Source organism: Microcoleus sp. Pol11C2, from assembly GCF_036701505.1.
Lineage (GTDB): Bacteria > Cyanobacteriota > Cyanobacteriia > Cyanobacteriales > Microcoleaceae > Microcoleus.
The window spans coordinates 1-53,569 of sequence record NZ_JAUBQX010000044.1 but is presented as its reverse complement, the minus strand read 5'-3'; the positions used below and the strand labels follow the sequence as shown (position 1 = coordinate 53,569).

The 53,569-nt window shown below is 45.7% G+C and carries 47 protein-coding genes; 22 read left to right on the top strand and 25 right to left on the bottom strand.

What is annotated here, in order from left to right; genetic code table 11:
* Together QUA42_RS21400 and QUA42_RS21395 are read right to left on the bottom strand one after the other, a co-directional pair.
* A partial coding sequence (locus QUA42_RS21400) for a CHASE3 domain-containing protein (protein WP_333139866.1) occupies nucleotides 1-884 on the bottom strand: 884 nt, incomplete at its 3' end.
* Nucleotides 885-916: 32 nt separating this feature from the next.
* On the bottom strand, nucleotides 917-1,048 hold the full coding sequence (locus QUA42_RS21395) for a hypothetical protein (protein ID WP_333074094.1): 132 nt from the start codon (nucleotides 1,046-1,048) through the stop codon (nucleotides 917-919).
* Between the two features lie 261 nt (nucleotides 1,049-1,309).
* Between QUA42_RS21395 and QUA42_RS21390 the strand changes: the two genes are divergently transcribed.
* Complete coding sequence (locus QUA42_RS21390; RefSeq protein WP_333139864.1) at nucleotides 1,310-2,332, top strand: cysteine peptidase family C39 domain-containing protein; 1,023 nt, start codon at nucleotides 1,310-1,312, stop codon at nucleotides 2,330-2,332.
* A 236-nt stretch (nucleotides 2,333-2,568) separates the two neighbouring features.
* Here QUA42_RS21390 and QUA42_RS21385 read toward each other — a convergent pair whose 3' ends face one another.
* Nucleotides 2,569-3,057 carry a hypothetical protein gene (locus QUA42_RS21385; protein ID WP_333062659.1) on the bottom strand — a complete coding sequence of 163 codons (489 nt, stop codon included), beginning with the start codon at nucleotides 3,055-3,057 and terminating at the stop codon, nucleotides 2,569-2,571.
* Between the two features lie 170 nt (nucleotides 3,058-3,227).
* Complete coding sequence (locus tag QUA42_RS21380; RefSeq protein ID WP_333139862.1) at nucleotides 3,228-4,256, bottom strand: isochorismatase; 1,029 nt, start codon at nucleotides 4,254-4,256, stop codon at nucleotides 3,228-3,230.
* A gap of 77 nt (nucleotides 4,257-4,333) precedes the next feature.
* On the opposite strand from QUA42_RS21380, the gene QUA42_RS21375 reads away from it, so the two are divergent.
* Together QUA42_RS21375 and QUA42_RS21370 are read left to right on the top strand one after the other, a co-directional pair.
* Nucleotides 4,334-5,065, top strand: coding sequence for a TVP38/TMEM64 family protein (locus QUA42_RS21375; RefSeq protein WP_333139860.1), 732 nt, complete (start codon nucleotides 4,334-4,336; stop codon nucleotides 5,063-5,065).
* Between the two features lie 16 nt (nucleotides 5,066-5,081).
* Nucleotides 5,082-6,617 (top strand): mercuric reductase, encoded by a 1,536-nt coding sequence (locus tag QUA42_RS21370; RefSeq protein ID WP_333139858.1) that lies wholly within the window; start codon nucleotides 5,082-5,084, stop codon nucleotides 6,615-6,617.
* Nucleotides 6,618-6,840: 223 nt separating this feature from the next.
* Here QUA42_RS21370 and QUA42_RS21365 read toward each other — a convergent pair whose 3' ends face one another.
* Both QUA42_RS21365 and QUA42_RS21360 read right to left on the bottom strand, forming a co-directional pair.
* A complete protein-coding gene (locus QUA42_RS21365) occupies nucleotides 6,841-7,689 on the bottom strand; it encodes a phosphatase domain-containing protein (protein ID WP_333139856.1) in 849 nt (282 codons plus the stop codon).
* Nucleotides 7,690-7,873: 184 nt separating this feature from the next.
* Nucleotides 7,874-8,959: an RNA ligase gene (locus tag QUA42_RS21360; protein ID WP_333139854.1), complete on the bottom strand. Its 1,086-nt coding sequence runs from the start codon at nucleotides 8,957-8,959 to the stop codon at nucleotides 7,874-7,876.
* 190 nt (nucleotides 8,960-9,149) lie between these two features.
* On the opposite strand from QUA42_RS21360, the gene QUA42_RS21355 reads away from it, so the two are divergent.
* From QUA42_RS21355 to glgA, 6 genes are all read left to right on the top strand, one after another.
* A complete protein-coding gene (locus QUA42_RS21355) occupies nucleotides 9,150-9,710 on the top strand; it encodes a hypothetical protein (RefSeq protein ID WP_333139852.1) in 561 nt (186 codons plus the stop codon).
* A gap of 147 nt (nucleotides 9,711-9,857) precedes the next feature.
* Nucleotides 9,858-10,859, top strand: a complete 1,002-nt coding sequence (locus QUA42_RS21350; RefSeq protein ID WP_333139850.1) for a hypothetical protein — start codon at nucleotides 9,858-9,860, stop codon at nucleotides 10,857-10,859.
* A gap of 468 nt (nucleotides 10,860-11,327) precedes the next feature.
* Nucleotides 11,328-12,299, top strand: a complete 972-nt coding sequence (gene hemC, locus QUA42_RS21345) for a hydroxymethylbilane synthase (protein ID WP_333139848.1) — start codon at nucleotides 11,328-11,330, stop codon at nucleotides 12,297-12,299.
* A 357-nt stretch (nucleotides 12,300-12,656) separates the two neighbouring features.
* Complete coding sequence (locus QUA42_RS21340; RefSeq protein WP_333139846.1) at nucleotides 12,657-13,484, top strand: trypsin-like peptidase domain-containing protein; 828 nt, start codon at nucleotides 12,657-12,659, stop codon at nucleotides 13,482-13,484.
* Between the two features lie 341 nt (nucleotides 13,485-13,825).
* Complete coding sequence (locus QUA42_RS21335; protein WP_333139844.1) at nucleotides 13,826-13,996, top strand: hypothetical protein; 171 nt, start codon at nucleotides 13,826-13,828, stop codon at nucleotides 13,994-13,996.
* 41 nt (nucleotides 13,997-14,037) lie between these two features.
* Nucleotides 14,038-15,465, top strand: a complete 1,428-nt coding sequence (glgA, locus tag QUA42_RS21330) for a glycogen synthase GlgA (RefSeq protein WP_333139842.1) — start codon at nucleotides 14,038-14,040, stop codon at nucleotides 15,463-15,465.
* 133 nt (nucleotides 15,466-15,598) lie between these two features.
* Here the strand turns inward: glgA and QUA42_RS21325 are convergent, their stop codons facing one another.
* From QUA42_RS21325 to QUA42_RS21315, 3 genes are all read right to left on the bottom strand, one after another.
* A complete protein-coding gene (locus QUA42_RS21325) occupies nucleotides 15,599-16,027 on the bottom strand; it encodes a DUF1824 family protein (RefSeq protein WP_333139840.1) in 429 nt (142 codons plus the stop codon).
* 240 nt (nucleotides 16,028-16,267) lie between these two features.
* On the bottom strand, nucleotides 16,268-16,981 hold the full coding sequence (gene rnc, locus QUA42_RS21320) for a ribonuclease III (RefSeq protein ID WP_333139838.1): 714 nt from the start codon (nucleotides 16,979-16,981) through the stop codon (nucleotides 16,268-16,270).
* A 147-nt stretch (nucleotides 16,982-17,128) separates the two neighbouring features.
* Nucleotides 17,129-17,635, bottom strand: a complete 507-nt coding sequence (locus QUA42_RS21315; protein WP_333139836.1) for an NYN domain-containing protein — start codon at nucleotides 17,633-17,635, stop codon at nucleotides 17,129-17,131.
* A 746-nt stretch (nucleotides 17,636-18,381) separates the two neighbouring features.
* Here QUA42_RS21315 and QUA42_RS21310 point away from each other — a divergent pair.
* Complete coding sequence (locus QUA42_RS21310; protein ID WP_015176459.1) at nucleotides 18,382-18,525, top strand: chlorophyll a/b-binding protein; 144 nt, start codon at nucleotides 18,382-18,384, stop codon at nucleotides 18,523-18,525.
* A 190-nt stretch (nucleotides 18,526-18,715) separates the two neighbouring features.
* Here the strand turns inward: QUA42_RS21310 and QUA42_RS21305 are convergent, their stop codons facing one another.
* The 7 genes from QUA42_RS21305 to QUA42_RS21275 form a co-directional block, all read right to left on the bottom strand.
* The gene (locus QUA42_RS21305; RefSeq protein ID WP_333139834.1) at nucleotides 18,716-18,928 is read right to left on the bottom strand and encodes a hypothetical protein; all 213 of its coding nucleotides are present in this window, start codon (nucleotides 18,926-18,928) and stop codon (nucleotides 18,716-18,718) included.
* A gap of 106 nt (nucleotides 18,929-19,034) precedes the next feature.
* Nucleotides 19,035-19,253: a hypothetical protein gene (locus tag QUA42_RS21300; protein WP_333139831.1), complete on the bottom strand. Its 219-nt coding sequence runs from the start codon at nucleotides 19,251-19,253 to the stop codon at nucleotides 19,035-19,037.
* Between the two features lie 462 nt (nucleotides 19,254-19,715).
* Complete coding sequence (locus QUA42_RS21295; protein ID WP_006632522.1) at nucleotides 19,716-20,108, bottom strand: response regulator; 393 nt, start codon at nucleotides 20,106-20,108, stop codon at nucleotides 19,716-19,718.
* A 359-nt stretch (nucleotides 20,109-20,467) separates the two neighbouring features.
* Nucleotides 20,468-23,035, bottom strand: a complete 2,568-nt coding sequence (locus QUA42_RS21290; RefSeq protein WP_333139829.1) for a PAS domain S-box protein — start codon at nucleotides 23,033-23,035, stop codon at nucleotides 20,468-20,470.
* Nucleotides 23,036-23,399: 364 nt separating this feature from the next.
* Nucleotides 23,400-25,646: a glycoside hydrolase gene (locus tag QUA42_RS21285; protein WP_333139827.1), complete on the bottom strand. Its 2,247-nt coding sequence runs from the start codon at nucleotides 25,644-25,646 to the stop codon at nucleotides 23,400-23,402.
* Nucleotides 25,647-25,825: 179 nt separating this feature from the next.
* A complete protein-coding gene (locus QUA42_RS21280) occupies nucleotides 25,826-26,062 on the bottom strand; it encodes a NifU family protein (protein ID WP_006632519.1) in 237 nt (78 codons plus the stop codon).
* Between the two features lie 279 nt (nucleotides 26,063-26,341).
* Nucleotides 26,342-26,992, bottom strand: coding sequence for a DUF3386 domain-containing protein (locus tag QUA42_RS21275; RefSeq protein ID WP_333139825.1), 651 nt, complete (start codon nucleotides 26,990-26,992; stop codon nucleotides 26,342-26,344).
* 320 nt (nucleotides 26,993-27,312) lie between these two features.
* Between QUA42_RS21275 and QUA42_RS21270 the strand changes: the two genes are divergently transcribed.
* Nucleotides 27,313-28,851, top strand: coding sequence for a PAS domain S-box protein (locus tag QUA42_RS21270; RefSeq protein ID WP_333139823.1), 1,539 nt, complete (start codon nucleotides 27,313-27,315; stop codon nucleotides 28,849-28,851).
* 310 nt (nucleotides 28,852-29,161) lie between these two features.
* Here QUA42_RS21270 and QUA42_RS21265 read toward each other — a convergent pair whose 3' ends face one another.
* From QUA42_RS21265 to QUA42_RS21255, 3 genes are all read right to left on the bottom strand, one after another.
* The gene (locus tag QUA42_RS21265; protein ID WP_333139821.1) at nucleotides 29,162-29,971 is read right to left on the bottom strand and encodes a GAF domain-containing protein; all 810 of its coding nucleotides are present in this window, start codon (nucleotides 29,969-29,971) and stop codon (nucleotides 29,162-29,164) included.
* 761 nt (nucleotides 29,972-30,732) lie between these two features.
* The gene (locus QUA42_RS21260; RefSeq protein ID WP_333139819.1) at nucleotides 30,733-32,631 is read right to left on the bottom strand and encodes an ATP-binding protein; all 1,899 of its coding nucleotides are present in this window, start codon (nucleotides 32,629-32,631) and stop codon (nucleotides 30,733-30,735) included.
* A 564-nt stretch (nucleotides 32,632-33,195) separates the two neighbouring features.
* On the bottom strand, nucleotides 33,196-33,423 hold the full coding sequence (locus QUA42_RS21255; RefSeq protein WP_015176471.1) for a type II toxin-antitoxin system CcdA family antitoxin: 228 nt from the start codon (nucleotides 33,421-33,423) through the stop codon (nucleotides 33,196-33,198).
* A gap of 327 nt (nucleotides 33,424-33,750) precedes the next feature.
* Between QUA42_RS21255 and lepA the strand changes: the two genes are divergently transcribed.
* Nucleotides 33,751-35,565 carry a translation elongation factor 4 gene (gene lepA, locus QUA42_RS21250; RefSeq protein ID WP_006632512.1) on the top strand — a complete coding sequence of 605 codons (1,815 nt, stop codon included), beginning with the start codon at nucleotides 33,751-33,753 and terminating at the stop codon, nucleotides 35,563-35,565.
* Between the two features lie 375 nt (nucleotides 35,566-35,940).
* On the opposite strand, the gene QUA42_RS21245 is transcribed toward lepA, so the two are convergent.
* On the bottom strand, nucleotides 35,941-36,237 hold the full coding sequence (locus tag QUA42_RS21245; protein WP_333139817.1) for a hypothetical protein: 297 nt from the start codon (nucleotides 36,235-36,237) through the stop codon (nucleotides 35,941-35,943).
* Nucleotides 36,238-36,396: 159 nt separating this feature from the next.
* Between QUA42_RS21245 and QUA42_RS21240 the strand changes: the two genes are divergently transcribed.
* From QUA42_RS21240 to QUA42_RS21225, 4 genes are all read left to right on the top strand, one after another.
* Nucleotides 36,397-37,443: an ATP-binding protein gene (locus QUA42_RS21240; RefSeq protein WP_333139815.1), complete on the top strand. Its 1,047-nt coding sequence runs from the start codon at nucleotides 36,397-36,399 to the stop codon at nucleotides 37,441-37,443.
* Between the two features lie 129 nt (nucleotides 37,444-37,572).
* Nucleotides 37,573-40,332 (top strand): ATP-binding protein, encoded by a 2,760-nt coding sequence (locus QUA42_RS21235; protein ID WP_333139813.1) that lies wholly within the window; start codon nucleotides 37,573-37,575, stop codon nucleotides 40,330-40,332.
* 877 nt (nucleotides 40,333-41,209) lie between these two features.
* Nucleotides 41,210-42,148, top strand: coding sequence for a UDP-glucuronic acid decarboxylase family protein (locus QUA42_RS21230; RefSeq protein ID WP_333139811.1), 939 nt, complete (start codon nucleotides 41,210-41,212; stop codon nucleotides 42,146-42,148).
* 127 nt (nucleotides 42,149-42,275) lie between these two features.
* Nucleotides 42,276-43,664 (top strand): UDP-glucose/GDP-mannose dehydrogenase family protein, encoded by a 1,389-nt coding sequence (locus tag QUA42_RS21225; protein ID WP_333139809.1) that lies wholly within the window; start codon nucleotides 42,276-42,278, stop codon nucleotides 43,662-43,664.
* A 105-nt stretch (nucleotides 43,665-43,769) separates the two neighbouring features.
* Here QUA42_RS21225 and QUA42_RS21220 read toward each other — a convergent pair whose 3' ends face one another.
* Nucleotides 43,770-44,240: a hypothetical protein gene (locus QUA42_RS21220; protein WP_333139807.1), complete on the bottom strand. Its 471-nt coding sequence runs from the start codon at nucleotides 44,238-44,240 to the stop codon at nucleotides 43,770-43,772.
* A 166-nt stretch (nucleotides 44,241-44,406) separates the two neighbouring features.
* Here QUA42_RS21220 and QUA42_RS21215 point away from each other — a divergent pair, with 166 nt between their 5' ends.
* Entirely contained in the window at nucleotides 44,407-44,625 is a 219-nt protein-coding gene (locus tag QUA42_RS21215; RefSeq protein ID WP_006632503.1) for a helix-turn-helix domain-containing protein, read from the top strand.
* A gap of 125 nt (nucleotides 44,626-44,750) precedes the next feature.
* Nucleotides 44,751-46,934: a polyphosphate kinase 1 gene (gene ppk1, locus QUA42_RS21210; protein ID WP_333139805.1), complete on the top strand. Its 2,184-nt coding sequence runs from the start codon at nucleotides 44,751-44,753 to the stop codon at nucleotides 46,932-46,934.
* Nucleotides 46,935-47,194: 260 nt separating this feature from the next.
* Here ppk1 and QUA42_RS21205 read toward each other — a convergent pair whose 3' ends face one another.
* Nucleotides 47,195-47,365 (bottom strand): hypothetical protein, encoded by a 171-nt coding sequence (locus QUA42_RS21205; RefSeq protein WP_333031883.1) that lies wholly within the window; start codon nucleotides 47,363-47,365, stop codon nucleotides 47,195-47,197.
* A 202-nt stretch (nucleotides 47,366-47,567) separates the two neighbouring features.
* The gene (locus QUA42_RS21200; RefSeq protein WP_006632500.1) at nucleotides 47,568-47,828 is read right to left on the bottom strand and encodes a hypothetical protein; all 261 of its coding nucleotides are present in this window, start codon (nucleotides 47,826-47,828) and stop codon (nucleotides 47,568-47,570) included.
* Nucleotides 47,829-48,148: 320 nt separating this feature from the next.
* On the opposite strand from QUA42_RS21200, the gene QUA42_RS21195 reads away from it, so the two are divergent.
* The 4 genes from QUA42_RS21195 (at nucleotide 48,149) to QUA42_RS21180 (ending at nucleotide 50,540) form a co-directional block, all read left to right on the top strand.
* The gene (locus QUA42_RS21195; protein ID WP_333139803.1) at nucleotides 48,149-48,700 is read left to right on the top strand and encodes a DUF2854 domain-containing protein; all 552 of its coding nucleotides are present in this window, start codon (nucleotides 48,149-48,151) and stop codon (nucleotides 48,698-48,700) included.
* Nucleotides 48,701-48,911: 211 nt separating this feature from the next.
* Nucleotides 48,912-49,109, top strand: coding sequence for an NAD(P)-binding protein (locus QUA42_RS21190; RefSeq protein WP_333139801.1), 198 nt, complete (start codon nucleotides 48,912-48,914; stop codon nucleotides 49,107-49,109).
* Between the two features lie 108 nt (nucleotides 49,110-49,217).
* Complete coding sequence (locus tag QUA42_RS21185) at nucleotides 49,218-49,982, top strand: FAD-dependent monooxygenase (protein WP_333139799.1); 765 nt, start codon at nucleotides 49,218-49,220, stop codon at nucleotides 49,980-49,982.
* 114 nt (nucleotides 49,983-50,096) lie between these two features.
* Entirely contained in the window at nucleotides 50,097-50,540 is a 444-nt protein-coding gene (locus QUA42_RS21180) for a hypothetical protein (RefSeq protein WP_333139797.1), read from the top strand.
* Between the two features lie 152 nt (nucleotides 50,541-50,692).
* Here QUA42_RS21180 and QUA42_RS21175 read toward each other — a convergent pair whose 3' ends face one another.
* Both QUA42_RS21175 and exaC read right to left on the bottom strand, forming a co-directional pair.
* A complete protein-coding gene (locus tag QUA42_RS21175; protein ID WP_333139795.1) occupies nucleotides 50,693-51,037 on the bottom strand; it encodes a DUF779 domain-containing protein in 345 nt (114 codons plus the stop codon).
* A gap of 165 nt (nucleotides 51,038-51,202) precedes the next feature.
* Nucleotides 51,203-52,723 carry an acetaldehyde dehydrogenase ExaC gene (gene exaC / locus QUA42_RS21170; RefSeq protein WP_333139793.1) on the bottom strand — a complete coding sequence of 507 codons (1,521 nt, stop codon included), beginning with the start codon at nucleotides 52,721-52,723 and terminating at the stop codon, nucleotides 51,203-51,205.
* Between the last annotated feature and the right edge of the window lie 846 nt (nucleotides 52,724-53,569).

Sequence of the window (53,569 nt, the reverse complement as noted above, 5' to 3'; positions counted from 1 at the left end):
ATCGATTCCAGTGTTTGCTCCACTGCTAGGGTTCCCTTTTGAGTGATCTGTAAAGCTTGCCGTGCAGATTCCGCACCAGCTTGGGCTTGCTGGGCTGATTGTTGGGAAGCAGCGCCTAACTCATCCATTGTGATTGTAGTTTGATTTACAGAGCTCGATTGCTGTGCGGCTGTGCGTTCCTGCTGTTCAACTGTGGCCGCAATCTCTGTGGAAGAACTAACAATCATATTGACTGACTGATTCATGCTCTTTGCAATGCCTGAAGCAATCCACAGAGCGATCGCAATTGCCGTAAGTGCAGCTAAAGCAGTGCTTAAAATCACCACTGTACTCAGGAACTGCAAAGCTTGAATCTGTTTTTTTTCTTGTTCGAGTAAAATATTTAGCTCGGTGCTTTGAAACTCATTAGCTATAGCATCAACCTGACGAAGCTTGGGCACAACTTGTCTCTTCCATAAGTTAAGTCCCTCGTCTCGCTTACCTTGATCGACCAAAGAAAAGGCTTGTTTGTAGCCGTTGTCTATCTGATCTTGTAAGAGATTCATTTCATCTAGCCGCTGGCGCTGCTGTGGGTTTTGAACCAGCTTGAGTAAATCCTGATAGAATTGGTCAAAGCTGTTTACCGCTTCATTGTATTCAGTTAAGAAAGCACTATCTTGTGCCAAAAAATACCCACGAGCAGCTTTTTGCATACCTGCAAATCCTAGCTGTTGCTCTTTCAAATCTATAACAACAGCATGAGAATTATTTAGCAGTTTTGCTTTCGCTTCTACTTCTTTAGCATTAAAGAAAACCAAAGTAGCAGCTCCTACTGAAAGCAAAATCGGTATGGAATATCCCCACAGAATACGCTCTCTTAATTTTGTGGTTTTGAAGTTAATCACCTTAAAGTTTTCCTAGAATTACAAAAAAATAATTAATAATTAATCGCCTTCAAATCAATGTGAACTGCATATGCCAGTAACATCCGGTTTCTCAGCTTTAAGTTGGCAAACATGGCAATATCTCCTTTGGGGTTAGGTAGCTGAATTATCTGATTGTCAACCATTGATTCAGACTCATCAAGAAAAATCTGGTAAAACTTAATATCGAGCAAGCTATGCAGGTCAAAGTCTTTAGGATTGATGGTTGTTTGGCCTGCTTCGATTTTGGATAAATCCTGTTTATTCGATTGTAGCGGAAAATTGAGGAACGAAGCCCAAACATCGTCAAATTCTCTCTCCCACTCTTCCTCTCTTCCACTATTGATTGGGATCTAAGTCGATCGCATAAATGTTACAACATAGTTAAGCAACAAAATTTTGAGTTCATGGAAATAGTAGTGACGCTGGTGCTGGGTTCGGTGCTGTTACTCTGGGGAATGCGCTTAGGGCGAGTGTTAGTTCGCTCTGGAGTGACGGCTAACGATTTGTTTAAGGGCAGAAATTCGATCGCCCTGCTGTTTTTGGGTTTTTATATTGCCTTGCTGCTACTGGCTCTAAATATGCCTCAAATGCCTGTTTTGCCGATCGAGTGGCGCTTTCACGGGATGCGAGTTACTTGGACTTTGCTACGAGTGATGCTGATGGGAGTCTGCGGTATTGGCTTTAGTATAAGTTGGTTGACAGCACGAGCCCAAGTAATCGCAGTAATTTTAATTTGCTTGTTGGGATTGGGAGGATTTACAGGCGCTGAAAACTATTTTATGGCGCCAATTTACGCTGATTTAATAGATAATTTGCAGCCAAACGGTGTATTTCGGCAAACATCTAACAGCAGTTGCGCGCCGGCGGCGCTAGCAACAGTGTTAAGGCGTTGGGGAATCGATGCGACGGAATCGAGTGTAGCGCGTTTTGCCGGGACAAGTCGCTTGGGAACTTCGATGCCGCAGTTAATTATAGCAGCAAGAGCTTTGGGCGTAAATGCGATCGAACTGGCGCCGACTTGGGAGCAAATTCAGCAAATTAATCGCCCCGGAGTGCTAGCAGTTTGGCTGTTTGACGGCCCTCGGAAGCTACCGCACGCGGTGGCTTTGCTGGGAATGAATGACAGTATTGCTGCAATTGGAGACCCGGCGCGGGGCAGGATTTTCTATTTAGATAGGGCAACTTTTGCCCAGATTTGGCGGGAGGAATACGTGCCGATTTTTCGTTCTGCGGATATCTGGTTAAGTGACAAACAAGCTATGGACTATTTGAGTAAATTAGGATATAGTAGCGGCGATTTAAAAGCAAATATCGAGCGCTTTCAAACAGATAAAAAATTAAAATTCAGCGGTAAGTTAGACCGGATGACTGAATTAATGTTGAGTGGCAGTTTTTTGCAAGAAGTCCCCAGACTGGATGGGAAATAGTTATGGAAAATCGTGAACCGCAGAGGAACTCTTGACCGACAGGGAAGAGGAATCATGCGGTTTTTTTCAAACAATGTTTGAGTCATTCGTTGATAGCGCTCGCAAAAATTCGATCGCCCCAGCAGATGATCGACGATCGCACCTTGGTAGCGTGGCTGCATGAAATTACCGTAAGCGTAGGCAGTTGCATCTAATTCCTCCTATATTTTTACCGTCGAGCGCACCTTGGCTACGCCTCACCGTTTTTGACAATTGGGAACAGTTGAATCGCCCATTTTAGGCTCAGACAGCTTGACTTCCCATCCAGGTAAATTCCACCAATTAACTCGCTGATTCGGCTGAATCCAAAAGTTTAGTTGCGTGATCTTGCCATCCTCAAATCTGAGTGTGGGAAAGGTAGGATAACTGGTATCATCGGTTTCGCGATAAGTGCGTCCAAGGTAATTTAGGCAGGTCGTTAATCCGTCAGTAATTCCCAATTCTTCTACTCCCGTTCCCTTCAATTTGGCATCATCGTAGCTGAAAGAACCGTTGAATGAATTGCCCGCTAACCCGCCTTTGGTAACAGTGATGGTGAAATCGTAGGTTACGGGAACTGCGTAGGCTTGGGTTGCAGTTACAACTGTGCTCAGAATAGTCGTGGCGATGCCCACAGAGAGTTTTGAAATTGCTTGCACACTCGCATCCCGAAACAAAACAACACTATAAATTTCGCTTTCAGTCATCGGGAAACTCCTTAACTATGCTTCTCTCGGAAGTGATTTATCGGATATGATATCATAAGTAATCAGTTAAATGCGATCGCAGCAGAGTGCCAAGCGAACAAAAATTATCGCCTAGGATTGATAATGTATACTTTTTTTGCACTGAAAAACCCAACAGAAAACAAGCGTCTTTAATCGCCCAGAATTAACTGAGTAGATTGAACAATATTCATTCCCGCCGCCGCAAATTTTTGATAAGCTGCATCTGCTTGTTCCGTAAAATCAACAACACCCGGAACTACCACAGGCGAAGTGCAATCTTCCAGCAAATAAACCTTCTTTGCCAAATTCGTATCTCGCGCCAAAATTTCCGTTAACAAATCATCAATTGTCCAAGCAACGCAGTGACTTTTGGCTTGTCCGGCAATAATTACTTCATCAAAATCGAGTAATTTATCAATAAACTTAGCATTCTTTTCAGCAATCGGATTGCCGTCGAACCCATCTAAAACTTCCGGCCGCAAAACCGAATAGTTTTCTGTCAGTGGATTCCCGCCTTTGATTTCAAAAAGTGCTTGGCTGTTGCGGGCTATAGTATGAAAAAATACTGCTTCTTCCACCGCCGAAACCAGCGCGTGTCCGATGCCGCCTAACATTGAGTGATAGGGCCAAATTGTCAGGGGATATTTCCCATCGGCGCTGAGTTTTTTGACGTAGTGGCAAGCCTGTTTTTCCAGTGCTGAAAAATTCTCCCCGCTGATGCTGTGGGTGATGGCGGGATTGACTTTCCAAATGCCTTTTTGGACATCTTCGAGTGTAATAGAAGTTGCGGCTGGTAGGGGGTGTTCGCCTGCTTCGTCGATCCAAAAGATTGGATGAAAAATTTGCATGGCGGTGTGGGTGTCCATTGTCGGTGCAATGGTTGTAATTGCATTTAAATTGCGGTAAATAAATTCGCACAGCCGCAGGTTGTCATCAACTGCACCGCTACCGGAACGGCCGCCCACAAATAATTCAAATTCGGGCAAACAAAAGGTATTTTGGACATCAATTATCAGCAAACAAATGCGGTTGGTGTCCCTTGCGGCTGGCTGGATGCTGTGCTGTTTTGCCCAATCTTTCGCTTGGGCGGCTCGTTCTCGGTAGGGGACTCGCCAGACTTCGCCTACTTTTTTGGAGTCAAAATGTTCGGGAATTGGAAGTTGGGCTTTTGGTGTCATGACAATCGCTTTTAGGCTAGTTTACAGTAATAATTTAAGTTTGGAGTATAATGCTGATAAATCTTTGCGGGTGAATCATGCCAAAAGAAGGAATCCAAGATTATGCTAAGGTAAAATTTAAACGCATAGTGTTGTTTTTTTTGATAGCAATTTTGCTTGCTCTCTTGATTGTAGCAACTAGATCTGCCTACGTTCAAGATGTTTTGAGAACTCTGTTAATGCGGATCGAGGAGTTAGGGTGGTGGGGACCGGTGGCTTTTGTAGCTACTTATAACTTGGCTACTGTGCTGTTTGTACCGGGTTCGGTACTGACGCTGGGAGGGGGGGCGATTTTTGGTTTGTGGTGGGGTTCAGTTTACGTTTTTGCGGCGTCCCTTTTAGGTGCTGTATTTGCTTTTGCGATCGGGCGCTATTTGTGCCGCGATCGCGTGGTAAAATATATGGAATCTCACCCCAAGTTTAAAGCTCTCGATCGCGCAGTTTCCCAACAAGGATTAAAAATAGTTTTTTTGACTCGTCTTTGTCCTTTATTTCCTTTCAATTTGTTGAATTACGCTTTGGGAATTACTCAGGTTTCTTTGAAAGATTACGTGCTGGGTTCCTTGGGCATGATACCGGGTACAATCATGTACGTTTACTCGGGTTCTTTGGTGGGAGAGGTTGCTGCGATAGGCGCGATATGTCAGTCCACAAGTCCCCACACAGAAGCAGCCAAATGGTCGATCAATATCCTCGGTTTTATTGCTACTGTCACTGTTACTGTCTTTGTCACTCGGATAGCCAGCAAAGCTTTGGAAGAAAGTATTTAATTAGGAGGATTTGCGAATGCCGGAGTCAAAAGTCGATCGCGTAACTGTCCCTCCGATGGACGAACACAACCAGAAATTAGTCTCCTATTTGCATCCGCCCGATTGGGTAAATCCGCAGCCTGCTACTTCTTATAATTTAATAGTAATTGGTGCGGGCCCCGCTGGATTAATTGTTGCTGCAGGTGCCGCAGGTTTGGGTGCGAAAGTTGCTTTGATTGAAAAACATTTAATGGGAGGCGACTGTTTGAATGTCGGTTGTGTGCCCTCAAAAGCTTTAATTCGATCGTCCCGCACTGTCGGCGATATCTGGGAAGCAAGTAAATTTGGTGTTAACGTTCCTAAGGGTGCAGAAGTTGATTTTGCTGCTGTGATGGAACGGCTGCGCCGGATTAGGGCGGGAATCAGCGATGTTGATTCTGTTGAACGCTACCAGTACAAATTAGGAGTTGATGTTTTTTTAGGTTCGGGTCGTTTTACTAGCAATAATACAGTAGAAGTTGCAGGGCAAACTCTCCGCTTTAAAAAAGCAGTAATTGCCACAGGTGCAAGGGCGCTACAACCACAAATTCCCGGCTTACAAGAAACTGGATATCTGACAAATGAAACTGTCTTTAACCTGACAGAAAGACCTCAGCGTTTGGCCGTAATTGGCGCAGGGCCGATCGGCTGCGAATTGGCTCAAGCATTCCGCAGGCTGGGTTCGGAAGTCGTATTGCTGCACAAAAATGCTCAGATTTTAGACAAAGAAGATGCTGATGCTGCTAAAATCGTGCAGCAGGCTTTTATACGCGAAGAAATTCAACTAATACTAGAATCCACAATAGAGCGCGTTGAGCAAACAAATGCAGGCAAAGTAATTTCTTATAAATCTCAAGGTAAGGAAGCATCGGTAACAGTAGATGAAATTATTGTGAGTACAGGGCGATCGCCCAACGTGGAAGGATTGAATCTGGAGGTGATCGGCGTTGAATACGATACACAAACAGGCGTATTTGTCAACGACAATTTGCAAACTACTAATCCCCGCATTTATGCCGCTGGGGATATTTGCATGAAACCTAAATTTACTCACGCTGCTGATTTTGCCGCGAGAATGGTAATTCAAAACACTCTATTTTTCGGGCGCAAAAAGCTCAGCGCTTTGACGATACCTTGGTGTACTTACACAAACCCGGAAATTGCGCGCGTCGGAATTGGGGAACACGAGGCTAAGGAAAAAGGCATTGATATCGATACATTTTTAATTCCTTTCAGTCAAGTCGATCGGGCAATTATTGACGGCGAAGAGGAAGGATTTGTAAAAATTCACGTCAAGAAAGGCAGCGATAAAATATTAGGTGCAACTATTGTAGCGCGACACGCTGGGGATATGATTAGCGAACTTACTTTAGCAATGGTTAACAATATTGGTTTAGGAAAGATTGCGAGCACAATTCACCCGTATCCCACACAAGCTGATGCAATTCGGAAAGCAGGAGATGCTTACAATCGCACTCGTTTGACGCCGTTTGTGAAAAATTTGTTTAACCGCTGGCTGGCTTGGACGCGATAAGTAAATAATCTCAAATCTGTTAGCAGCGGAATTATTCCTATCTCTATCTCTGCGTGAATCAGCGTCAATCCCTTGTCATCTGCGGTTAAGAAGAAATTATATTTTTTTTACCGCAGATACAGGCAGATCAACGCAGATTAACGCAGATGAATTAGATCCATCCCGGGTTACTTTAAGTGTAGCATTAGGAGTTGGGATCTCGGCCCCACCAACAAACCCTGCCTTAAAAATCCCCTTCATCTACTTGGAATACCGTCAATCCCAAGCCTCTCCACATATCAACAACTTGTTGGCGATCGTCCAACACAAACTTAACATTATATTTCCCTGCAATATGCTGCCGATAAAATTCTTCCTTCATAATCGCATCCTTCCTCATATCTCCGGTTTTCCGCATATAAAGATCGGCATAATTAACCTCGTACTGCTGCAACCATTTTTCAGTTTGAGGCTGACAATCATCCGTCCGGCCCGACACTACAATGATATTAACGCTGGACTGCCACTTGCGAACGGTATCTAAGACGGGCTGATTGGGCAAATCGCGATCGCACGTAGAAGCATCAAAAGGATTTCTGCCATTTAGAAGTGCCAGCGTACCGTCCATATCGACAATAATTGCATCCGGCAAATCCGGGTTATATTCCGGCGGCGCAACGGGAACACGCACGTACTTATTGTACATCTTCATAATCACATCTTTGCCCACCGAATTAAGTCTTTTCAAATCCCGTTTAATACATTCCTCTACCGGAACTTGGAGAAAAGAATCATTAACTTCCACAACAGCTTTACCTTTAACCAACTCCTTGATATGCTCGATGTGAGCGCCAAAATTAGTATCATCAACAATGACGTGTTTGCCACTTTCCAAAGCCATCAAAATAATCGTATCTCTCAACTTCACAATAAACTTTTCATTCGTCGGCGACCAATGAGAAGCGTGAGCCATTTCTCTGAGCAAATCTTTATTGCTTCGCACCCACTTTGCAGGTTCCGACAGCAGTAATTCCCTAGCAAATTGAGATTTTCCCGAAGCAGGCAAACCGACAAGTACAATAACTCTTTTCATGGTAAGTAGAAGGAAGAAGGTAGAAGGTAAAAAGTAGAATGCTCATACAGCAAGCTTTTTAGCCACCTGTATCTTAGGTTTAATTAGGTGCATTTACTTCTTTATTCTGTCACCTATATATAATGTTAATCTTCGTGGGTAGTGAGGATTTTATTCCTCATTCAAGAAACGACTGTAGTCGTTACTACAAACCTAGATGGATGTAATCTAAACCCAATAGCTCCTCTATTTTATGGATCGTAACATCACGGAGAGCTTCTTTCACTCCCGCAACTCTTCGGGCCCGCAAAGAAAACAAAATCCCGGAATACGGCAAATGTTTCACAGCTAATGCAAAATCTTTCTGAACTTCGATATGTTCGTGCTGTCGGTAAGCTTCCTCGATTTCTTCAACCAAAGATTGATATTTGTCCTTAACTTTTTGATACAACTCACTCCACTCAGGAAAATAAGCTAAAAACTCTTCTCCTTCATTAGTTAAAACAATTTCTATCAGGCGGCGAGTCGAAAACCCTTCGCGGAGATGGGAAATCGCGACATATTGCGGAGACTTAACTTTAACTCTGTGGAAGTTAGCATCGCAGATAATATACCCTTCCGAATCCATCGGATCTAAATGTTGAGCCGCTTCGATAACTTCTTTCCAGCTAGTTAAAGGATAGGATGCGACCAATTCCCAGCCATATTTATTGACCCAAAGACTCGGGTCTGTTTCTACCAGCGTTTGAGTGTTGCGAACCCCGTGCAGCACGATTTGATTGTTTTGTTGCTGGACAACTATTCTATTGTAAGGCGTCATCAACTCAAAGATAAAACACTGGTCGGTTTCTTGTGGCAATTGATATCCCAATTCTTGCCAGACTTTCCAAAAAAGTTCCGCAAAGCTGAACCCAAAACCGTTAACTTCGCCGGCGGCGTCGGGAGTGCCGCTAGATTGCACTCTCCATTCTCCTTTGTAAAAATACAGTACAGTTAGAGAACCGTCTAGTTTTTCATAAACTTTGGCATTTGTCCAATCAATTGCAGCAGCGTGAATTTCTCCGTAATTAAAAAATTTGTTGTAGGGATAAGAAACTATCTGCCAATCTTGAGATGAATCTAAAATAATGCCTCGGCACTGCTGGACTATCTTTTCGCCTAGGGGAGATTCTATCTGCGAGTATTTCAGACAGACTAAATCGGGATATTGGCGGTGGCGGGTAACTTTGATATGATAAGTTTCGGACAAAGTTTCCAATCCGTGCTGGCGCAAATACTCTTGCAGTTCCACGATCGACTCCTAAATTGCTCGCCTTCTCTATATTATATATGACTTCATATTCTGCCAACCTTGTCAAGATAGTCAAAAAACATTCTTCCCGGAAAAGCGAGTCTTAATTTGGTATTTTGAATTATGGTTGTACATACGTGAATGCGGTTCACCGCCCAACTAAACTCTTGGAATATTAAGGAAAAAGACAGTGAAGAAGAAATTATTATTTTTGGCTACTTCTGCTGGTGTATTAACTGCTTTAGTACCTCTATCGGTTGTTTTTGGATCTTCGCAATTGTCGCAGCGACAATCGGGAACAACACACATTGCTCAAGGAGGCACTGCGTTTCCGGTAAATGAGATTTTGCGAAAGTTAAAAGGCAAAACGCAAGTGCCTATTTTTATTCCCAGCAGGATTCCGGTTTCGCAAAAAATGTACTATCCAACTACAGCACAAGCAAACAGCTATAGTATTTCAATCGAGTATAAACCCGATTGCGGCGGTACGACTGTTTGCACTTTTGGGTCAATTCAAGGTCAAAAAGGCGGGGAGTTTACTACAAAACTAGAAGGGGTAACTAAGACGTTAAAAAATGTCAAGCTTGCGGGCGGAGTGAAAGGAGTTTTTCATAACGGTTGCGGGGCTTACTGCACAGCAACTCTTGAGTGGAAAACTCAGGGTTTTATGTATACTGTAGCCATTAAGAACGGACGAGAATCTGATTTAATTTTAATAGGAAATTCTGCTATTCAAGCTGGGAAGCGTTAAGTTTTGTAGTCGGGGACACACAACTTCTATATGTAGGGTGCGTAAGGGCGCACCTTACCGTTATTGTATGATATATCTTAACTCGCACTCGCCCCTTAGAAGATGCTATTGTTTTTTTTGCGCTGACCTACTTAGGGGGAAATCAGGATGAGGGGAAGATGGCTATTTGCGGCGATTTTTGCTTGTGTGGTGACTGCTTTTACGATTGCACCTTTGACACCAAACTCAGCGTTAGCAAGGACTGAACTCCCGATTACAGAAATCCGCTGGTTTAATTATTCCCCTGAAGATAGCTGGCAACCGATACAATTTATTGTGCCCGATCGCAACACTGCAAAATCTGCCGGCAGCCGCAAGTTGCGGTTGTACGACGTTCATATTGCCAAGATGTTTGAGATTTCTCATTTTCTGTGCGATCGCGATCGTGCTTCTGAAGGTTACAATTGGTCTTATCAAGCGGAAAATGGCAATATTGAGATGGGACGCTTCAAAATTAGCTGCAATCTCGCCCGTTCCATAGCTCCAGCTTACGGCTTAGGGAAACCAGAAATTACAGTGATTCGCCGCAACTTCAACCTGAAAAACGGTCGCCCTTCTTTTACGCTAGAAAAATACTCGATTCCCACTTTTAACATTGCTAAAAATAGAGTTGTGCAGTGGAGGGATTTTGTGCAAAAGTTTCCCCCCATTCCCGATAATTCAGCAAACCAAGCTAACAGTATTTTTCCTGCAAGTAACATTTCTAGGCAAATCAAAGGCAAAACGCGAGTGCCTGTTTTTCTTCCGAGCATACTTCCTGTATCTAACACTCAGCAAGTTGATTTTGATGTGCAAGCGGGGGCAGAAGGTTACATTGTGGGAATATATTTAGGCAAAGGATGCCGCGCGGGAGCCTGTTATTTCGGCACAATCGAAGCTAAAAGAAATGAACCGTTTTCGCCTCCTTCCCAATTGCCGCAGGATACTTACAGAAGCGTTGAATTGGCGGGTGGATTCAGGGGGATTTATTTCAATAATTGCGGTGCTTACTGTACGGCTTTTGTTGAGTGGCAAAGGCTGGGGGTGCTGTACCGAGTCACAAGGAGAAATGCACGGCAGCAAGAAGTTGTCCAGATAGCAAATTCTGCACTTCAAGCAGGGCAACGTTAAATTTTGGTGAGAAATGGAAAAGGTACGCGCCAGCGAAGCTATCTTCCCGCAGGCGTTCCCGAAGGGTAGGGAATCGCCCTTTGGTCAACGAAGCTGCTACAAATAAATACGATCGCCCTTTTCCCCTCGCCACTACATTTCTCTCTCCAAATCCCGCAACTTTTGAGCTAATTCTTTCTCGCCGCAGCTAAGCTAACTCCTCATGTCAACCAGGTTCATCCGGCTCGACCCTAGGTAAATCTTACATCGCCGGCAGCCTTTGCTTCGGAATGTCGATCGCTTGGACTGCAAGCGACGCCCAACGCTGGATGGGAAACATCATCAAGGCTCACTGCTACTGGCGCTCAAAATCGGGTATTTCTATTTTATCGCCCGAATTATCCCAACGAGCAATTAAAGTCCCCACCTGCGGTACGCTAGATCAGGTGAATATATTGGCTGATTTCAAGCTATCCTCCGATCGATCTTATGTCCCCAACCACATCTGCCCCTTCCCGAACCGTTCGCATCGGTTCCCGCAAAAGCCAACTCGCTCTCGTGCAAACCCACTGGGTGCAAGAACAGCTACAGAAACACTTCCCGGAACACACTTTTGAAGTCCACACCATGTCCACCCAAGGGGACATAATTCTTGATGTCGCCCTCGCTAAAATTGGCGATAAAGGACTTTTCACCAAAGAATTAGAAACGGGGATGATTAACAATGAAACGGACTTTGCCGTTCATTCCCTCAAAGATTTGCCTACCAATTTGCCCGAAGGTTTAATTTTAGGATGCGTCACCGAACGGGAAAATCCCGCTGACGCCTTGGTAGTTCACTCCAAGCACAAAGACAAGCAACTCGACACCCTCCCAGAAGGTTCTGTAATCGGTACTTCTTCCCTGCGGCGGCTAGCTCAACTGCGGCACCATTTCCCTCATTTTGAATTTAAAGATATTCGCGGCAATCTCAATACTAGACTCGCTAAATTAGATGAGGGCGGTTACGACGCGATTATTTTAGCAGTTGCCGGCCTCGAAAGATTGGGAATGGGCGATCGCATCCACCAAATTATCCCTGCTGATATCTCCCTTCACGCCGTCGGACAAGGTGCTTTGGGCATCGAATGCCGCGCTGGAGATACAGAAATCATGGCCGTGATTAAAGCTCTCGAACACTCGGAAACCGCCCAAAGATGTTATGCCGAACGCGCATTTCTGCGGGAATTAGAAGGCGGCTGTCAAGTGCCGATCGGCGTCAATACCAAAATAGAAAACGGTCAATTAACCTTAACCGGAATGGTATCGAGTCTCGACGGCAAGCGGTTCGTCAAAGATACTGTTTCCGGCGCCGCCGAGACTGCTGAAATGATCGGAATTGACCTCGCTCACCGCCTCCGCCAACAGGGTGCTAGTGCAATTTTGGAGGAAATATTTGTCCAAGTTCAACGTGGTTCCTAAAACCGCTCCGTATCTCTTTGTCAATGCTTTTAGATGCGATATATCGCCTTTTGTACAATAATAAAAATACCAGGCGTTTCGCGGCAAAACAGATAGAGTAGCAGTCTGATTGTAGATTTTTGATGGGATTTTAGGTAGGAATTGCGCGATAGATTTCAAAAATATCTGACTAATTTAGGACGCTCCGCACGGGTGTTAAGCAACCCGGTTTCTGATGTAAGTCTCGCTGTATAGCCCAAGATTTATGGTAAAAACCGGTTTTTTTTCGTAAGTCCTATAATTCTTAACCTACCCATCCACAATCTACAATCAAACATCCAAAATTAATCAGCAATTTATTTCAGGTAAAGGCCCAATATGAGCGCTAGAGAAATTCAATTAAAGCTGGAATTGAAAAAGGTTCAGCAACTGTATAGCAAAATGCAGGCCGACCAACAAGCTTTGCAGAAGCAATTGAAAGAGTTAAAAACTCAACCAGGAAATTTGTCGGATGTAGTCGAGCAAGTCTTGCCGTCGGTAGTGTCAATTTACGTCATGGATTGGGATACAGAAGAAGAGATTTCTTCTGGAAGCGGGTTCTTTGTATCGCCGGACATAATTGTCACGAACTATCACGTTATAGAAGATATTGCCGATCAAGATTACTTCTATGAAGAAGATGAAATCGAACAGGTTTTAGTCGAAACTCACGACGGAAAATTGAGATTGGCCGAGGTGGTGTTTACTGGTAATGCTGAAGAAGATTTAGCCTTACTCTTAATTAGCGATTTTACCTTCGACCCGAACACAGGGGAACAAGTGGATTCTCCCCAAGAATACCCTCCCCTAGAGTTGTCTTTTGATGTGAAAGTGGGAGATAGAGTAATTGCTGTGGGCAATCCTTTGGGGCAGTTTGCTTCAACTGTAACTCAAGGTATTGTGAGTGCAATTCGCGAACCCGAGGAATATGAAGAAGGCGACGACGACGAAGATGATGTTGGTGAGGTGAAGGTGTTGCAAACTGATGCGGCGATTAATCCGGGCAATTCCGGCGGACCGCTGATTAATATGGCAGGTCAAGTGGTTGGGGTGAATACGTGGGGATGGGAAGATGCTGATAATATTAATTTGGCGATCGCCTCTGAAGCTTTGGATGATTTTCTAGCGGGATTTGAGGAGACTTTTGAGGACAATTCTCAGAATTAGTCGGCAGTTATCCGGGAGGATCTCATATTTGTAAAAACACTTCTTCTGGCTCCTTCCTCCTTCTTCTTTCCTCCTGCCTCCTGCCTCAAAACTCCAATTTCTAGCTGGGCTGCTTTCATTAAGATGCTCCCGTTGTCAGTAATATGTGATTCGGGCGTTGGCAAAGCCCTCGAAGAGGATCGCTCTTTTTATCAGAGGGGATGAAAAAGGCGATCGCTATTTCCTAATTACATACTGATGGCTTTGCGTGCAGTTTTACTAATGCGTAAAAGTGAGCAGACTGCATACAATTTTTGATGCTTACCGTCCCTCAGAAAGGGACAGATAAATTTGATTAGATCGTGAAAATTATCGCGGGAGGAGAGTACGGGCGATTGCTCTTTTTTTCACTGCACAGCGACGTGGATGGAAAAAGGGCGATCGCATACTTGAGTAAACTGCGATCGCTACAGCAACTGAGATTTATACTTGTTTTTGGCAGGCGCGTTAATATTGTGCCGCTCGCCCTTTAAACTTAATCTAGACTAACAATCTCAAGGAACACAAAAAAATAATGCGTATTTTATTTGTATCCGCCGAAGCAGCACCCCTCGCCAAAGTGGGCGGTATGGGCGATGTCGTCGGCGCTTTGCCGAAATTTCTGCGGCGCATGGGCCACGATGTCCGCATCTTTATGCCCTACTACGGTTTCGTTCCCGACAAAATGGACGTTCCCAAAAAACCTGTTTGGGATGGGTCTGCCATGTTCCAAAGCTTCTCGGTGTTTGAAACTGTTTTGCCGGGAACCGATGTACCTTTATACTTAATGCAACATCCATCTTTCTTGCCCCGCCGCGTTTACGGCGGTTTAGATGAAGATTGGAGGTTCACTTTCTTTGCCAATGCTGCGGCTGAATTTGCCTGGAATCATTGGAAGCCCCAAATTATCCACTGTCACGACTGGCATACGGGGATGATACCTGTTTGGATGAGCCAAGATCCGGATATCAGCACAGTTTTTACTATTCACAATTTAGCTTATCAAGGGCCGTGGCGCTGGCGTTTGGAGCAGATGACTTGGTGTCCTTGGTATATGCAAGGTCACAATACAATGGCTGCCGCAGTACAGTTTGCAGATCGAGTAAATACAGTTTCACCGACTTACGCCGAGCAAATCAAAACGCCAGCTTATGGGGAAACTTTGGAAGGTTTGCTCTCTTACCTCGGCGGTAAAGTATCGGGCATTTTGAATGGAATTGATACAGAATCTTACAATCCAGCAACTGACAAGTACCTCCATCAACAATTTAGTGCTGATACTATTGAAAAGCGCCCCGCTAATAAAATTGCGCTGCAAGAAGAAGTCGGTTTGGAAGTAAATAAAAATGCCTTTTTGATCGGCATGGTGACAAGGCTGGTAGAACAGAAGGGATTGGATTTGATAATTCAAATGCTCGATCTGTTCATGGCCTATACCGATGCTCAATTTATTGTACTCGGAACGGGCGATCGCTACTACGAAACCCAACTCTGGCAAATGACAGCCCGCTATCCCGGTCGGATGTCCACCCAACTACTTTACAATGAGGCCCTGTCTCGGCGCGTTTACGCAGGCTGCGACAGCTTCCTGATGCCCAGCCGTTTCGAGCCCTGCGGCATCAGCCAAATGCTCGCCCTCCGGTACGGGTGCGTGCCAATGGTTCGCCGCACCGGCGGTTTAGTCGATACCGTTTCCCACAACAACCCGATCGACAATACCGGTACAGGTTACTGTTTCGATCGCTACGAACCCCTCGACTTGTTCACCTGCATGATCAGAACTTGGGAAGGTTTCCGCTACAAAGATAAGTGGAGAGAACTGCAACAGCGCGGCATGAGAGAAGATTTTAGCTGGGATATTTCGGCCCGGAAATACGTCAACTTGTACAGCGATATTTTGGGACTGCCGCCGGAAGAAACCACACCGGCACCAGAGGCAGAATTGATCGTTGGTAAGGGTTAATTTTAGTAAGGTGCGTCAGTCGGTGTTTGATTCAACTGAATCGAAGGGCGATCTGCTGACGCAGCTTACAGCTTAGTAAGGTGCATCAGTCGGTTTTTGATTCAATTTAATCGATCGACTGACTACTGACAAATTAATCAACAAATAAATCGAGAGGTAAATGACCGTAAGTTCCGCTAACTCCACCTTCTGAGGCAGATTGACACGAAATCAAAACCCCCCGGTAAGTTCCGGGATAGCCGTCAACATAATAGGAACCCTTCAAAGTATTGAACTTAATATAAACCGAACCAGCAAAGGTCGAGACAGCATTGGGATCTAAAACAGCTTGATATCCCAAAGCTTTTAAATAAGCTTCTAAAGCTAAAAACCCCTCATCCGTCGAAGAAGCGCACACTCCCAACATTTGATAATCAGACAAACTTGCTACCAGCAAAATCGCTTGACGGAGTGCCTGTTTTTCCAGCGGCGATGCTACAGATTGCATATCCAGACAAGTGAAATCCTTGAGGATTTGCTGTGCTTCTTCAACAGTTAGGGTAGTGGGGTTGTGAGTAGACATGAATTGCTCTGATATTTCCCAAAATTACGATCGACAATCGGGCACTCGTCAACGAATTTCTGCCATTACAACCCTCGATCGACGGCGGTAACACTTGCACAAGTCCTGATTATAACCCACTGTGTGTTCTGGCAATCAATTCGGGCGATCGTCTTCGAGGGCTTTCCTTCGGATCGCTTCGCTAACGCCAACGCCCGTATCGCACAAAAAAGCTAGTAGTTTTGACGGATGTTTTCCAGTTTAGATCAGTCCGCGTTTTTTCAGCTTTGCTAGCGCATCTTCTGCCGCATTTTTCTCCGCATCTTTTTTGCTTTTGCCTTTACCTTCTCCATAAAGTTTCTCTGCGACATAAACTTTAGCGAGAAATTCCGGCTTGTGGGGTGTGCCTCCTGCTTGGACTGTCACATATTTGGGGGGAGTCGTGTCACCATTGGCTTGTACCCATTCTTGAAAGCGATTTTTCGAGTCTACAGTCGATCGAGTTTCCACCACATTTTCGGGAACAGAATCAAACATTTGTTGTACAAACTGGCGAACTTTGTCCATGTCTTGCGTGTCGAGATAGTAAGCACCAATAAATGCTTCAAAAGTGCTGCTGAGCAAATTTGGATTGGTAATCCCACCTTCTCGATAAGCTCCTTTTCCGAGCCGCATTTTTAAGTCTAAACCTATTTCAGTAGCAAATCTGGCTAATTGTTTTTCATCTACTAATGCAGAGCGCCGGCGAGTCAGTTGGTCTTCTCCCATTTCTGGATGACGCTGATAGAGATATTCGCCGCTGAGAAAAGTCAGCAAAGCATCGCCGAGAAATTCTAAGCGTTCGTTGTCTTCTTCGTGGAATGTGGGGTTTTCGTTGACGTAGGAACGGTGCGTGAGCGCTTGGCGCAGCAGTTTTTCATTTTGGAATTCTGGAAGGTTAATTTTGAGTTCTTGTGTTGGATTAGTTAATGGCATAGGAGTTTGGTAATGGTTATTGTTTTTGGAGTTTGGTGTTATTATGTGGACATAAAAGAGCCGCAGATAGCGGTTGGTTTGGAGAATCTAGTTTATCAAATAAACTGGATTTTTGCTATCTGCGGCGGGGGTGAATTTCAGGGATATTTATGCTGCTAGTTTGTAGCTTTCAAGCAAGTTCGGTAATTCATCCAGAAAGTAGAATTCATTTGCGAGCCTTTCCAGATTTTTATTTTCATTACCTGGTCGAGCGAAGATTATCACCTTTTTACCCTTGTTTTGCAGCTTAGGAATCAAGATTTCGCCATTGCCGTCTCCCGACACAATAATAAATGTGTGTGGATATAGACTAATTGCTGCTTCATCAGAACAGTCATAACACAAACAGAAGTCAACAGCATCATGGATTTTCTGGACTACAGGAACACAATCATAGCCAAGATTCACGAATGTTCTTTTTTGAGAAATCTTATTTCTCTGCTGCCAATTTTTGTCGTAAACCTTTCTGGTAACTACATATCCTAATGAAGCAGCAAAAAGCAATAAGTTTTTGGCTTGTTTTACATCTGGGATGTTTTGATAATCCCAATAAATTGAAACTAAAGACTGTTGCTGGCTGAGTTGTTTGCCAATTACTAAATGATTGTCCGTCATCTTTATGTGTCCTAAAACTAATGTTTGCAGGACAGCATAGATAAATTACGCATCTAGTCAAGGAAAGATTGTCTGTGGCTTCGCTCAAAAATGAGGTTTTCCATTTAACAAAACTCTTGACTAACACACTATTAATTTAGTGTGTACTTGCTTGGTTAGCGTCTCAGCGATAGGATGTGCAAATTGCGAATAGGCGTCGTAAAGACCAGTTGATATAGACATTAAAGTTAATGTCGCGCCAAGTGACTTATTACAACTCTCCAAATAAAAACCTAAAACTCTTGCCGTGTCAAGACAAAAACATAGTTCCTAGAGATACCTATTGATTCCAGTTGAAACGAAATTAACTTTAATGTCTATATCAACTGGTCTTTAGGACGCCTATTCGCAATCTGCATATCCTAACGCTGAGACGACTTAACCGACACTTTTTGCTTTTGAATGCGGGTGTCTATCTGAGCTGTATTGTTTTGATACTTGCACTTTAACTGTTAGATGTCAAGGGGTAATCTAATTTAATTTTTTGAGTTTATCTGACACAAATACCCCTGCTAATCTCTACTTGCACAATAATTACACAAAAACGCTATCTATAGCGTAAATAGTCCGTCATTCTCTGCTAATTAACGCTAGATTAGTGGCTGATCTCCCGCATTTGAACAGTAAATGTAAAAATATGTTGCAAACTTTGTACTGCTGTGTTAAGTTTAGTTACATAAGGTTGAAATTAAACGAGGTTTCTGGTCATGGAAAACAAAGACGCAAAAGTTGGCTTCACTGAGTTTGCTGAAACCTGGAACGGCCGTTTGGCAATGTTGGGCTTCGTTATCGGTCTAGCTACCGAATTCCTCACCGGTCAAGGCATTCTCTCTCAAATCGGTTTGATGTAATTAGCTTAACTGCACAATAGCTGAAATTCAGGCGATTAACCCCATCATAAGTGCAAAAGCCCCCCCGCTAATAAGTCCCCTTCACTTCACACGGAAGGGGCTTTTGCATTTTTTATCCAAAAATCCCACAGATAGCACAAACAAAAATCTTTTCCGTCTCAATATTTATCGCGAGACTAACTCCAGCAAACTAAGCAATTTCTACAGAATCCAAAATCCTCAATTTAGGAGTCAAAGTCGCCACCTTCACCAAACCGTCGCGTTTGTGACTCCGCGTGCTATTACCTAAAATCATCTCCGCCAGATCGGGCATTTCCTGCCAGCAGTGCGAGCAGAACCAATAAACGCGATTGTGGCGAGCGTGGCGGAGCAATTTAGAGGAGCAACAAGGGCAACTATTCATGATATTTTAAACCTTTTTTGAAGATATGGAGGGATAACCCAATCATTAGAGAGATTCACGAAGGCCTGCACATCTCAATTCCAGGCACAAAAATAAAAAATCTCTTTCACTCACAGCTTTGAGCGTCGCGCAAGTAGCACTTTTGGATGCCCAACAGTAACACCACAATCAAAAGCTGAACGCTCCAAGGAGCCCAAGAGAAACCCCAAATAAAACAACCCAGCCCGGCCCAAGCCACAAGAACAAAAATATCTTGAGAGGTTTGCCAGTAAACCCAGACTGCTGCCAGAGAAACTATTAGTAGCAAAATGTAAGCTGAGGGCATAGTTGTCTTCTCCCAATGTGTCTGCCAACAGTCAGGAGCGATCCCTGACGTTCTGCTTAAACATAAAACTAAAACCTGAAGAACTTATGAAGACGAGTGAGTTGTTACAAAAAGTAAAATAATCCTGCCAGCTTATATTTTCCCGATAAATCAGTAGGAATACTGAGCTCATGGTTGAGGCCGAATCAGGTTAAATGAACGCACTACCAATAGGGATTTAGGCATCCCTAATTGGTATCAATTTCACCCCAAGACCGACAGGGTTGAAACTGATACCGGACTGAGGTTTTGAGTCTTAAGCTGACAGGACGAAAGGTACGGGGCCTAAATCGCTACATATATCCTGTCCAATCGCCCCGATTCTATCTAAGGAACCATACCAAAGAAACCAAGTTTTTTTAACTCTCTTTGCCTGCAAAACTACTGCTTGAAAAGCTGCACAATTCAAGGCGCGCGATCGATCTATTCTTGCTCCCAGCCCAAAGCCTCAGCGACCTGAGCCGCCAAAAACATGGGTTCAAAAGGCTTAGCAATCACGCTCACCACCCCCAAATCCGCGAACATCCGCCTGTCCCCAGCCAGAGCCTTAGCTGTCAATAAAATTACCGGAATGTGCTGCGTAGCCTTATTAGCTTGTAACTGTAGAAAAGTAGTAGGCCCGTCTTGGTCGGGCATCATCACGTCCAATAGAATCGCATCAGGCTGTTCGGCAAGAGCCTTAGCAACGCCCTCGCGACCAGAACTCGCTGTCAGGACTTCCCAGCCCCCCACCACCTCAAGACTGACTTGAGCTACTTCCCGAATATCTTCCGCATCGTCAATAACCAAGATGCGCTTGGCAGTCAAAATTAACATTTTTTTAGCAATGAGAACTGATCACAGATTAGAGGTGAAATGTGAATATTTTGTAAAGCAAATTATCTTACCCGATCGGACTGTACATTAAATTTTCACACCTGTATAGCAGATGTTGAAGAAAGAAGGAACAAGGAAGACCGAAGTTGCAATCGAGCGGCAGGATTTCAACTAAGAACATCCTAACCGTCTGGCGCGGTTGCTGTAAAATATCCCACCCAAAAAAAGCCGCTTTTCGACCTCAAATCGCGCTTTTTGCCTGCAGTCCCCAAACAGCAGAAAAGGCTGAGATTGTTTGTCGATGACTCGATCGAACAATCTTCACAAAATCAGTAACTTTGGGTACATCTGGGTAGAAATTAACTTTCCGTTGCAAGCCCCTCCCTGAGAAGTGGCAGACTTAAGAAAAAAGTGCTGCCCTCCCCCAAAACGCTCTCCACCCACATCCGCCCCCCGTGCTGCTGCACGATACTGCGACAAATAGCCAGCCCCAAACCAGTACCTCCTTTCTGGCGAGAATCAGAAGCATCAACTTGTTGAAAGCGTTCAAAGACCATCTCCAGTTTGTCTGGCGGAATACCCCGCCCTTGGTCTTTCACAGCAATCACGATGTACCACGAGCTCGCAACTGGCAAGTGCGGATGCGCGGCGGCAGGCTCAGGAGACAACAAAGACGGAGACGACACCGACTTGTGCGCTGCTTTTTCTGCCAAGTCCGGATTGTGGGTCAACTCCCCGCTCAGCCAAACCGTAGCGCCGGAGGGAGAAAATTTTATTGCATTACTGAGTAAATTTGTCAAGGCTTGAATTAGCCGATCGGGAACAGCTTGCAATTGCGCCCCCACAGGCTTCACCGACAGAGTAACTCCCGCCTGCTGAGCCATTCCCTGCATCTCGTCAGCCGCCTGCAACATCAGCTCAGCCACATTGCAAGTTTGTTTGATGGCAGTGCTGTAACTTGACTCCATCCGCTCTAAATCTAGGATGTCGTTGACCAAGCGCACCAAACGGTCAGTGTTAGTGACAGCAATCTCCAGCATCCGCTTAGCTTTCTGGGGGTAAGCGTCAAGCAGGCCGCTGTTGAGGAGGCCGAGAGCGCCGTGAATTGACGTCATAGGTGTCCGCAGTTCGTGGCTGACAACAGAGATGAATTCATCTTTCATGCGCTCGACGGCAAGCCGCTCCGTGATATCTTTAAAAGTCACCACAGCTCCAATAATTTCGCCTTCTTCTCGCATCGGAGCGACAACGTACTCAACCGGAAAACTGCTGCCGTCTCGCCGCCAAAAAATCTCATCGGTGACGCGCCGCGCCTCTCCGTCTTCCAAGGTGGCTAAAATTTGAGAACTTACCCGGTTCGGCAGCAGTTTGCCCGCCTGCGGTGCGGCGCAGTGTGGGACAAGTTCCGACTCTGAATTGATGTCTGTTGCAGGTGACAGTTGCTTGATCGCCCTTGAGCATTCTTCCTGTGCACGGTGTAAGCTTTCATAGAGTGGTCGATCGATCAATTGCTTCGATTCGCACCCAGCCATTCTCACCGCCGCAGGATTGACAAAAGTTACTTTTCCCTCTTTGTTCAATCCGCAAATTCCTTCTCCTGCCGAGAACAAAATCATTTCTGTTTGGTGGCGGAGTTGTTCAAAGGCTTTTTCGACTCGCTTGCTGTCGCTGATGTCGCGAGAGATTGTCGAAACGCCCGTTACCGCTCCAGTCGCGTCTTTAATTGGAGAAATCGTCAGGGACACATCTATCTGTTGACCGTCTTTCCGCAAGTGTACGGTTTCGTAATGGTCGATGCTGGCTCCGGCCCTAATATTTTCCAATATTTGAGGCATTTCCTTGGGGCGTTCGGGTATGGCTAAAATCTCTATCGACTGGCCCTTGATTTCCGCAGCACAGTAGCCGTAAATCTTCTCGGCTCCTGAGTTCCAGCTCTGAATTGTCCCGGCGAGGGTTTTGCCGACGATGCCGTCGTCGGAAGACTCGACAATCGACGCCAAGCGCACGAGTTCGTCTCTAGTTTGTTTGTGTTCGGTAATGTCGCGACCCAAAATCACTATAGTTTTGCGTCTGCCGTCGGGGTGAAATACGGGTACTTTAATCACGTCGTAGATTTTCACAGTACCGTTTGAGCGGAGAATCACTTCTTCTCCCCTAGAAAGCTCACCTTTTTCCCACGCTTCTCTATCGGTCACCTCGCACGCCTGTAGTGCCTCGCTGTAAAAACTGCTGAGTTCTCCTAGTTGAGAATCTTTGAGGCCGCGGTAGTCTATTTTTTCTAGGTCGAACACTTCCAAAATCGCTTGATTTGCCTCCAGCCACCTGCCCTCGCCATCTTTGAAGCAGACAATATCTGGCATGGCATTGATCAGCGAGTTGAGATAGGAGTTTTCTCGCAGTGCCGTTTCTACCTCCGCCCGCTTGGCGATTTCCTGTTGCAGGTTTTCGTTTGCCTTTTGCAACGAGTCCTTTAACAAACTTTCTGTAAAAGTCTGTTCTTTAATTACTTCCTGAAGTCTGTGGAGTTCTAACGACTGCCACCTGCGGGCCAACAAATTCTCTACCCGCAAATGCAGTTGGGTGAGTTCGACGGGACTTACTATCAAATCGTCTATTCTGGGTTCGAGTTGTTTTGCCTGCTGCGAAAATGGCTGCTCAGCAAGAGCAGGCGTTTGGGATTGACTAATAAGCAAGAACGGTAAAAAAATCGGCTCGGCGGCAGTTTTTAATGATTCTACCAGCGGCCCGATGCGATCAAAATTTGCCTCGTCGAGAATGCACAAGTCGAAAGCGATTTGGGGAATGGGAAAGTCGGAGTTGGGATTTAAAGCGTGATCAAGTACAATCACCTCATGCTCGGTGTTGAGGTGGGCGATCGGCAAATTAAGTTGTTGGTGGCGATCGACCAAGAGTAAAATGCGGCTCATTAGTTTGTTAATTTCCCCATGACTAATGATATGATGTCCGGCCAATTAACCATTATATTATGTTGTGTAGTCAAGAATTAAGTCCTCTTTTATATGAGGAATGAAGCCCTCCCTACCAACAAATTTTATAGCCTTATATCGACCGGACGTGATCGAAATTATCAAGGCATTAGGTAGCCAGAGTAGAATCCCCAATTTAATAAAATTTGATAATTATTTAATTGTTTTTTGGTTCAAAAAATGACTAATGACTAATGACTAATTCAGGGGGCGGGTTTATATTTATTTGGGTTGTCAGTTCTATGAAAGCTGGTGAAACCCGCCCCTACCGACTAATGACTAATGACTGATGACTAATGGCTTTTTACGGCATTCCGATCTGAATAAAAGCATCTTCCGGCATACAGCTAGAATAAGTCGCCCCTTCCGATAAAACCGCAATCAGCCTCACCTGCCAGTCGGGCATAATCTGCAAATCTGCCCAGGGCACTGCTACTTCCAAACATTTATCCACTCCCACTTGGGCGCGGCTAATGCGGGGCTGCCACTCATCGCCATCTTCTGCTTCCTGAAACCAAATCGATTTCGTCAGCAAATTAATCTCTAACTGATGGTGGTATCTATAGTTTAGCGGTGCTTCGTCAGGCAAACCCGACAGCGGAATCAAACTGTTGTGCATGGTGCGATCGGGATAAAACCAGAACAAATTTAACTGCTGCGGGCAATCAATTCCCGGCCGCACCCCTACCTTGAAGTCGGCACGAATGTAAAAATTCAAGTGGTCAACCCCGTACCAAAGCCGCTGAATTGCCGAGCTCCGGTGCATCGTACCCCTTGCTCCCCCAACTTCAATCCGGCCGGCTTTGTCCCAATCCTGTTCGTTGCCGATACCGTCAATCACCGGGTGAATAAAGCTCAGCGGCAGGTGGTCGCCTTGAACCTCGTGCACCTCTACTTGCCGTCGCACTTCCGGGGGTACGGGCTCGCCGAGAGCTTCGTAAATTCCCGCTACGTGTTCCCGAAATAGCTGGTCGAACATGGCATCTTGGTTCGATGTGTGGCCTTCGCCAAACCACCAGAACCAGTCGGAACCTTCGGCAGCGTAAAGCGCTTCCCAAGCTTCTGGGTTGCTTTCTTCTGTGGCCTCTGGATGGTTTGCCAGCATTTGTCTGGCGGGCCCTAATATGTCCCAAGCCCGATTTTTCGCGGGATCGCCGATCCAAGTTGTGAGAGAACCGTCCACCCAGGAACCGGTGTGCAGTTGGGCTGCGGGAATTGTTTCGGTTGCTGGGAATTTGTCGAGAAATTCCGAGACGGTGACTAATTTTATATCTGGATTGTCGCTGAGAGTTTGATAGAGGGATTCTAAGAACGGTTTGCCGTCTTGGGGATAGAATTCCCAGCAATTTTCGCCGTCTAGGGCGATCGTCACTAACCAGGGATTTTCTAAAGCTGTTTGGCCGTCGGGTTGTCGGTTTTTGAGAGTTCTGCCGATCGCTTCTAAGTGTCCCACTAAATCTGATGCTGCTTTTTCCGGTTCCATCGAACCGTAGGTAAACCCGATCAAGTCGGACAATCTGTGGTCTCTAAATACTATAGCTAAATCACCGTCAGGAGTTTCTAACCGGTAAGGGCGATATAAGAATTCTGGTTCGTAGACATTCCCTGTCGCGTCGCGGTTGAAAAAGTGTTTAATTGTCCACCCCAATACTGCTTCGTCCGAGACTATCCATTTAAAGCCTTGTTTGGCAATGTAGGGCAAAATTTCCGGGCTGACTGCTTGTTCCGACGGCCACAAACCGCGCGGTTGGCAATCAAACCGATCTTCATACATTTCCCAGGCTTTTCTCAGGTGTCGGGGAATATCTTCTTCCCACTGAAACCTGTGTTGTGGCAGCGTCATGTTTGGAATGGCTATGCGGCCGCCGTTGGTGTCGGCAAGCAGCGGTAAAATCGGGTGTGTGTAGGGGGTTGTGGAGACTTCCAACTGTCCCTCAGCTTGCATTTTACGGTGCTGGGGAATGATGCGAGCGAGGATTTCTTTTTGTTTTGAGTAGATGTTTTTTCTGTCTACCAAACTAAAATTTTGTCCTTGTTTCAGCCACCCTGCAATATCGGGGTCGTCCCAAAACAGCGGGTCAATCCAAGCTAAATTGTGCCACGCCAGCAAGTCGCTAAAATCCTGCAATTTCCAGTTTGCCAAACACCACTGAATACCTTTTTCCTGCCGCTGAGTGTAGAGTTGAGCGTAGCGGGGGTGTGGCTGAATCAGGGTGTGGTAATTGGCGTCAAAGAAGTGTTCTAAAATGAACTCTTTTTCTTCGATATTTAAAGTTTCTGCTGGCTTTAATGTCACCGCCAAGTAAGGGTCTAATGCTCGGTCTGCGATGCAGTCTTCTATCTGCAAAATCAAGGAGGGAACCAAGTTTACGGTTTGATGCAGGTTGGGATATTTTGCCAGCATTAGCACTAAATCCAAGTAGTCTTTGACTCCATGCAAGCGCACCCAAGGCAGTCGGTACTGAGCTGCTCCTGCGCTAGCTGATACTCTGGATTTGTAGAGCGGTTGGTGTTGGTGCCAAATGAAGGCTACATAAAGGGGGTGAGACATTGAATTTAGTAATTGGTAATTGGTAATTGGTAATTGGTAATTAAATTTGGTAATTGGTAATTAGCAATTAAATTTGGTAATTGGCAACAGTCAACAGTCAACAGTCAACTGGTAATTGGTAACAGTCAACCGTCAACCGTCAACCGTCAACTGCCAACTACCAATTGTCAACTGACTAATTACATTACCTGTTCGACTTCGGCAATTTCTGGGATAGCCTCGCGCAGGCGACGTTCAATGCCCATTCTCAGAGTCATTGTGGAACTCGGGCAAGATCCACAAGCTCCTTGCAGTCTCAGGTGTACCACTGGGCCGTCAATTTCTACGAGTTCGACGTTGCCACCGTCGGATATCAGGTAGGGGCGCATTTCATCGAGAACTGTTTCGACGTTATCTCTGGTTAGTGCTAGTGTCATATTTCGCCTCTGTGATGATTTCTTGCAGTTGATGAAAGTTCGATTTGACTCAAGGACAGCATTCTCAACCCGCGCGGGATTTAAGAAACCGGGTTTTTTGATAAAAGACTTAGGCACTCAGGTGAGCCCGCGGCAGTAAACCCGGTTTCTGTCACGCTGATGCTCGATCCCAATTAGCTCTCTCGTTCGATCGTAGCGTTACTTGCCGCCAAATCAAGTTGATTCTGATACGTTAACCAAAAAAACCCTTTTATTTAAGAAATTGGGTTTTTGATCGCGCTACACTACTGCTGGTTCTAGCAGTTTGACATTGGAGTAGTTGAACTCGGTTGTTGTCAATTGACCTTTTTCTTTGGCTCGAACTACTTGCTTGGTCATGACATAATAGTCGCCTATCTTGTCAAAGGTATCTTCAAATTCGAGTTCTTTGATGAGTTCGTCTGTTTGGGGGTTGCGGAAAACGGCATCGTAGTGAGTGGCCAAAGAACCTTCGGGTGTCTCTAAGCTTTTGTGCGTGTCAATTACGAAAGCCATGCGGCCCATCACCCGGCTAACTTGACAAATTGAGAGACCTCGGATTTTATAATTCGAGCCCATTGAGTCGCCTTGTACCAAGATGTCCACAGCGTCGGTGCTGTCCTTCTCGCCCAGGGTGAAGCTATTTTTGCCGTGAGATTTTTCAAATGTCGAGCGTTTGCGGTGGGTGACAATATCGCGCATTTGGGTGTAGACGCTTTGCTGCACTTCCTCATCTTCAATGCCGCTGACTTCCACGCTCATGTCGGGTTTGATGGAAACATGACCCGTATATACTTCGTCGCCCTGTTTGAGTTCAATATCGGCACTGTAACCGGGAAAATTGGCATCCCAGGTATAGCGGTGTTCGTAAGCAGCGCGAAACAAATCGCGAGCGTTGGCTTGCTCTGTCATAAATCCCTCTTTCTCTTGACACCCATCTAGTTTAGCTTAACCGCGAGAAGCCCCACATTCACTGGATAGGGGAGTTACCCGCACTCCTGGCGAGCACTTCTTGGGGGTGCGGCTGGGCTGGCAATTAGGGCGCAACAAGAATTTACTGTCTCTATCGGTTGCTATGATTTGAAAATAAAGTCACAAAATGCCTGGTTATTGAGAGCGCGATTGGTCGATCGCCAGACACCAGTCTTAATTATGGGTTATGTTGAAAAAACTTGTGTCCGCTTTTTAGGGGTTGCACCCGCAGGCAACTATTAGATTCCCCCCTTAATAAAATGCTAGAAACTGTCTACCAACACTTAGAAACTTTGCAGGAACAAGCTAGGGAATTGCCACAGCCGCAACAGGCAATTTTTACAAAAATATTGGAAGATTTATCAAATTCTCTACAGGAAATGGCAGGCAGCCGCTTGTTTGAAAGCGCAACAAATAACGCGGCAAAGCTGGTTGAAATTGAAAAAAATAATCGCCTATTGGAACGCACTGTAGCCCAGCAAGTAGGGCAAATCAGACAGCTACGGGAGCAATTGGAAAAACAAATCAGCCAGCATCGCAGGGACACTCAAGCATTAACTAAAAGTGAAGCTAAACTGCAAGCTATGCTGCGTAATTCTCCCGATCTAATTAGCATTGTCGGCTCCGACGGGCGAGTTCGATACCACAGCGGAGCCCTACAGCGGCTTTTGGGTTACAACCCAGAAGAAAGAATTGGCAAATTTCACGGCGAGTTAATCCATCCAGACGATTTGCTGGCTTGGCAGACCTATTTTGGTAAGTTGTTAGAATCTCCGGGAATTGGAGGGGCAATCGAATATCGGAAACGCCACGCTGACGGTTCTTGGCTCTACATGGAGTCGATAGGTAATAGTTTGCTTTACGATTCTAGCGTGCAGGGAATTATAATTAATTCGCGGGAAATAGGGGAACGAAAGCAAGCAGAAATCGCAGTCCGAGAGTCGGAACTCCACTACAGAGTTATGTCGCAAATTACTTCGGATTTTGCCTATTCTTTTAAGGGACTGCCCGACGGCAAGTTCGCCTGCGAGTGGGCGACAGAAGCTTTTGAGCGCTGCACCGGTTGCGTTCCTGAAGAATTAGAATCGTTTGGTTGGTGGAACTCCGAACTCGTTCATCCCGACGACAGGGAAATGTTAATTAAACAGTTAGAAGGCTGTACTTTCAGCCGCACTGGAGCCAATGAGTATCGCATTATTAATCAAAAAGGCGAGGTGCGCTGGTTGCAGGACTACTGGCAAGTGGTGTGGGACAAAACTGCTGAACGGGTTGTCCGTTTGTGGGGCGCTTGTCAGGAAATTACCGATCGCAAGCAAGTAGAATTGAAACTGCAACTCGTTAACCAAGTTTTGCAAGCGCAGATAGCATCGGCGCCGCTGGCGATTAACTGTACCAGCAATGACGGCAATACCGTTGTTTGGAACCGCGCCGCCGAACAACTTTTTGGCTGGAGTGCGGCCGAGGTTTTAGGGAAACCTTTACCGAATATTCCTGAAGGCCAAAAGCAAGATTTTTACGCGCTGCTAAAGTCTGCGTCTAATGGCAAACCGCAAAACGGTTTGGAAATATCTTTGTTGAAAAAAGACGGTAGTTCGATCAATGTTTGGCTTTGGGCGGCACGCGTGCGAGATGCGGGCGGCCAGACTGTCGGCAGTATCAACATATTTTCTGATCTTTCAGAACGCAAGCGCATAGAGGAAGAGCGCCAAAAGCTAGCAGCGATGAAAGATATGGAGGAGCCTTTTTGGGCGCGCTATGTCAGCCCTCCAAAAACTCCGAAAAAAAAGGGCGGTGGGTAATTCTATCAACAAGCACAAGTTAAAAGCATTAAAAGTGCGAAAGTGCAATCTTATGCTTGCAATATCCTTTCTGGTCAAATAACCTATTTGATGGGAGTCGTTCGAGCGGACATAATATGATAAATACACCGAGCTACTACGTGTAGTATTTGCTAGGCTGTACTGTGTAAAACTATAATTCCCTAAAAATAATTGATGAATCAGCTACCGAATTTATTGAGGGAATCTATCGATAAAGTGTCAGCTTTTTCCAGGGTAAAATTTGTTGGGACGGTAAATATTAGACTTATTGAATGCGCCACTAAAAACTTTACTGATGCCCCGATTTTTCCTGACTCCTCAAAGTGGCTAACTCTGCGTGAGTTTGGCAAGCTTCACTTAACTCAATGTAATCTAAGATATTGGAAATTACCTGAGAAAGGTGGATAGCCGAACGGTGAGCTTCTTGGATAAAATCTCTCTCCTCTATGGGATCGTCAGCTTGATCGTCTATGGTTAGTTGTAGATAGCCAATGATGTGATTTAGGGGAGTGCGGAGCTCGTGGGACGCCTTCAACAAAAATTGCTTTTTGAGTTGGGATAGTCCTTGTACTCGCTTGGTGCGCTCTTGGTAGAGGGTGGCGAGGGCGATCGCACTTCCTACTTGATCGGCAAGTTCTTGTGCGAATTCGATCTGGCCTTGAGTCCAAGGTCGATCGGTCTTACCCTTCCCCGACGATCGACCTTTGCACTGATGCAAGCTAATTATGCCGTTAGGTTGCTCTTGGTAAGCCGTAGCCACCACTAGCAGCGACTGCGGCCCAAAAGAGTCATTGGCTGCAAAGGAGTCTACTACCACCGGTTCGAGAGTGGCTAGAGCTTGAAGGAAATGAGGTGCTGCTGTCAGCGAAATTTCCATTCCCAGCATGGGTAAAAATGGTTCTTGGCAGTATTCAGCAGCTACTTTGACTTGCAGGCTAGAACTTTCATAGGGACAAAGGATACAGCGGCTGACGCCTAGTGTTTCTCCCAGAGTGTTAACTGTTTGCTGCCAGATGGTATGGAGATCCAAGGTTCGACGAATATTTCTGCCAATTTGGAGTAAAAGTTTTTGCGATTGAGCTGATATTTGCTGATTCATAGCAACCCTTTTTCTACTAGACTGGCAAAAGTTTACCACTCCGACAACAGAGCAGGAAGTTACTGAATTTGTCAGCCTGCCGCTGTCCGACTTATGGATTACGTAATTCTACTTAAATATTGCCACAGGCAGTCAAACATTACTAAGTATTTGCGGTGTCTTTACAAGATCTTTATGATTTTCACATAGAAGGGAGAGCGTTGTATTTTCTTAAAAATCCTTGACAGTAGGGGATTGGAAAGCTGAATCAGTGCTAAAAGTAGCCATTAAGTTATTGTAAAGTTGGCGGTTTGTGGGGGTTTACTCGGAGGTGTGAGCTGCCAGCCGACAGATTAAAGATTAGCTGTTATCCGTATCCCCCTGATTTGATTTATGCCAATTCTGGGTGGGGATCGGAAGTGGCGGGGGTGATGAATATGAGTCCAAAACTCCTAAGGAGGGAGCTCGGCGACGGATAAAAGTCAAAATTGATACGCGGGTGGGCGATCGAACTGTCTTTGTAGGATAATTACAAATTATTGATGGCTTTTATTCACGAAACGGAACTCACGGATACACGAATATAGCAATTTTTAAGTGAGTAAGGTACAGTTGGGTAATTGGTAATTGGTAAGAAAGCTGGCGAGTACCTCACGAAAGTTGAGAATCGCTCTAGCAGTTTTTTTTTCGGCTTCCTGATTCCCTCTTGCTTCTTAAGGTGTGCTGATTCCTAATTCCTTCAACGTCCGGATGACCAATTACTGATGCTCAATTACCGATGATTAATTTTTAAATAGTGGTTCTTGATAAAGCGGCACAGTAAAAGTAACCGTCGAGCCGAGTCCTTCCCCCATACTGTAAAAATTTACTGTACCCCCCATTGCTTCTACCAGTTTTTGAGAAATAGCCAATCCCAAACCGGTGCCACCGTATTGTCTGGTACGAGCGCCGTCTACCTGAAAAAACGACTCAAATAATTTATCCTGCTTGTCGAGAGAAACCCCAATGCCAGTATCAGCAACTCGAATTTTCACCATTCCGGGGAACTGCTGGTTGTGAACAGTCACCTTTTTCTTAATAACCTCGGCACTGATGCGAATTCCCCCTTCCCCGGTAAATTTAATCGCATTGCCCGTGAGGTTCAAGATTACCTGAAGCAGGCGTTGGTAGTTGCCGTACACAATAATCTCGTCCTCCACAGGGGGTTTTTGGATTTGAAATTGCAATCGCTTTTGCTCGACTTGAACCCGTGTAAAATTCTCAACTTGTTGCAACAGTTCACCGAGTTTGACGGGAGCGAGATCTAACTCCATTTTGCCAGCTTCGATTTTAGCGACATCCAAAATATCGTTAATCACATTGAACAAATGTACTGCTGATCGGTAAGCTTCTTCGATAAATTGGTGCGCTTCTTCGGGGTCATCTGCCATGCCGTCCATAAGCAGTTTTAGGAAGCCGAGGATGCCGTTGAGGGGGGTACGGAGTTCGTGAGAAGTATTAGCAAGAAATTGACTTTTAAGTTGGGAAAGAGCTACGGCTTCGGCGCGCGCCTGTTCTAATTCTTGGTAAAGTGTAGCGTGGGCGATCGCACTGCCGACTTGAGCGACTAACTCGCGGGCGAATTCGAGTTCGACAGGACTCCATTTCGGGGAACTGCCGCAGCGGTGCAAACATATCAGTGCATTGGGTTGGTCTTCATAGGAGGTAGCTGCTACGAGCACGGAATGGCGGTGGAAGGGATCGGTGGCGGGGGAGGCGTAATCGACTGCTACTGGTTTTAAGGTGGCTAAAGTTTGAATCCACCCTGGCTGTTCGGCTGCGCGCAGTTCTACTCCCAGCATAGAAGAGTAAGCTTCTTGGCGGTACTCAGCTACTACTTTAAAAGTTTTCGATTGGAGATTTTCGATTTGAGTTGGGGAAAGCGGGGGCGAGGGGTAGCTAGCTATAGACTGTTGTAATTCGGCTGCTGCTGCGGTCGATTTTGGCTGATTTTCGGAGGCAAGGAAGGGGGATGTTTCGACATTTTCGCTGTCTTTTTTGTAGCAACAGATGATGCAGCGACTAGCGTTTAAAACTTGACCCAAGCTGTTAACAGTTTGCTGCCAAATGGTGGCTAAATCGAGGGTTTTGTGCAAGTTTTGAGCGATTTGGGAGATGATTTTACGGTCGATTTCCGAGTAGGGAGGGAGCGATCGACCGGGGATACGGCTCGCTGGAAGCGACATTTGTTGGCGGGCGTCCAAGGGGGATGGCAAAGCTCGATAGAGCATGAATTCTGGGGAGTCGGGCCGTCTGTCTGTGGGTTTGTCAGACAGCAGCCTTCCCATAACTAAGACTTTTGCAGCTTTGCCGTTTGAGTCGATCGCCGGAGTGAGTGTCAAATCGAAGAGAAAATATTGTCCGGCGTGGCCAAATGGATAGCTGAACCGTTGCGGTACGAGGGTTTCGAGCGCCCGCCGCAGGATATCGAGATAAGGCGCAGCGGGGATGGGTTGCAGGGTTTCGCTGAAGGGGCGATCGACAATTTGTTCTGCTGTAAGGTTGTACTGCTCGGCTTTTTGCCAATAAAAAGATAGATATCGACCAGAGGCGTCTTGGGTAAATACTAATTCTGCCCCTAACTCTTGAAAAAAAACTGTAGAGGCGAGGCTCGATCGCCGGAAATCTGTGTTAGAGTCCATCAGAGTAGGGGATGAAAGTAGTTCGGATTTGGGAGTATTGAGTTTTTAATAAAGATCTCAAGACTTCCCATTGTTTGGGGCTTCTACTGTTAATTTGTGAGTTATTAATTAATTAAAAAGTTGTTGTATTTTTAATTAAAACATTAATCGCTCAAAACTCACAATTGGCAAAATTTTTAGGCTGCTACTATTGACTTTGGAGTGATTAATCAACTCATATAATATTAATTATTTAACTCTGAACTAAACTCAAACCTCAAAACTATTCGTTCTCAGCCGTTTTGGGTAATTTAAAGATAAAAATTAAGATTGAGCAATTAGGAATCTGCACCGATTAACTATCAAGTGTGAAAATTACGCCAAAATATGAGGCTGCGAACAACTCTAGTCAGGGAATGGCTCACGCATTTTTTCCCTCACCTGGAATAGTTCCGAGGTTGTGATTTAGCCGAGTTCACTCGCCCACCACCTGTAGCTTTAGCCACGAAATCTGCAGGAGCTCGCCCGCGCGCTCTAAATTTCACAGCCTGCAGATTTGCGCGCGCCGTCTGGGGCGAGAGCACCTCAGTCGTTCCATTCACCACGCGGCGGGACTGGGGGGTTGCGGCGTAAACTCAGAGCCAGCTCGTCTTCGCGGCGCTCGCCTCTGAGCCACTGCTTGATTGCTGTTTCAATGACTTTGCTGGGGTCATTCGTCAAGTGCTTAATTTGGTCGAGGAGTTCAGAATCTATATGGATAGATAGTTCCACTTTTTCTGAGGAACTGTGGGAGGGTATACTTGACTGGCTCATAGTTAAAAAATCCTAGTTTTAATTCTTAAGTTTCAATTCTTTTCATGACAACCGACTGGACTAGATATTTGCAGTCCCGGATTTGCACCCCACCTTTCCTCAACCGCTTAACAGCTTTCTGTACAATGAGACAGAGAAAAGTTTTTTCCTTTTGGGTGTCCGACCGAGCCCGGACACTTGAAGGGTAATAACTGATACTCTTGAGGTTTGTCTCAGTTGTGGTTTCATCTCAATCCCCAGTAAGAGGTTGAAGTAAGCACTCTACTCTTGCTTGTGTAATCATACAACAAAAAGTATCCTTTGCCGATTAGCTCTTCGATAAAAAACATGACTAACGTCCCTGTATCTCGCATTCGTAATTTTTCGATTATTGCTCACATCGACCACGGAAAATCGACCTTGGCAGATCGCCTGTTGCAGGCGACTGGGACTGTGCAGGCACGGGAGATGAAGGAGCAGTTTTTAGACAATATGGATCTCGAACGCGAACGCGGCATTACGATCAAGCTGCAAGCGGCTCGGATGAATTACACTGCCAAGGACGGTCAGGAGTACGTGCTGAATCTGATCGACACTCCCGGACACGTGGACTTTTCTTACGAGGTGTCGCGATCGCTCGCTGCTTGCGAAGGGGCGCTGCTGGTGGTAGACGCATCTCAAGGCGTGGAAGCACAAACCCTAGCAAATGTCTACCTTGCCTTGGGAAACAATTTGGAAATTATTCCTGTTTTAAATAAAATTGACCTGCCGGGGGCAGAACCGGAACGGGTAAAAGGGGAAATTGAAGAAATTATCGGTCTGGACTGTAGCGGGGCGATTGAGGCTTCGGCTAAGGAAGGAATTGGTATAGATGAGATTTTGGAGTCGATCGTCGAATTGGTGCCGCCGCCGCAGGATACTGTTGATAAACCGCTGCGGGCGCTAATTTTTGACAGTTATTACGACCCTTATCGGGGGGTAATTGTGTATTTCCGGGTGATGGACGGAAGCGTCAAAAAGGGCGATCGAGTTTTGTTGATGGTTTCGGGTAAGGAATATGTCATCGATGAATTGGGCATCCTTTCACCGACTCAAGTTCAAGTAGACGAACTGCACGCGGGGGAAGTTGGTTATCTGGGCGCGGCAATTAAAGCAGTAGCTGATGCTCGCGTTGGCGATACGATTACTTTGGTCAAAAAGCCAGCACCGGAGCCTTGGCCGGGTTATACAGAAGCAAAACCAATGGTTTTTTGCGGCTTGTTCCCGATCGATGCTGACCAATTTCCAGATTTGCGGGAAGCTTTAGAAAAACTCGAACTCAACGATGCGGCGCTTTCTTACGAACCGGAAACTTCGAGTGCGATGGGATTTGGTTTTCGCTGCGGTTTCTTGGGTTTGCTGCACATGGAAATTGTGCAAGAAAGACTGGAGAGAGAATACAATTTGGATTTGATTGTTACGGCTCCTTCTGTGGTTTATCAAATCACAACAATTAAAGGGGAAGTGTTAACAATCGACAATCCCAGCCACTTGCCCGATCCTCAGTATCGCGAGAAAATTGAGGAACCTTATGTGCGGGTAGAAATGCTGTCGCCAGAAACTTATGTGGGCGCGCTGATGGAACTATCTCAAAGTCGGCGGGGCATTTTTATGGATATGAAGTATCTGAGTCAAGGCCGAACTACGCTGGTTTATGAGTTGCCTTTGGCGGAGGTGGTGACTGACTTTTTTGACCAGATGAAATCGCGATCGCGCGGTTATGCGAGCATGGAGTATCACCTCATCGGTTATCGCGAAAATCCGTTGGTGAAAATGGACATTTTAATTAATGGCGATCCGGTTGATGCTTTGGCGATGATCGTACACCGGGATAAGGCTTACAATGTGGGTCGCGGGTTGACGGAAAAACTGAAGGAGTTGATTCCTCGCCATCAATTTAAAGTTCCGATTCAAGCAACAATTGGTGCGAAGGTGATTGCTTCGGAGCACATTCCGGCTTTGCGGAAGGATGTGTTGGCGAAGTGTTACGGCGGTGATATTTCGCGGAAGAAGAAGTTGCTGCAAAAGCAGGCGAAGGGTAAGAAGCGGATGAAGTCTGTCGGTACTGTGGATGTGCCGCAGGAGGCTTTTATGGCTGTGCTGAAGCTCGATCGAGATTCGTAATCTGTGTGGCCTTTTGTCAGGAACAGACAAGATGCCTGTTCCACAAAGAGTCATTTTTCTTGTAGTTATTGGCGATTACCTAGAACAGGCAAGATGTCTGTTCCACAAAGAGTTTGTTTTCTTGTGGGATGGGCATCTTGCCCGTCCCTGTGGGGGCCCAGAAACCGGGTTTTTTTCCCGAAAGACGCGTTACACACCGTAAATTCGGTAAAAAACCCGGTTTCTTTCTCGGAGTGCGTTCAGGACTGTTTAAATCCAGATAAATACAAAGAGTTAGGGAAGTTAGATTAAGAGCGATTCCCGACGGGATAACTACGCTTCACGCACTTTTGGACATGAAGGCCGATCGCCCTTTTGCAAATAAACTATCAGAGATTACTCATCATCATCATCATCATCATTATCTTGAACTACCTTACTACTTAAAAGTCCGAAAATCGCACCCACACCCATATTCCAAGTGCTATTGCAAGTCTCAAAAATGCGCTCTCGTTGCGGAGATGGCCGATCTTCCGTACTAATCCAGAAAGACACCCCTCCAGAAAAGAAGGTAATACAGATAACAGTGGCGAAGACGTACTGGAAAGGAGAGGGAGATTGAGGAAAAGTGTTTTTACGAGTCATTTTGGTAGATTTGGGTTTAGCAGGTGTCATATTTGGTTTAGCTTTCATAATTGCTACTTTCTTATTGGATATGTTTTAATCTTAAAGAGTAAAAGCTTGAAAGTCAGCCTGTGTATAGGTTTCAGTGAGTATGAGTTTGGTATGCGTTTAGGATGCGTTTGGTTGGCGAGCGCTTGCTACAATAGTTAAAACGTTCGTAACTTAGCTATGGCAGGGCGATCGCTCAAAGCATCTGACGCAGGAATCGAAAAAGCAGAAATAGCTCTCACCGACAAAGGCTGGAGTCGCCAAAACTTAGCTGATCGTGTTGTGATGGGGGAAGACAAAAGTCAAACGATAGGTATCGATATTCAAACAGTTCATAAATTTTTCACCCAAAAGGGTGTCAAGCCCCAGTATTTTGTTGCAATTTGCAATACTTTAGGATTGGATTGGCAAGAAATTAAAAATCTTAATACAACCACATCGCCCCAAATACCTTTACCAAATGACAATCCAACCGCAGAAGTAGAACAACCAAATATCAACTACAATAATCCATTTTTCCCTCGAAGTGGCAGGATAGACAAACCGCAATTTTTCTTTGGTAGAAAACGGGAAATTAGAACGGTATTTGATCTGCTCAATAGTGGCAGTAGCGTAGCAATCATTGGCGAAAGAGCGATCGGCAAAAGTTCTCTGCTACAAGCCATTTACCGAGAAGCACCAATTCAACTCCGTGAGCCTCGCAAACCCATTTACCTAAACTTAGAAGATGTTTACGATGAAAATGACTTTTACGGTGCTTTGTGCAGATTAACGGGTATCGAGAAAGCAAAGGGCACTGAGTTATCACGGGCTTTAGATTCGCCCCAATTCCGATTCCTGTTGCTTTTAGATGAAGTCGAAAACATGATCTGGGATGGATTTACTAACCAAGTACGCAGCCAATTGCGGGGTTTGGCCTATGGAAGTGACGCACCTTTGCGTCTAGTTGTCGCCGCCTGCACCTCTCTCGATACCCTGTTTCCTGATAGTCAAGATAAAAAATCTCCTTTCCAAGGGATTTGCATTGAGGAAAATCTGAAGCAATGGGATGAAAAAATCTGCCGTGAATTTATTGCTAGTCGCCTCCAGGCTGACTGGTTAACACCTGTTGCTCAGCCCGTGAGTTTTACTCAGGCAGAAATTGCGGGGTTAATTGCTGAAAGTGGCGGCTATCCTCAGAAATTGATGCAGTTGTGCTATCAAACTTATGCCCGTTATATCAACTAGGACTTACACATGGGGGCCCAGAAACCGGGTTTTTTACGAAAATATTTCGTTAGAGAATCGCAGATTCGGTAAAAAACCCGGTTTCTCACCACCCGTGCGTAAGTCCTGTTTATTCATCCCCACCTATTTATGATTCAAAACGATCGCCCCGTTCCTCGGTTAGATTTAGCTCCCAAACTGAAGCGCCCTCTTTCTTTGTGGAATCCTTTAGATTACCTGCGATTGTTATATTGGGTGTTTTTCTTTCCTCAAGCTTTGCGGTGGTATGAGTCTACCTTTGGTGGTGAATCTAATTTCCAAGACGCCAAAACCTGGCGAGAAAAGTGGGAGTGGTTGCGTCAAAATTCTGTCCAGCGTCAGTTAATTCTACAAGCCTTGATGTTAATCATTGTTATCCCCGTAGGCTTGAGTAGATTTTTCGAGGAAATAGGCATTTCTATCTCTTTGTTCGGCGTGGCGTTCGGCGTGGCCTTGGGCGTGGTGTTGGGCGTGGTGTTGGGCGTGGGGTCCGGCCTGGCGTCGGGCGTGGGGTCCTGCGTGGCGTGGGGCGTGGGGTTGGGCGTGCCGTCGGGCATAGCATCGGACGTGGGGTTGGGCATAGCGTCGGGCATAGCGTCGGGCGTGCGGTTGGGTGTGGGGATGGGCGTGATCTCCGGTGTGGGGTTGGGCATGGCCTCCGGCGTGGCGTTCGACGTGGCGTCCGCCGTGGCCTCCGGCGTGGCGTCCGCCGTTGCGTTCGGCGTGTTCTTCGGCGTGTTCTTCGGCGTGCCGTCCGCCTTGGCGTCTGTCGAGGCGTTCGGCGCGGCGCCCGGCGCGGCGTCCGCCTTGGCGTCCGCCTTGGCGTTTTTCGTGGCGTTCGGCGTGACGTTGGGCGTGGCGTCCGCCTTGGCGATCCCACGTCCTGAAAATTGGCTTTTCGCTTTACCGTTTACCTTACTCCAGCGTCAACAGCAAAATAGACAATTTCCCCACACTACCCCACTTCCCCTTCCCTACCTGTCTTTTCAAATAGGTAATTGGCTGAGGCGGGATTGGGAAACAGGATTGCACAACATTAACCAATTACTACGATTTACCCTTCAGTTTATCCCTATTGTTAAAGCTGTAAATCGTGTACTGGCAGAGACACCAAAAGACCAACTCATCTATCGCGTCGCTCAATTATCAGAAGATCCTTATGATTGGGATTTGGTGCGTTTTGCCTCAGCTTCTCTGGGTGAAGTAATGAAGTCACAAGCAGTAAAAGGTTTGTTCTTAAAGCTACCTTATCCACAACAAATTCAAGCTCGTTTTCAAACAGAAATTCGTTTAAATACTCCTACCCGTGCCTCTGCCGCTGGTTTCTGGTATCTCCACGAGCAAAAACCAGATAAAGCTACAGAGGCTTTCGCTGTAGTGCGAGATCTGCTTTATGGAGAGGAGATGTTTACCTTAGCGCAGATTCTCACAGATTTTCACCAAACAGCAGAACTAGCCGAGATTGCTTCCCTGAAGCTGCCTGCTTCCCCCAATCCACCTCTGCTGCGTGAGACTACTTGGGAAGCAATTGCCTCTCTACGGCGGGTAATTGCCGAGGTTCAAGTCGTCCAGAATAGCGTATCTCGTTCTGCCCGTTCCCTTGCCCTCAACCGAGCATTAGGCGAACTTGAAACTATCCTCGATAGTCCAGATATTATACCAAAATGTGAACGAAATTTAATTATTCAAACTGCCCAAAAATGGCAAGAAATATTACTGCAAGTGACCGGGAAAATCGGAGATATTTCCATTACTCAACCAGTCAGTATCCCCTATATAATTGGCGATCCAGTCCAAGGCAATCTATTTGTCGGCCGCGAAGACATCATCAGAGACCTAGAGGAGGTGTGGGTAAAAGGCAATCCGGTTCAATCTGTGGCACTCTACGGTCATCGGCGCATGGGAAAAACTTCGATTTTGTTGAATGCTAGCAACTGCTTAGGCTCAAAAGTACAGGTGGCTTATGTCAATTTGCTGCGGGTAGGAGATTGCTCTCAAGGAGTCGGCGAACTGCTAATATTCATCACCGATGCCATTGCCAAAACCGTCAAGATTCCACCTCCTGCCGATCGCGATTTACTCGATTTACCCTATGTCACTTTTGGACGCTACATCGAACAAGTAATAGCAAATGTAGAAAGTGGATTGATCGTTGCTTTAGACGAGTTTGAAAAAATTGAAGAATTGATAGACGCTGGGAACATCGATCGAGGTTTTATCGGTTTTTTGCGAGGGATGGTGCAAATGAGTTCTAAAGTAGCCTTTGCTTTTGCCGGATTGCACACCTTAGATGAAATGACAGAGGATTATTTCAATCCTTTTTTTGCTAGCATTATCCCCATCCGAGTAGGTTTCCTGAGTCTTGGTGCAACTCGCCAAGTTTTAGCCAATCCCGATGATGATTTTCTCCTCGACTACAAACCAGAAGCCCTCGATCGCATTTACGAACTAACTCACGGCCAACCCTACCTCACGCAATTGGTAGGATTTCTGTTAGTCCGCCTCTACAACGATCGAGTATTTGAAATGGGACGCCCCCGCGATCCAATGTTTACACTAGAAGACGTAGCAACTGTCATCAACGACACAGAATTCTTCACCCGAGGTCGCTACTATTTTACAGGAGTTTGGGGTCAAGCAGCGCAAGGCGCATCGGGACAACAGGAGATTTTAAAAGCCTTAGCACCTCACTTACAAGGAATGAATCTCGACAGGCTGAGTCAAGAAACAGAGATGGATGAGACAAGTTTACTGGAAGCACTAAAAACTCTCGAACGCCACGATGTGGTTCGAGAAGTTGATGGTTGCTACTGTATTACTGTCGAACTATTCCGCCGCTGGGTTCAGATGTCATTGGGAGGGAAGGGATAGTTAGTTATCCCTTTGAGTATTCGGCGCTTGAAACCAATCCTACACAAACACTCGTCCCAGCAGAGGGAGGCTAAGAGACAAGCTATAAAATTAATCTTACTATTAGACCAAATATTTACATTATTGGCAGTCCTAACGGTTAAAGTAAAACTACAGTTTTTCCGAGATTATTACCCTATTTTTTAGAATGTTTTGAATATGTAAATGCAGATGCGATCGCCGCCGGAATGTCCCAATTCAAGCCAGAGTCAGTCGCCATCCTCGCAGGACGCTTAATGATACAAAGACTGCGAACTTTATCAGACTCTGGCACCGATTTCGCCTTCGAGACCACTTTAGGCGATCGTAACTTTGGTCGATTCTTGAGAAACTGTAAAGCTAAAGGCTAGACAATCAACCTGATTTAGTTCGGGCTGCAATCTCCAGAAATCGCAATTGAACGAGTGCAACGCAGGGTTGAAAGTGGCAGACATTCTATTGCCGAAATCGACATAATTTCTCTCCTATAGCTTTTCAGAGAAGTCGACCCTGGTTTTTTCAAATAAGCCCGTGAAGCGCAGCTATCCCCTAGCGCATCGCCCAACCTCAGACCGAAGTCATCAAATAACCAATAACCACTAACAAATAACCTAACTAATGTCAAGAGTGTTTTTTCGGAAATATTAAAGCTTAAATAAAAATTGCTACCGACATTTGCGAATTATAGCACTTTGTTCCAAGTATTTGAAAATGCTAAGTTAATTAAAGATTTTATAAAAGTGACGCATAAGTCTTTACATTGTCGATCGCAATTTTGTTATTCTATTAGAAAGTTTCATTCGAGCGACTGAATTTTTGTACTCCAGTCCTACCCCTAAACAGAACGGCAGTTTCCACAATGAGAATTTTAGTCACAGGCGGTGCGGGTTTCCTCGGTTCTCACCTAATTGATCGCTTAATGGCCCAAGGACATGAGGTAGTCTGCCTGGATAATTTTTACACCGGGACTAAACGCAATATCCTCAAATGGCTGGACAACCCGTATTTTGAGCTGATCCGCCACGACATCACGGAACCTATTCGGTTAGAGGTAGATCAGATTTACCATCTGGCTTGTCCCGCTTCCCCAATACACTATCAGTACAACCCTGTCAAGACAATTAAAACAAACGTCATCGGCACGATGAATATGTTGGGATTGGCCAAACGGGTAAAAGCAAGATTCTTTCTCGCTTCCACTTCCGAAGTGTACGGAGATCCTGACGTTCATCCACAAACAGAAGATTATCGTGGCAACGTTAATTGTATCGGGATCAGATCGTGTTATGACGAAGGGAAGCGAGTAGCTGAAACCTTATCTTTTGATTACCATCGTCAAAATGGGGTAGACATTCGAGTTGTGCGAATCTTCAATACCTACGGCCCCCGGATGTTGGAAAATGACGGTAGAGTAGTGAGCAATTTTATTGCTCAAGCTTTGCGGAATCAACCGCTCACTGTATACGGCGACGGCTCCCAAACCCGGAGTTTTTGCTACGTTTCTGATTTGGTGGAAGGATTTATTCGTTTGATGAATAGCGACCAAATCGGACCGATGAATTTGGGGAATCCCGGCGAATACACTATATTGGAACTGGCACAAAAAATTCAAAACACGATTAATCCAGGGGCAGAAATTATTTTTAAACCGCTGCCAGAAGACGATCCAAAACAGCGACAACCGGATATTACTCGTGCTAAAAATTGGTTGGGGTGGGAGCCAACTGTGCCACTTGATAAAGGTTTAGAGTTGACTATAAAGGATTTTCGCGCTCGCATAGAGGGAAACCAAAAGTAGAGACTGGGAGAGGGGGAGACTGGGAGAGTGGGGGAGAGAAAAAATCTTCCTTATTCCCAATTCCAAATTCTCGATTTGCGATTACCAATTCCTATCTGATTTTTTTACTAACTTTGAGGACATTTGTATGCATGTTTGCGTCATCGGTACAGGATATGTTGGCTTAGTCACCGGCACTTGTTTGGCCCACATCGGCCACCACGTGATTTGCGTAGACAACAACGAAGAAAAAGTTAAATTAATGAAGTCTGGACAGTCGCCTATTTTTGAACCCGGACTGTCTGAATTAATGTCCTCTGGATCTGCGTCTGGCAATCTAGAATTTACTTCGGATTTAGCAGCCGGAGTGGCTCACGGGGACATTTTGTTTATTGCCGTGGGGACGCCTCCTTTGCCTACTGGGGAAAGCGATACTCGCTACGTGGAAGCGGTTGCTCGTGGAATTGGAGCTCACCTCGACGGCGATTACAAAGTCATTGTCAATAAATCTACGGTTCCCATCGGTTCCGGGGACTGGGTGCGGAGGATTGTCCTCGACGGTTTGGCGGAACGTCAAAAAGCTCAAACTAATGATGCGGCTACGGGTGAGGAAGTAGCCGCAAAAAAAGGTGTGGTATTTGATGTAGTTAGCAACCCGGAGTTTTTGCGGGAGGGCTGTGCTGTTTTCGATACTTTTAATCCCGATCGCATTGTTCTCGGCAGCAACTCTCGGCGGGCTATGGATATGATGCTACAGTTATACCGGCCGATTGTCGATCGCAAGTTTGCAGAAAATCAGTCTTTGCCGGAGGTTCCTGTGGTGATGACTGATATCAGTTCAGCGGAGATGATTAAGTACGCAGCTAATGCTTTTTTGGCTACGAAGATTAGCTTTATTAATGAAGTTGCTAATATTTGCGATCGCGTCGGTGCAGATGTTAGTCAAGTTGCCCGAGGTATCGGCTTAGATTCACGGATTGGCAACAAGTTTTTGCAAGCTGGCATTGGTTGGGGCGGTTCTTGTTTCCCCAAAGATGTCTCAGCTTTAGTTCACACTGCTGACGATTACGGCTACGAGGCACATTTGCTGAAAGCAGCAGTGGAAGTTAACGAACGCCAGCGGTTCATTGCTATTGAAAAGTTGCAGCACGTTTTGAAGATTCTCAAAGGTAAAACTGTCGGACTTTTGGGTTTGACTTTCAAGCCGGATACTGACGATTTGCGGGATGCTCCAGCGCTGATTTTAATCGAGAATTTGAATCGGTTGGGAGCGAAAGTTAAAGCTTACGATCCGATCGTTTCTCAAACTGGGATGCGTCACGGTTTGTCGGGAGTTTTGGTAGAAACTGACCCGGAAAGGTTGGCCGACGGTTGCGATGCTTTGGTGTTGGTGACGGACTGGGAACAGTTTCGCAATTTAGATTACGATAAAATGGCGAAGTTGATGAATCATCCAGTGATGATTGATGGCCGCAATTTCTTAGACAAGAAGGCTTTAGAAGCGGCTGGTTTCCAATATGTGGGGATTGGAAGGTAAAGAAGAGTTTTGAGTAGAATCTCTATTTCGTAGGGTGCGCCGAAGCGCACCTTACATTGATTTTGCTGGTGGCAAACAATCGCGGGTTTACTCGCGCCGACTGCTTTAAAAATTTTCCATCAATGTTTTTTGTTGAGCGTAAACATCTCGTAGCTGTTGCAGCGCTGAGGCAGAAATTACCGATTTAACTGTAGCAACTAATTTGCCCCACTCAAGCAAGCTGTCAACTGAAACAGCGGCTTTGAAGTTATACATATAGAATTTAGTCCAAAAATCTGGTGCTTGTGTCCGTTTCCAGCGTTTGTACCAGGCGACAAAATCTTGCGCACAGGGCGGTTTTACTTCTAGGATTGGGGGGAAATCAGCGTAGCTGACAAATCGACTGAGGCCTTTGGCATGAACATACACCACGTTGTGGCAGCAATCGATCCGGTATATCTGTTCAGGTGAGATGTTGAACAGGAGTGCCACTGTTTCTTCGGTGACAAATCTCGATCGCGGATTGACGATCGACGATTTGTGAATAATTTTTGATGCGCCGATCGCTGACGATCTTAGCTGATTTTCTGATATCATTGTAGTTGCATCTGGTGGTGGTAGCTAAATCTATCTCTGCTAAGTGCGATCGACAGAAATTATCTGTCGGGATTAATTTTAACTGGCGATCGTCTTTAGTTTGCAGACCGGGGGCGATCGCTTTTTGATATATTATACTAAATCCAAAATTTTGTAAATAGTGAATATGAGCAAAGGCTTAGTCAGATTGCGGGTTCGAGAGTTGGCTGCCGAGAAGGGATGGACGCTCAAGGAAGTTGCGGAGCGATCGGGCGTGGGCTACAGTACGATTAGCAATTATGCTCGTTCTCAGGGGATGGCAATGGTTGACTTTGCAGCAGTCCACAAGTTGGCTCGAACTTTTGATGTGATGATTGAGGATTTCGTGGTAATCCTAGAAAAATAGTTGAAAGTTTTGCCTAAATTCAAGGTTTTAGCGCTCGACCAAAAGCAGATGCGAACAAATAGTTTAACCTGCGATACTAATTCACAGATGCGATCAACAGAGCCTCCCAAAGACTCCCTCAAACCATGCCCAAGCCAAAAAAGACCCCCGCCAAAACCTACACTGAAATCAACCTCAGCGACCCCCAATACTACTTCAACCGAGAACAAAGCTGGCTAGAATTCAACAACCGCGTGCTCCACGAAGCCCTCGACCCCCGCACGCCCCTCTTAGAAAGACTCAAATTTCTCGCTATTTTTAGCTCCAACCTAGACGAATATTTTATGGTGCGCGTGGGCGCCCTCAAACAACAAGTACACGCAAAAGTCAGCAAATTAACCTCCGACGGCCGCACCCCCCAACAACAGCTAGATGCCCTGAACAAGCGGCTTTTGCCGATGGTTACTCAGCAGCACTCGTATTTTGAGCAAACCCTGCGGCCGAAACTAGCAGCAAGCGAAATCTACATTCTTGACTACATTGACCTCAATCAAGAACAGCGCAATTACTTGCACCGCTACTTCAAAGAACAAGTATTTCCCGTACTCACTCCCCTAGCAGTTGACCCCAGTCACCCATTCCCCTACCTTTCAAATCTCAGCCTCAATTTAGCAGTAGTAGTCAGGGACCCCGACACCCGGGAAGAATTGTTTGCCCGCGTCAAAGTACCGCAGGTTTTGCCGAGGTTTGTGCCGCTGCCGGGGGATTTGCAGTGGCAGCAGAGGGGCAAATCTCCTGTTTGGACTGGCGTGCCCCTAGAACAGGTGATTGCCCACAATTTAGAAGCTTTGTTTCCGGGGATGGACGTAGAGGAATATCACCCGTTCCGCATTACTCGCAATTCCGATTTGACGGTGGAGGAAGATGAGGCAGAGGATTTGCTGCTGGCAATAGAACAGGAGCTCCGCAAGCGCCGGTTTGGAGGTTCTGCGGTGCGGATGGAAATTCAAGCGATTATGCCGCCTGCGCTGCGAGATATGCTCATGGAGGAGCTGGATATCGGTGAGCAAGATGTTTACGTCGTAGAGGGGCTGCTAGGCCTCAAGGATTTGATGTCTTTTGTGGGGCTGCCGGTGCCGGAACTGAAAGACCCGCCTTGGACTCCGGTTGTGCCGCCGCGATTGCGGAACTCGGAATCGGCAAGGATTTTAGACAAATCGAGGTTGGATGCTGAAGAGGGCGAGGATATTTTCACCACCATCCGGCAGGGGGATTTGATGCTGCACCATCCCTATCACTCGTTTGCTGCGACGGTACAGCGGTTTATTACTGAGGCGGCGCACGATCGCTCCGTGTTAGCGATTAAGATGACTTTATACCGCACTTCGGGTGATTCGCCGATCGTCAGCGCCTTAATTCAAGCAGCGGAAAACGGCAAGCAGGTAGCGGTTTTAGTAGAGCTCAAAGCTAGGTTTGACGAAGAAAATAATATTAATTGGGCTCGCAAGTTAGAACAAGCGGGAGTCCACGTAGTTTACGGTTTGGTGGGACTCAAAACCCACACCAAAATTGTGATGGTAGTGCGTCGCGAGGAAGGGTATATCCGCCGCTATGTCCACATCGGCACCGGCAATTACAATCCCAAAACAGCCGGACTCTATACCGATGTGGGTTTGTTGAGTTGTCGCGAGGATTTGGGATCGGATTTGACGGATTTGTTTAATTATTTGACTGGTTATTCCCGACAGGTATCTTATCGCAAATTATTGGTGGCACCGGTCAATATGCGCGATCGATTTTTAGCTTTAATCCGGCGTGAGGCAGAATTCTGCCGCTTGCAGGCCGAAAGCGGTATCAGTAGCTGCGGCCGCATTGTCGCTAAAATGAACGCTTTAGTAGACCCTCAAATCATTGTTGCTTTGTACGAAGCTGCACAGGCGGGAGTTAAAATTGACTTGATTATTCGGGGGATTTGCTGTTTGCGTCCCGGCGTTGAGGGTGTTAGCGAAAATATCAGAGTTATCAGTATTATCGGTCGCTTTTTAGAGCATTCTCGGATGTTTTATTTTTTCAACGGTGGGGATGAAGAGGTGTATATTGGTTCTGCGGATTGGATGCAGCGCAATCTCACAAGACGGGTTGAGGCGATAGTTCAAGTGGAAGATCCGACAATTGCCAAGGAATTGCAAGAAATTTTGGGAGTAATGCTGGCGGACAACCGCCAAGCTTGGGATTTGCAGTCTGGGGGACACTACTCTCAGCGGCGGCCACCTGCTAATTGCCCGGAAGTGAGCTCTCAGCAAATTTTGATGGATATGGTGATGAATTAGTCAGTTGACAGTTGACAGTTGACAGTTGTCAGCGGTTATTGGTCAAATTTGCAGTTGACAGTTGTCAGTGGTTATTGGTCAAATTTGCAGTTAGTCGTTGTCAGTTCTTGTTAGCTATTAAGCTGTAATGCATTTAATTTTAACTTTTAGGGCGGGCATCTTGCGCGCCCTAAAAGTTTTAATACACCGAAATATGCAGATTAAATGCGCGACAACTAACAACTGCCAACTGCCAACTGTCAACTGTCAACTGTCAACTGTCAACTGTTAAAAGTGCGCTTGAATTCTTCTAAGAGATCGTCAATTTCTTCGATCGCCTGACTCACATCTATTCTCAGGGCTCCCAAGTCCGATCGATCTAACAGCCGCACGAGGGATTCCCGCTTGACTTCGATCTCTGCTACGCGCTCTTTGATTGTTTGTGCATCCATGGTTTTTTGCCTTTGCTACTATTAACAAAAATATTTGACATTCTCCTCTGCGAACAGACGGAGATTCTTAATTCACCGACCTACCTTTTTGGGCAAATCCTTCACTTTTTTTATAGGGGAAGTGATGAACCTGCTCATGGTTTTTGAGTCTGTGTTATAGTTTGATTGTACATCAAAACCTCAGCCAAACTCCAGCCACATTTTAACGTAAAAAAGGCGGACGTTTGGTATCTGCGGGTTTATTTTTCATCATTCCAGCTAAAAATCGCTTCAGGGCCTTCTCCCGGTTTTTCATAAAAGCAGCCCAAAATCCCGGTTGATATTCATCCATCGTCTTGGCTAGGGCCCAGACATCGATCGCTAAGATATTATAAAGCCTTTCATCTTCGCGTTTGAGCGAGTTAATCTGCTCCAAAACCGCCTTGTTTGCTCCAGCAGTTTGTTTGTCTTCGTCTTTAATCATGTCCGAAAAATGGTTGAAAGGGCAAGAGTGTCGATCGCGATCGCCACTCTGTATACTTTGATGATACTGCCGATCTCGATTGCCTTCTGGAACCAACGCCGCGCAATTAACACGGATATTTACCGATGGCGTGCCCGGGCGAGTCCGGCAGGATAAGCTTCTGAACCTAGAGACAAGACTGTGGATGCACACCGCTCCCGCGCTCATAGATGCTAGCAGTTTTTACAGGTCTTTTGGCAAAAAAACTAAATTTATTCAAGACTTTTTGACAGATAATAATTAAAGTATATTATTTCTGTCCGACTACTTACCTCACTAATATGTTACGTAAAATTTCTTTAGCAAACCTAGCCTTAGTTGTGGGCGGTATTATAGCAGCAGTCGGTTTCGGAGCCTACTTCACAGACAGACCTACTCTGAACCTAGCCGGTTTTTTTTATGGAATTCCGCTGTTGCTGGGAGGTTTGGCCCTGAAAGCGGCCGAACTCGAACCAGTGGATTTCACCGAACCTACCTCTGCTGAAGTTCTCCTCCTGCGAGAAAGTCAGGCGACAGATACTCAAAACCAAGTCCGCAAAGATGTCACCCGATTTCGCTACGGCCAACAAGCGCACTTAGATGATGCTTTGGAGCGCTTGGGCCTGGCCCCGACAGACGAGGAACGGCCCCTCCTGCAAGGGTTGCGGGAAGTTGATGTTGATGGTGCTTATGGGTTAATTCTAGAGTTTTATTCGCCACTAATGCCGATCGAAGTCTGGGAAGAAAAGCAAGACAAAATAGCTACTTTTTTTGGGCCGGGTTTGCGCGCACAAGTGAGTCAAAAGGCTGGTGACAAAATTGAAGTGGCTCTCATTAAAAATACTCAAGCTTAAAGTAGTCTTAACTTTTGAGTGCGTGAATTTTGAAGTCATCAATTAAACATTAATCCTGCATCAGCTTAGATACTGATTTTAGCGACAGCTTGAAATCTGTCGCTATCAACATAAACTAAACCCGCAATTGGGCGATCGCGCAAATTAGATTTTCCTTAATTACAATAATAGTTGAGAACCGATCGGCAATCTTAAATCAGGAGAAGCACAAATGGTTTCGTCCCAAAGCAGGATAGGTATTATCGGCGCCGGAACATCAGGAGCTTATCTGGCAATTCTGCTGATTCAACAAGGGTTTCAAGTTGACTTGTTTGAAAAAGCACCCCATCCGCGCACCGATGGCTGTGGTATCCTGATCGTACAAGCAGGTATGCAAGCACTTCATCAAGGCAACCCTGAAATCACCTAAAAAATTATCCACTCAGGCGATCCGGTTAAATTATTCGAGTTTCGCAACCTCCGCGGCGGTGTCATCAATTCCGAACCCGTCACCTACGAATAAAATGAACTCCCAGGAATGCTGGTACACCGCAAAGCTATTCTAGAAGCACTCCTCGACAAGTTACCCCCTGACTGTATTCATTTTAATGCAGAATTAGCATCGATCGCCCAAACCGAACACAGTGCGATCGCCCACTTCAAAGATGGCAGTAAATGGGAAGGCGATCTTTTAATTGGTGCAGATGGAATCGTCTCAAAGGTTCGTCAGTATATAGTTCCAGGTGTTGAACTATTCTATTTAGGCGATATTGTGTGGCGAGGAATAGTCGAAGATCGCAGCTTCTGTCCAGAAGGAAACTTTTTTGTTTATGTACGCGGCCGAGGAATTTATGCCAACTTCTTTCACATTGGTGGAGGTCGCACTCATTGGGGTTTCTTTATTGAAAAAGAGCGCACAGACTCCGAAATCGGGAAACTACAACCTAATAATATTACCATTCCTCCCCAAGAACTAGCAAAACTCCCAGATGATGCGCGAAATGTGATTGAATCAACCCCTGTGGAAAATATTTTCTGTCGTTTTTCCTATGACATTGACCCCCTGCCAAAAATCTATGATGGTCGTGTTATCTTAATTGGAGATGCGGCCCACGCCAAAAGTTCCACACGCGCTAGAGGTATGACTTCCGGTTGGGAAGATGGTCTGTGTTTAGCAAAACATCTCAGAGATAGTGCTAATATTGCCGAAGCGCTAGAAAATTTTCAAGCTGAAAGATTACCTATTGTCCATGAATATCAACGCACTAGCCGTGAAATGAGCCTGAAAATAGGTCGTCGTTAGCCCAATAAAAAATCATCAATATACCCAGATACCCGACTTTTTGAAGAAATCGGGTATTTCAGAAAAAAGCATTTTACTCGATCGCGTTTTGTAAACAAAGTGGAGGCTGATTTAATGAGTAACGCTCCTGTAATTCGTCAAGATACCGTCAACCCTCTCAACTCTCCCGATTTTGATAAAGTTCCTGAGATTTTTACCCGTCATATTGGTACTTGGCAAGGTGCATTTATTAAGACTGATACTCGCGGACATTTTTCTCGCAGCTTCTTCGGTAATTTTACCATCTTGATTGAGGGAAGTCACTACCAACAAGTTAATAATTATAAATTTTCAGATGGTTCTCGCCGGCAGCTTAATTTTCAAGGGGAATTTGAAGAACGGATTCTGAAATTGTCTTCTAGCAGTTATTCGGATTTTTCGGCGATCGTTTGGGATGCAGGCAAGGAAACAGTTTGCTTTCGGGCAACTAAAACCGAAGATAACGCACTGATAACCTTCGTTGAAACAATGACATTACTCAGCGAAAATCAGCGAGTTCGTAGCACTCAAGTCTTTTAAAATGGCATTTTCGCTGGTATCTCCTTTATTGAGGAAATACGTTTGTAGTCGAAGCAACAACTGCATCTTCTTCTTTCTCTTCATTTGCGTTCTTAGCGCCTTCGCGGTTCATTTAATCCTACTCCATAAGCGCTCGGATTTTAAAAAACCGGTTAATTCATATTGGCAAACAAGCGAGAACGAGTAATAAAACGCTCTCCATCCGGCCCTTCTAGGGAAAAATCGCTACCTCCGGGCCCCGCTGCCACGTCTATAATTAACTGCGTGTGCTGCCAATATTTGTATTGCTGCGCTGCAATATAAAAGGGACAACCGCCTATTTCGCCGAGCAATATGTCACCATCACCGATTATCAATTCGCCATCGGGAAAGCACATGGGGGAACTACCGTCGCAGCAGCCGCCGGATTGGTAAAACATCAATTCTCCGTGTTGAGTTTTGAGATAGTTAATTAATTTTAAAGCGGATTCTGTTGCGGTAACTTTTGCAGTTTCCATTGCAGTCTGTTTGTGTAGCAATTTTATTTGGTTTATGAATGAGATTTTTTTATGAACCGCAGAGGGCGCAAAGGACGCAGAGAAAGAGAGGAAAGAGAGAAAGAAGGAGTTGACGAATCCTTGAAGTTTGTCTTTCTTCTTTCTTCCTTCCCAATGACTAAAACCTTAGAAAAAACCTAAAGCTTTGGGGCTGTAGCTGATTAACAAATTCTTAGTTTGCTGGTAGTGATCTAACATCATTTTGTGATTTTCGCGACCGATTCCAGATGATTTGTAGCCGCCGAATGCTGCGTGCGCGGGATACAAATGATAGCAGTTTGTCCACACGCGGCCTGCTTGAACGGCGCGGCCCATGCGGTAGGCGGTGTTGATGTCGCGAGTCCAAACTCCGGCACCTAAACCGTAGAGAGTATCGTTGGCAATTTCTAATGCTTCGGCTTCGTCTTTGAAGGTGGTGACTGCTAATACTGGGCCGAAGATTTCTTCTTGGAAAATTCGCATTTTGTTGTTTCCTTTGAAGACTGTCGGCTGGAAATAATACCCGTCTTGCAAGTCGCCGGATAAGATGTTTCTTTCGCCGCCAACCAGGCATTCTGCGCCTTCGGCGTGACCGATTTTGACGTATTCGGCGATTTTTGCCATCTGGTTGACGGAGACTTGCGCGCCGAGGGCGGTTGTCGGATCTAAGGGGTTGTCTTGTTTGATTTGGCGGATGCGATCGATCGCCCTTTCCATGAATCGATCGTAGATTGACTCCTGAATTAAGGCGCGGGAGGGACAGGTGCACACTTCGCCTTGATTGAAGGCAAACATGACTAATCCTTCGACTGCTTTGTCGAGGAATTCGTCGTCTTGGGCGCAGATATCTTCAAAGAAAATGTTGGGGGATTTGCCGCCTAGTTCTAGGGTGACGGGGATGACGTTTTGGGAGGCGTATTGCATGATTAGCCTGCCGGTGGTGGTTTCGCCGGTGAAGGCGACTTTGGCAATCCGAGGACTGGTGGCGAGGGTTTTGCCGATTTCGGCGCCTGGCCCGTTAATGACGTTGATAACGCCGTCTGGTACTAAGTCGGCGATGATTTCCATCAGTACCAAGATTGAGGCGGGGGTGGGGCCTGCTGGTTTGAGGACGACGCAGTTGCCGGCGGCGAGGGCTGGGGCGAGTTTCCAGGCGGCCATTAATATCGGGAAGTTCCAGGGGATGATTTGTCCGATGACGCCTAGGGGTTCGTGGAAGTGGTAGGCGACGGTGGTTCCGTCGAGTTCGCCGATCGACCCTTCTTGAGCTCGGATGCAGCTTGCGAAGTAGCGGAAATGGTCGATCGCCAGCGGTATGTCTGCGAGGCGGGTTTCGCGAATTGGTTTACCGTTGTCCCAGGTTTCGGCGATGGCGAGGCGATCGAGGTTTTCTTCGATTCGATCGGCAATTTTGTGTAAAACCCGCGCCCTGTCTGCTGGGGAAGTCTTACCCCACTTGTCTTTCGCGTCGTGGGCGGCATCCAGTGCCAATTCTACATCCTCGGCGGTCGATCGGGGAACTTGACAAATTGATTTTCCTGTAATTGGAGACAGGTTTTCCGAGTATTTCCCTTTCACCGGCGCTACCCACTTACCGCCGATAAAGTTGTCGTAGCGAGTTTGAAAAATCGACTGACTGCCGGATTGAACAGGTGCTGCTACTACCATTTTATTTCCTGATTAAAATTTGTTTTCGCGGACGCTTAAAATCTCTTGCATATCAACTATCGTCTATTTTCCTGAAGTTCGGTTAATTTATATACAAAATTTTACATTTTTAAATTATTTTGCAGTCCCTGTAGGGGCGGGGTCACCAACAATCTCATGCTAAAATCAACTATCTCAAAAACCCGCATCCACTAACGCTAAATACTATTCATTAACTGTGTCGCAGCGGAAGTTATATCCGAAATTTAGTACCTTTGCCAGCTTGCAATAAACACTTTAACTCTCCTTTTTTCTGCTCTACAATTATCCGATAGCCGAGAGGAATTATTGACGAGATGGCTGGTTCTGGCAACCCACAAGGGAGCAGAAAGTGGCGCTGTGACATATTTTTTTGCTAATTGCCATATTGTTGTTATCACCAACCTCACTATAAATCCCCTGAGTATCAACCACCTCAGTGCCAATCCAAATCACAAATTTAAATTTAATGGATTGCAACTATTACAACTGTTGCGCTGACTATTCTAAAACATCGCTCGCGTGATTGATAATATTTAGGAAAGCTTGATTTATCGGAGCTGCATAATGCTCAATCCGTGGCAAATCTCCGATTTATTTCATCAGTTTGATGCCTAGTCGTCCCTCACAAATAATCACTTTTTTTAAATTTGTCCCCGAAGGTAAAACCTTCGCAGCGTTTTATTGCTAAAATTGAAAACAATAGTAAATAAGTGCATTCATCATTATCAATGTGAGAATATTGCATAATATTTATTGTAATTGCTCAACTAGGGGAAAAAAGGGAGCCATGAATAGAGAGGGCTTGTTGAATAGCTTGATAAGCAG

Excerpts from the sequence above, each read along its gene's own strand:
- QUA42_RS21395 (WP_333074094.1), bottom strand. The coding sequence starts at position 1,048 with ATGGTTGACAATCAGATAATTCAGCTACCTAACCCCAAAGGAGATATT.
- QUA42_RS21390 (WP_333139864.1), top strand. The coding sequence starts at position 1,310 with ATGGAAATAGTAGTGACGCTGGTGCTGGGTTCGGTGCTGTTACTCTGG.
- QUA42_RS21385 (WP_333062659.1), bottom strand. The coding sequence starts at position 3,057 with ATGACTGAAAGCGAAATTTATAGTGTTGTTTTGTTTCGGGATGCGAGT.
- QUA42_RS21380 (WP_333139862.1), bottom strand. The coding sequence starts at position 4,256 with ATGACACCAAAAGCCCAACTTCCAATTCCCGAACATTTTGACTCCAAA.
- QUA42_RS21375 (WP_333139860.1), top strand. The coding sequence starts at position 4,334 with ATGCCAAAAGAAGGAATCCAAGATTATGCTAAGGTAAAATTTAAACGC.
- QUA42_RS21370 (WP_333139858.1), top strand. The coding sequence starts at position 5,082 with ATGCCGGAGTCAAAAGTCGATCGCGTAACTGTCCCTCCGATGGACGAA.
- QUA42_RS21365 (WP_333139856.1), bottom strand. The coding sequence starts at position 7,689 with ATGAAAAGAGTTATTGTACTTGTCGGTTTGCCTGCTTCGGGAAAATCT.
- QUA42_RS21350 (WP_333139850.1), top strand. The coding sequence starts at position 9,858 with ATGAGGGGAAGATGGCTATTTGCGGCGATTTTTGCTTGTGTGGTGACT.
- hemC (WP_333139848.1), top strand. The coding sequence starts at position 11,328 with ATGTCCCCAACCACATCTGCCCCTTCCCGAACCGTTCGCATCGGTTCC.
- QUA42_RS21340 (WP_333139846.1), top strand. The coding sequence starts at position 12,657 with ATGAGCGCTAGAGAAATTCAATTAAAGCTGGAATTGAAAAAGGTTCAG.
- glgA (WP_333139842.1), top strand. The coding sequence starts at position 14,038 with ATGCGTATTTTATTTGTATCCGCCGAAGCAGCACCCCTCGCCAAAGTG.
- QUA42_RS21325 (WP_333139840.1), bottom strand. The coding sequence starts at position 16,027 with ATGTCTACTCACAACCCCACTACCCTAACTGTTGAAGAAGCACAGCAA.
- rnc (WP_333139838.1), bottom strand. The coding sequence starts at position 16,981 with ATGCCATTAACTAATCCAACACAAGAACTCAAAATTAACCTTCCAGAA.
- QUA42_RS21315 (WP_333139836.1), bottom strand. The coding sequence starts at position 17,635 with ATGACGGACAATCATTTAGTAATTGGCAAACAACTCAGCCAGCAACAG.
- QUA42_RS21310 (WP_015176459.1), top strand. The coding sequence starts at position 18,382 with ATGGAAAACAAAGACGCAAAAGTTGGCTTCACTGAGTTTGCTGAAACC.
- QUA42_RS21305 (WP_333139834.1), bottom strand. The coding sequence starts at position 18,928 with ATGAATAGTTGCCCTTGTTGCTCCTCTAAATTGCTCCGCCACGCTCGC.
- QUA42_RS21300 (WP_333139831.1), bottom strand. The coding sequence starts at position 19,253 with ATGCCCTCAGCTTACATTTTGCTACTAATAGTTTCTCTGGCAGCAGTC.
- QUA42_RS21295 (WP_006632522.1), bottom strand. The coding sequence starts at position 20,108 with ATGTTAATTTTGACTGCCAAGCGCATCTTGGTTATTGACGATGCGGAA.
- QUA42_RS21290 (WP_333139829.1), bottom strand. The coding sequence starts at position 23,035 with ATGAGCCGCATTTTACTCTTGGTCGATCGCCACCAACAACTTAATTTG.
- QUA42_RS21285 (WP_333139827.1), bottom strand. The coding sequence starts at position 25,646 with ATGTCTCACCCCCTTTATGTAGCCTTCATTTGGCACCAACACCAACCG.
- QUA42_RS21280 (WP_006632519.1), bottom strand. The coding sequence starts at position 26,062 with ATGACACTAGCACTAACCAGAGATAACGTCGAAACAGTTCTCGATGAA.
- QUA42_RS21275 (WP_333139825.1), bottom strand. The coding sequence starts at position 26,992 with ATGACAGAGCAAGCCAACGCTCGCGATTTGTTTCGCGCTGCTTACGAA.
- QUA42_RS21270 (WP_333139823.1), top strand. The coding sequence starts at position 27,313 with ATGCTAGAAACTGTCTACCAACACTTAGAAACTTTGCAGGAACAAGCT.
- QUA42_RS21265 (WP_333139821.1), bottom strand. The coding sequence starts at position 29,971 with ATGAATCAGCAAATATCAGCTCAATCGCAAAAACTTTTACTCCAAATT.
- QUA42_RS21260 (WP_333139819.1), bottom strand. The coding sequence starts at position 32,631 with ATGGACTCTAACACAGATTTCCGGCGATCGAGCCTCGCCTCTACAGTT.
- QUA42_RS21255 (WP_015176471.1), bottom strand. The coding sequence starts at position 33,423 with ATGAGCCAGTCAAGTATACCCTCCCACAGTTCCTCAGAAAAAGTGGAA.
- lepA (WP_006632512.1), top strand. The coding sequence starts at position 33,751 with ATGACTAACGTCCCTGTATCTCGCATTCGTAATTTTTCGATTATTGCT.
- QUA42_RS21245 (WP_333139817.1), bottom strand. The coding sequence starts at position 36,237 with ATGAAAGCTAAACCAAATATGACACCTGCTAAACCCAAATCTACCAAA.
- QUA42_RS21240 (WP_333139815.1), top strand. The coding sequence starts at position 36,397 with ATGGCAGGGCGATCGCTCAAAGCATCTGACGCAGGAATCGAAAAAGCA.
- QUA42_RS21235 (WP_333139813.1), top strand. The coding sequence starts at position 37,573 with ATGATTCAAAACGATCGCCCCGTTCCTCGGTTAGATTTAGCTCCCAAA.
- QUA42_RS21230 (WP_333139811.1), top strand. The coding sequence starts at position 41,210 with ATGAGAATTTTAGTCACAGGCGGTGCGGGTTTCCTCGGTTCTCACCTA.
- QUA42_RS21225 (WP_333139809.1), top strand. The coding sequence starts at position 42,276 with ATGCATGTTTGCGTCATCGGTACAGGATATGTTGGCTTAGTCACCGGC.
- QUA42_RS21220 (WP_333139807.1), bottom strand. The coding sequence starts at position 44,240 with ATGATATCAGAAAATCAGCTAAGATCGTCAGCGATCGGCGCATCAAAA.
- QUA42_RS21215 (WP_006632503.1), top strand. The coding sequence starts at position 44,407 with ATGAGCAAAGGCTTAGTCAGATTGCGGGTTCGAGAGTTGGCTGCCGAG.
- ppk1 (WP_333139805.1), top strand. The coding sequence starts at position 44,751 with ATGCCCAAGCCAAAAAAGACCCCCGCCAAAACCTACACTGAAATCAAC.
- QUA42_RS21205 (WP_333031883.1), bottom strand. The coding sequence starts at position 47,365 with ATGGATGCACAAACAATCAAAGAGCGCGTAGCAGAGATCGAAGTCAAG.
- QUA42_RS21200 (WP_006632500.1), bottom strand. The coding sequence starts at position 47,828 with ATGATTAAAGACGAAGACAAACAAACTGCTGGAGCAAACAAGGCGGTT.
- QUA42_RS21195 (WP_333139803.1), top strand. The coding sequence starts at position 48,149 with ATGTTACGTAAAATTTCTTTAGCAAACCTAGCCTTAGTTGTGGGCGGT.
- QUA42_RS21190 (WP_333139801.1), top strand. The coding sequence starts at position 48,912 with ATGGTTTCGTCCCAAAGCAGGATAGGTATTATCGGCGCCGGAACATCA.
- QUA42_RS21185 (WP_333139799.1), top strand. The coding sequence starts at position 49,218 with ATGCTGGTACACCGCAAAGCTATTCTAGAAGCACTCCTCGACAAGTTA.
- QUA42_RS21180 (WP_333139797.1), top strand. The coding sequence starts at position 50,097 with ATGAGTAACGCTCCTGTAATTCGTCAAGATACCGTCAACCCTCTCAAC.
- QUA42_RS21175 (WP_333139795.1), bottom strand. The coding sequence starts at position 51,037 with ATGGAAACTGCAAAAGTTACCGCAACAGAATCCGCTTTAAAATTAATT.
- exaC (WP_333139793.1), bottom strand. The coding sequence starts at position 52,723 with ATGGTAGTAGCAGCACCTGTTCAATCCGGCAGTCAGTCGATTTTTCAA.